The following is a 55849-nucleotide window of genomic DNA, read 5'->3' as shown; positions in this document are numbered from 1 at the left end:
TGAAACTTCGTCTTCTTCGACGTCCGCGCATTACGGCTTCGCGCCGCTCAAAATTCGCGGGCGCAGCGTGCTGCCCATCGTGCAGGGCGGCATGGGCGTCGGCATCTCGGCGCACCGGCTCGCGGGCAGCGTCGCGCGGGAAGGCGCCGTCGGGACGATCGCGAGCATCGACTTGCGTCATCATCACGCCGATCTGACGGCGGCGTGCAAGGCCGATCCGTCGCGCGAGACGCTGGAGCAGGCCAACCTCACCGCGCTTGCACGCGAGATTCGCAGTGCGCGAGCGTTGTCGGAAGGGCGCGGCATGATCGCCGTGAACGTGATGAAAGCGGTCAGCGCGCACGCCGATTACGTGCGCGTGGCCTGCGAGGGAGGCGCGGACGCCATCGTGATGGGCGCCGGCCTGCCGCTCGATTTGCCCGATCTCACGGCTGGCCACGATATCGCGCTGATCCCGATTCTCTCCGACAGCCGTGGCGTCAATCTCGTCCTCAAGAAGTGGATGAAGAAAGGGCGCTTGCCGGATGCGATCGTGATCGAACATCCGGCACATGCGGGCGGTCACCTCGGCGTGACGGATGTGGCCGATATGAACAACGAGCGCTTCGAATTCGCCCGCGTGCTCGAAGAACTGGAAGCCGTGTTCGCGACACTCGGCATCGCGCGCTCCAACGTGCCGGTGATCGTCGGGGGCGGGATCAACAGTCACGAGGCGGTGCGCGCATGGCTGACGGCGGGCGCGAACGGCGTGCAGATCGGCACGCCGTTCGCCGTCACGGAGGAAGGCGACGCGCACCCGGAATTCAAGCGTGTGCTGGCGGAAGCGACGCCGGAAGACATCGTCGAGTTCGTCAGCGTCACGGGATTGCCGGCGCGTGCCGTCAAGACGCCGTGGCTCATGCGCTATCTGCGCAACGAGGACCGCATCCGCACGAAGATCGGCGCACGCAAGCAGACTTGCCCGACGGCGCTCGAATGCCTGAGCGTGTGCGGTCTGCGCGACGGCATCGAGAAGTTCGGTCACTTTTGTATCGATACGCGGCTTGCGGCGGCGCTGCGCGGCGATGTCGGCAACGGGCTCTTCTTCCGTGGCCGCGAAAAACTGCCGTTCGGCGCGGCGATTCGCAGCGTGCGTGAGTTGATCGAACTGCTGCTCACGGGCACGACGAAGGCGGCGGCCGCCGGGTGCTGATTGACGTTTCATATCGCAACGCCGCGTTTCGGAGGTGCGCTCATCGAATGGAAGTCGTCCGATGGGCGCGGGGCCGCTAGCGTCATACGCTAAAGGCGATCAATCGAAGAGTACGACACCATGGCCAAGCGATTTCCCCTCCATCCGAAGCACCCCGAGCGCAATTGCTGGGGCTGCGACCACTATTGCGCGGCGGACGCCATGCGCTGCGGCAACGGATCGAACCGCACGCAGCATCCGGCCGAACTATTGGGCGAAGACTGGTACGAGTGCGGCGACTGGGGCCTCGATGTCGCGGACGGCGCGACATCGATCGAGCCAGCCGCGGCCAGGGCGTGACGCGGCGCGAAACGGACTGAATTCGAACGCGCGCCGGGTATTCGTCCTGCTCCTACGTCCCGGCGCAGGGTGGCTGCCTAGAATCTCGGCAATTCAACTCACCCCGTTGCCCGCCATGCGCACCAAGCTCGAATTCGAATCACCGGAAGGCCGTCTGTCCCTGCATATCGACGAGGTGCAGTTCATGGCTTACGACGCCGCCGAAACCGCGATGAAGTCGATGTACAAGTTCGTCGAGCGCATGCGCGACATGGGCCTGGGCGGTCTCGCTGAAACACATGCGCGCGTGTGCGCGCAGAATCGCGTCAACGTGATGGAACTGCGCGAGGCGCACGACGACGCGCAAACGCTGCTCGCATGCGGCGCAGTAGGCGATGCGATGGCGGACACCATCACGCCCCGGCTCGAGATTTTGCGCGAGGACATTGCGCGGACGCATCGGCAGATGCGCGAGAGCGTGGATCGGCTGGCCGCATTGTCGGCCGCGTGTCATCAGGCGTTGAGCCAGATTCCGGGCTACACGCCGCCCAAGCGCGCGATCGGCTGACGCGCCTTCATCCCCCCGAGTATTTCCGAAGCAGCGCATTGACGTCGATGCGCTGCCCTTGCAGCAGAAGCAGCCGCGCGTGCAATACCAGGTTTTCAATTAAAAGCAGCGCGGTCGTGAGCATGTAGGTGAGATTGACATCGCCCGCATTGAGGCCGCTGGCCTGCAGGTTGCGATGCTTCTCCAGTAGCGACGTCAACACGAGGCTGCGCAATTCGGGTTCACCGAACGGCAGATCGCCGTAATCGACGGGATCTTCCCGTTCGAGTTCCGCGAGCAGGCCTGTCAATTCGCTGATGGTCACTTCCATGACGTCTCCGGCGTGAGCATGCGTGGAGGGCGACAGCGTCTCCATGATGCCACGTGTCGGCCGGCGGCATCATCGCGCGATGAGCGGTAGACTGAATCGTCCATTTTGTCCGACCGATCAGCACGATGCCCAGGCGCACGCCCGAACCGTGGTATCACCCGCCGCAGGAAGAAATCTGCGCGTTGTGCGGCCGTCCCGTGCCGCCTTCGGAGCGCGACTTGCATCATCTCGTGCCGAAGTCGCAGGGCGGCAAGGAGACGGCGGTGTTTCATCGTATTTGTCATCGGCAACTGCATGCGTTGTTCACCGAGAAGCAACTGGCGCAGCAGTTCTCCACCGTCGAAGCACTGCTTGCCGATGACACCGTGCGCGGCTTCGTCGAGTGGGTCAAGACGAAGCCGAACGGTTTCTATCAGCGCACGCGGCGGTCGTCGCGCAAGTCGTAGCCGCGCGGGCCGGGCGTCCATTGTGCGCAGGGCACCTCCTTGTTCAGCGCCGCCATGCCGAAGCGCTGCATGACGAAGCTCTCCAGCACGAGATAAAGATCCGCTTCGCGCGGCCGCGTCCCCCAGCGGCTGTTGCCCGCCACCGACGCCACCGTGAACCACGAGTGCGGCGGAAACAGCTCGACGCGCAGCATGTCGTCCTGCAATATCCTGAGCCGCCCGGTGTCGGGATGGAACTCGGCGGTGACGGTTCCGCCCGGTAGATCGATGTGCACCCTCGTCGCATTCGCTTGCATGGTCTCGCCCTCTTTGTGGTTCCGATACGGTGCCGGCACGTTCGTGACAACGTTATGACGCCCGTTCGCTCTCGAATAGTCCCGCTTAAGGAGGGGCGCATGTGGTGCCGCCCCGCCGTTCATGCAGAGATATTCCGATAGGCATACAGTAATGAGGTTGCGTCCTGACGCCGAAGTATCGGCGGCATCGGCAACGAAGCAGCAACGGATGCAAAGCGTGGTGGCGAAGGTTCGCTCCCGCACATAAAATGCCGCGCAACAGGCGCGGACCCGCCTGATCTGGCCGCGTCTTCGCAACGGTTGAAGACGCGAGTCTCATGCCGATACACCCAAATCGAAGAGGAAATTCGTCCATGTACAAAGCGTATTCGTATGCAGCATCCGCAGCGGACAAGCCGCTCGGTCCGCTCGAGGTTCAACGCCGCGACGTCGGCCCGAACGACGTGCGCATCGACATTCTTTTTTGCGGCGTCTGCCACTCCGATCTGCACATGGCGCGCAACGAGTGGGGCGGCACGAACTATCCGGTCGTGCCGGGTCACGAGATCGTCGGGCGCGTGGCGGAAGTCGGATCGGAGGTAACGAAGTTCAAGGCGGGCGATCTCGCGGGCGTCGGCTGCATGGTCGATTCGTGCCGTGTCTGCGAATCCTGCAAGGAAGGTCTCGAACAGTATTGCGAAGGTCCGGACGGCTTCATTCAAACGTATAACTCGCCGGACAAAAAGTCGGGCGGCGTGACCTACGGCGGCTATTCGACGTCGATCGTCGTCGATGAAGCCTTCACGCTGCGCGTCCCCGAGAATCTCGAACTGGCCGCGGTGGCGCCGTTGCTGTGCGCAGGCATCACGACTTATTCGCCGCTGCGTCACTGGAACGTGAAACCGGGCGACAAAGTGGGCATCGTGGGCCTGGGCGGCCTGGGACATATGGGCGTGAAGATCGCAGCGGCGATGGGCGCGCATGTCGTGCTCTTCACCACGTCGCCGAACAAGACCGAGGATGCGAAGCGGCTTGGCGCACATGAGGTCGTCGTGTCGAAGGACCCGGACCAGATGGCCGCGCACGCGAACAGTTTCGACTACATCCTGAACACGGTAGCGGCGTCGCACAACCTCGACCAGTTCATTGCGCTGCTCAAGCGCGACGGCACGATGACGCTGGTCGGCGCGCCGGAGCATCCGCATCCGTCGCCGTCGGTGATGAACATGATTTTCAAGCGGCGCTCGCTCGCGGGATCGCTGATCGGCGGTATCGCTGAGACGCAGGAAATGCTGGATTTCTGCGGCAAGCATGGCATTACGTCGGACATCGAAATGATTCGCATGGATGAGATCGATACCGCTTACGAACGCATGCTGAAGAGCGATGTGAAGTATCGGTTCGTGATCGACATGGGGACGATGGAGCGCTAAGGCGCGATGTGAGAAGGGCTCGGCGGAGCCCTTCTTCATTTGAAGCACACGGCGCGGTCGATGTGTAACGATCCGCGCTGCCGTTCCCTCACATGAAGCAAACGGACCTTCGCCTTGCGTGCGGGCGCCAATGGGACGCGGAATCAAGACCTGCTCTGCCATTCTCCCGCGCTTCTTATGACGACGAAGCTGATCAGTTTCTTTGCGACCCGCGACGCGCACGCGTTCTTCGAGAATCATCGGCGATACTGCGCGAATTCGTGGACGCCAGCCGTATCGCGTGGGCGCATCTGCGCTTACTGCTGAAATACCAGACGTTGCTGCGCACCCTGCGCGCAATGCCCGAAAGCGAGCTCGTTCTGCTGCTGACGCAGGACTGCCTCATCGTGCGTGATATCGACCGGCGACGCCGAAAGCGACACGGTCATCGGGGCGTTCGAACTTTGGCGCAACACGGCTGCATCGCGCGAGATGGTGGAACGACTGGGCGCGCGCACCGGGTTCGGCTCGATGACCGTCAGCGAGTCAGCGTTGCTTCGCACGACGTCGCCGTTCGCGTTTGCGACGTGCTTTCATGGCGTGCATCCGTGGTGCCCGCGGCGTGGCATATCGATCCGGTCTGGACACAATGCCGCGCCTTCGCGATCGCGCTCGAGGGTCTTCCCGCGGCGCCGCCCAGCCAGCCGGTCCATGCGGATCTGCGCGACCTCTTCGCGGAGCACATCAACGAGTGTCAGGCGAAAGGACGGCCTTATCTGACTCTTCCGTCGCAGTCCGAATCACAAGCAGTCGATACGCCCTACCAGGCGCTGAATGCCGACTCGCCGATCGCGCTGGTCGTCCTTTACACGCCGAACATCCGCGCGTATGGCGAGATCGCCGAGCGCAACCTGCGTCGCTATTGCGCGCGTCATGGCTACGCATTGCATGCGTACCGCGATGCGCCGCAGGAGGCCGGACAGAACGCGAGCGGCAACTGGCCGAAGCCGTGGGTGCTGCGCCGCCATTTGCCTGCGCACGAGTGGGTCGTGTGGATCGATGCGGACGTGCTCGTCATCGATCAATCGACGCCGCTGATGCGCTGCTCGCGAATCGCGATCGCCTCATCGCGATGGACATGAGCTGGCAGTTCGACTCGGGCATCATGAGCTTACGACGCACGCAGGCGAACTTCGATGCTCTCGGGGAAGTCGAGCAGGCCATCGGCGGGGTCGCGGACAAGTCGTCGACATACGCGAGCGGCGGCGATCAGGACGCGTTCATCGAGGTGCTCGCGCGGCACGGCATGGCAAACGACGCGGAACTCGCCGACTGCATCACGTTGAACACGCCGTATCAGTTGCAGAAGCCGGACAGCTTCATGGTCCACTACATGCACATGTGGCCGTCGCTGCGCGCGCTTGCCATGCATCACGGCGATCTTGCGAGCCAGATGCTGACCGGGCGGCGAGCCTGAGCGTAGAAAGTCATTCGTAAGAAAGCTTGGCTTGCTGCAACGCAATACGCTGAAAAGCCTGAAGAACCTAGTCGTTACTTTCGCCGATGGCGGGCCGTCCGCCGCCGCGCGTGAAGTAAAATGCGGACCTCATTCCACGATAAGACGACGCATGTTGCGCAAGGCCTGGCGCGGGGAAGAACGCTTCTGGAAAGTCTGGTGGCTGCTCGGCCTGCCGTTGCATCTCGCATGGTGGGCCGTCTATCTGTACCTGTGGGGCACCGGCGTCCCGCCGGAATCGTTCCTTCTGATGACCATCTGGTTCTGGCCCGGCATGCTCGGCCTGTTCGCCGGGTGCGGCGCGCTGTATCTCGCGTGGTGCACGGCGGCGTGGCGATGCGCGGCTAACGTCGACCGCCGCGTCTGGACGTATGTGGCGCGCGTGCTGATCGGCGTCGGCCTCGGTTCGTTTCTCACCGAGTGCGCGCTGATTCTGACCGCGCCGCTGCTAGCGGGATAACGCGCCCGGCTTCGAATTCAGCCGCCCGAGCCTTCCTCGTCGCAAATTAAGCGTTCTCGCAAAAACCCCAAGCGACGACGCCGGTCGGCCACGCTACCATCGCCCACATCGAGATGGAGACGTTACGCGCGAGGAGACATCGCTTGGCCTACGACCCGACCATCCGCAAGAAGCCGGAAGCGTTGCGCAGCCATCGCTGGTATGGCGTGAACGATCTGCGCTCCTTCGGCCACCGCTCGCGCACGGCGCAGATGGGCTATCACCCGTCCGATTACATGGGCAAGCCGGTCATCGCCATCGTCAATACGTGGAGCGAGATCAACCCCTGCCACACGCATTTCAAGCAGCGCGTCGAGGAAGTCAAACGCGGCGTCTGGCAGGCGGGCGGCTTTCCCGTCGAAATGCCCGTGATGACGCTGGCCGAGCCGTTCCAGAAGCCGACGACGATGCTCTACCGCAACTTCCTCGCGATGGAAGTCGAGGAACTGCTGCGCTCTTATCCATTCGATGGCTGCGTGCTGATGGGCGGATGCGACAAGACCACGCCCGGCCTGCTGATGGGCGCGATCAGCATGAATCTGCCCGCGATCTTCCTCCCCGCCGGGCCGATGCTGCGCGGCAACTGGAACGGCCGCACGCTCGGCAGCGGCTCCGACACATGGAAATACTGGGCCGAACTGCGCGCGGGCAGGATCACCGAGGACGAGTGGAAGGGCGTCGAGAGCGGCATCGCTCGCTCGCCGGGTCATTGCATGACGATGGGCACCGCCTCCACGATGACGAGCGCCGCCGAAGCCCTCGGTCTCACGCTGCCGGGCTTCGCGTCGATTCCGGCCGTCGATTCGCGGCATGCGCAATTCGCGTCGCTGACCGGGCAGCGCATCGTCGAGATGGTGTGGACGGATCTGAAGCCGTCGGACATGCTCACGGCGAAGTCGTTCGATAACGCCGTCACCACCGTGCTCGCGTTGTCCGGCTCCACCAACGCGATCGTGCATCTGGTGGCCGTCGCGCGCCGGGCGGGCGTGCCGCTCACGACCGCGCGCTTCGACGAACTCGCGCGCGTGACGCCTGTCATCGGCAACGTACGTCCGGCGGGCAAGTATCTGATGGAGGACTTTTTCTACGCCGGCGGTTTGCGCGCGCTGCTTGCGGAACTGGGCGACCTGATCGATGGCGCACAGCTCACGGTCAATGGCGCGACGCTCGGCGAGAACATCGCGGGCGCGAAGATTTTCGACGACGACGTCATTCGCCGGCGCGACAACCCGCTGGTGCCAAACGATGGCCTCGCCGTGCTGACCGGCAACCTCGCGCCGGACGGCGCCGTCATCAAGCCCGCGGCGATGGAAGCGCATCTGCTACAGCATCGCGGGCCGGCGGTCGTGTTCAGGGACTACGCGGACCTGGCCGCGCGCATCGACGATGATGCACTGGACGTGACCGCCGATTCAGTCATCGTGCTCCAGCATGCGGGACCGGTCGGCGCGCCCGGCATGCCGGAGTGGGGCCAGTTGCCGATTCCGCAAAAGCTCTTGAAACAGGGCGTGCGCGACATGGTCCGCATCTCCGATGCGCGCATGAGCGGCACGAGTTACGGCGCGTGCGTGCTGCACGTTGCGCCGGAATCGTTCGTCGGCGGGCCGCTTGCGCTGGTGCGGGACGGCGATATCGTCGAACTGGACGTGCCCGCGCGCAGGCTGCATCTCGACGTAAGCGACGATGAACTCGCCGCCCGTCGCGCCGCGTGGGTGACGCCCAAGCGGCCGTTCGAACGAGGCTTCGGCGTGATGCATCAACTGCACGTGACGCAGGCGAACAAGGGTTGCGACTTCGACTTCCTCGAAGAACGCTCCGTCGCGGACGGCGGCGAGCCGGAAATCCACTGAACGAGATCATCGATATGACGACTCAAGACATCGCCGTCTCCGGCGAGACGCTCGAACTGCTGCGCCACGTCAGCACCGCGACGCTCACGACGCAACTCTTCAAACGCGGCTTGCGCAACGTATTCCTGCAAGGCATCGCGCCGCTCGTGAAACCGGCCAAGGGCGCGCCGAATCTCGTCGGACCGGCGTTCACGCTGCGCAACATCCCGGCGCGCGAGGATATCGATCACCTCGGCGTGTTTCAGAATCCCGATCATCCGCAGCGCAAGGCCGTCGAAAGCGCGCCGCCTGGCAGCGTGCTCGTGCAGGATTGTCGCGGCGATCGCACGGTGGCATCGACCGGTTCGATTCTGACGACGCGCCTCAAGGTGCGCGGCGTCGCGGGCATGGTGTCGGATGGCTGCGTGCGCGATAGCGGAACCATCGGCGATATCGGCTTGCCGCTCTTCTGCGCGGGCGCGAGCGCGCCGCTGAATCTCGCGAAGCATCACGCGGTGGATATGAACGTGCCGATCGCGTGCGGCGGCGTGGCGGTGTATCCGGGCGATATCGTCGTCGGCGATGTGGATGGCGTCGTCATCGTGCCGCGTCATATGGCCGAGCAGGTGGCGAAGGATGCGGCGGAGCAGGAACGGCTCGAAGAATTCATCGCGATGCGCGTGGAGGCCGGCGCGGCATTGCGCGGCACGTATCCGCCGAACGAGGCGACGCTCGGCGAGTATGCGGAGTGGCGCAAGGGGCGCAAGTAAGCCGGTCCGTACCCGCTGTTCCCGCTCACTTATGCAGCTTGCTGCGCAACGAAGCCACGTCGTTCGTCGTCACGGGGCGTGCGTCATTTCCCCACGACGAACGGACGTAACTGAGCACTTGCGCGATCTGCAAATCCGACAGTCTGCCCGCAAACCCCGGCATGTTCTGGCGCGGCGGTCCATTTTTGGTCGCGGGACTGTTCCCGCCTTCGACGAGCAGTCGAATCAGTGAAGTCGTATCGTCGCTGATGACCGCCTGATTGCCCGCCAGCTTCGGAAACACCTTCGGCACGCCTTCACCCGTGTCCAGATGACACTGCGCGCAGAACGTCGCGTAGACGCCCGCGCCCTGACCCGGCGGCACGTCGGGCGCACGCGTCTTGAGGTGGCCGGGCTTCGCGTTCGATGGATCATACGAGCCGTCCGCCGCACCCGTCGCCGGCAGGCTCTTCAGGTAAGTCGCGATCGCGAGCAGATCGTCGTCGCTAACGTACTGCAGGCTGTCCTCGATCGTCTGCACCATGCTGCCGATAGCCGCCGTCCCGCCGCCCTGTCCGGTCTTGAGCAAGGTCGCGATCTCTTCGCGCGACATCCGCCCGAGTCCCGAGCCGGGATCGCCACGAAGATTCGGCGCGAACCAGTTGTCGTTGACGCCGCCCGATAGATACGTTTTCGACGATTCATCGTAGCCGCGCTCCTGAAGCGCCGGGCCGCGCGGCGAATGACACGCTCCGCAATGCCCGAGTCCCTGCACGAGATACGCGCCGCGATTCCACGTCGCATCGCGATCGGGACGCGGCGTATAGACGTCCTTCGGTGCGAGCGCCGCGCGCCATACGCGAAGCGCCCATCGTTGATTGAATGGGAACGGCACGTCAGTCGGCGGCGGACGGTAATGCACTGGCGGCACGCCATGCATCATGTAGGCGTAGAGCGCGCGCATGTCGTCGTCGGTCATCTTCACGAAGGACGTGTAGGGCATCGCCGGATAAAGCCCCTTGCCGCCCGGCGCGACGCCTTCACGCAGCGCCTTCGCGAAGTCTTCGTAGCTGTACTTGCCGATTCCCGTCTCCGGATCGGGCGTGATGTTGCTGCTGACGATGGTCCCGAACGGCGACGCCATGCCCAGGCCGCCCGCGTACGGCGCGCCTTTGTTCGGCGCGGTATGGCAACCCGCGCAGTCGCCGAGTTTCGCGATGTACGCGCCGCGCGCAACAAGATCTGCCGATGGCGCCGCAAGCGTCACGCTGGCGCTTGTCGCCAGAACGGCGAAGGCGATCGCCTGCCGGCAGAGTCGTGATATCGCGTGCATGTCAGGGCTCCTCGTGCGCCGGCACGGCGGTTCGCACCACGCTCGTCAGGTCGCGGGCCGGCCGTCTCGCCAGCCAGCGTGCGCCGATCAATAACCCGCCGACGAGATAGGCCAGACCGCCCGGCACCCACATCACGAGGCCGCCGAGTTGCTGGTCCTGCAGCGGATCGAAGCCGAGCGCAAGCGTGCCTTCGATGCACGACGGATACCACACGGCCGGCGCGAGCGTCAGCAGCGCGCCGAGCGCGCCGGTATGGACCATCGTCGTAAAGAGCGAGAGCATGGCGTGTGCGCTGTGCGTGCGCGAGCCATCGGCGGCAGCGGGACGGAAGACGGTCCACCAGAAGAGCAGCGCGCTGCCGAGGAAACTCGCATGCTGGAACGTATGCACCCATTCGCTCGCCAGCGCGGCCTCGAAGAAACGCGGCGCGTGCCAGCACCATAGCGCGGCGGCATGCAGGCCCCAGGCGACGGCGGGCAGGGTCAGCCATCGCCACGGCGATCCGATCCACGCACTGCGTGTCGCCATGCTGATGCGCGCCCGCGCGCGCGGCGGAAACGCCCAGATCCACACCGCGAGCGGCCGGCCGATCACGAGCAGCGGCGCGGCCACCAGCATGAAGATTTCGTGTTGCAGCATATGCGCGGAAAACAGCGCTTCGCTGAGCGCATGCAACGGCGAAACCAGCGCGATGACGAGCGCGATCCATCCGGTGACGAACGCGGCAAGGCGCATCGCCCGATCCGCGCGCCCCCGCGATCCGCGATGACGCAATCGCGCATAGCCGGCGATATAAAGCCCGATGCTCAACAAAAGCAACACGACGACCCACGGCTCGAACGTCCAGCCGAAGGTTTGCGCGTCGCTCGGGGCCGGCGTGGCGACATGCGCCGATGCCGGATCGGCGAACAGCCCGGCGGCCGACAGCACGGCGGCGAAAAGAATCAACACGCGGAAAGCAGCCATTGCGGTAGCGAGATAGCGAAGATGGCCAGCGACGAAAGCGCGCCGACGCCCGTTGCGACGGCAGCGAAGAATCCTTGCTGCGACGTCAGGCCGGGCGCCGATGGATCGGCCTGGCGTCGCGCGGATCGCCATCGGCCGAATGCGAGCGCCGTGCAGATCACGCTGACCGCGAGACTCGCCGCACTGACGCCATTGAGCAGGGCCATGCTTTGCAGATGGCACGACGGCTCGACGAGCGCGTAGTTCACGCTCAGGAACCCGAGCAGCAGCGACGGAGCGAAGAGGAGCGCAGGCCATGTAAGCATGATCGTGACCACACTAAAAACGCGACGCCCAGTAGATGACGCCATACATCGGCAGCCAGCTCAGGACGACGAAGTACCAGTAGATCGCATTCTCGCTGACATCGACGAAGCGCTTGCTTTCGAACGGCCCCGTGAACAGGAGCACCGTGAGCACGGCGGTGTCGATGGTGTCGGTAATCAGGTGCGTCGTGTGCAATCCGAGCAGCAGCCACACGACCGATCCATACGCGTTTGCATACCAGCTCACGTTGAGCGTCGCAAATTCAAGGCCGCGCACGACGAGAAACGCGAACGACATCAGCAGGCAGACCGTCATCCATAGCTTCGCCGCGCCGCGATCGCTACGTTCCGCCGCACGCTTCGCGAGCTGATTCGGCAACAGGCTCGCGAGCAGGATCAACGTATTCAGCGTGCCCCAGCGCAGTTCGGGCGCATCGGCGGCCATCGGCCACGCGGGGGCGTGAGTGCGCAGATAGAAGTACATCATGATGCCGATGCCGAACACCGTGCCTTCGATCAGCATCAATCCGCCCGTAGCCCACCACATCAGGCTGCGATGCCCGAATGCGAACGTCGGCAGATCGCGAACATCGAGCAGATATTCCGACGGCCGCGCATCGTCGGGACGCGTATGCGGGCTCTTGAGATCGCCGGTCGCGCTCATGGACGCTGCTCCCGTGCAGCGGCGAATGCGTTGCTCGCACGCTTCGGCCAGAACCACAGGATCATCGCCACGGCGACGGGCAGCGACGCATACACGACCGCCCACGGCGTAAAGATCGACCAGATGAAGAGCACCGTCGTTGCCACCGCGCTGATGAACGGCCAGATCGAAGGCGATGGAAACAGCGGCCGATGGTCCGGCTTCGCATCCAGCACGCTCGTCACGAGCACTTCCCGCGCGTCGGCGGCGAGCCCTCCGACGAAGCGCGGCTGCGCACCCGCTTCCCAGAGCGGATCGCGGCCATGCACGACGGGCACCGCATCGAAGTTATGCGGCGGCGGCGGCGACGGCACGCTCCATTCGAGCGTGCCCGCGCCCCACGGATCGGCGGGCGCCTGTTCTCCGCGCCGCAGCGTCAGCACCACGTTGACGATAAATAGCAGCACGCTGACCGCGATGGTCCACGCGCCGATGGTGGCGGCGAAGTTCATGCCGTCCCACCCCATGCCGGACGGATACGTCCATACGCGGCGCGGCATGCCATGCAAACCGAGCAGATGCATCGGAAAAAAGGTGACGTTGAAGCCGATGAAGAACAGCCAGAACTGCCAGCGTCCGAGCCGCTCCGAGAGCATGCGGCCCGCGAACTTGGGGAACCAGTAGAAGAACGCGCCGAAGAGCGGAAACACCGCCCCGCCGATCAGCACGTAATGCAGATGCGCGACGACGAAGTACGTATCGTGCACTTGCAGGTCGAGCGGCACCGACGCGACCATGACGCCGGTCATCCCGCCGATCACGAGGATGAAGAAGAACGCGAGCACGAACAGCAGCGGCGTGCGCAGATGCAGGCGGCCCGTCCATAGCGTGCCGATCCAGCAGAAGATTTGAAGACCCGAAGGAATCGCGATCATCAGGCTCGCCGCCGTGAAGAAGCTCTTGCCGAGCTCGGGGAGGTTCGTCGCGAACATGTGATGCACCCACAAGCCGAACGCGAGGAACGCGGTGCCGATCAGCGCGAGGACCATCGCGGGATAACCGAACACGGGGCGGCGCGCGAAGGTCGGAATGATCGACGAGATGAAGCCGAGCGGCGGGATGAAGATGAGATAGACCTCGGGATGCCCGAAGAACCAGAAAAGATGCTGCCAGAGCAGCACGTCGCCGCCCTTCGCCGGGTTATAGAAGTGCGTGCCGACGAGACGGTCGAGGATCAGCGCGGTGCTGCACAGCATGATGGATGGCATCGCGAAGATGACCATGAACTGCGTGACGAGCGTCGCCCAGACGAAAAGCGGCATGCGGTTGAGCGACATGCCCGGCGCGCGCATCTTGAAGATCGTCGTGATGAGGACGATGGCTTCGAGCAGACCCGATAGCTCCGTGAAGGTGATCATCTGCGCCCAGATGTCGGAGCCTTTGCCCGGCGAATAGTCGGGGCCCGCGAGCGGGACATAGCTGAACCAACCCGCAGCCGGCGCGCTGTTGAGCGCGAGCGAGCCGAACAACAGTATTCCGCCGAACAGAAATACCCAGTACGCATACGCATTCATGCGCGGAAACGCGATGCTGCGCGCGCCGATCATCAGCGGCACGAGATACGCGGCGACGGCTTGCATTACCGGCACGGCGAACAGGAACATCATCGTGGTGCCGTGCATCGTGAAGAGTTCGTTGTACAGATTGGGACCGATGAGCCGCGCATCGGGCCGCGCAAGCTGCGTCCGCATGACGAGCGAAAGGATGCCCGCCAGCACGAAGAACACGAACGTCGTGACGATGAAGCGCCGCGCGATGGTCTTGTGATTGAGCGCCTTCAATGCGCCGATGAAACCCGGCGGATCGCTCCATGTTTGCGCCAGCGCGCGGCGCACGGACTCGGGCGCGTGCGGGCCATCGACGGGGCGCGAGCCGTTCGCATCGGATGCGCTGTAGCCCAACGGAGATCGGTTGTCGCTCATTTCAGCGTGCCTAGCCAGGTGACGAGAGCCTGAAGGTCGGGCGGGGAAAGCCGCGTCGCCGGCATCATCACGCCGGGCTTGTGCGCGGGCGGATCGGCGATCCACGCGGACAGATTCTTTGCATCGTTGACGAGCGTGCCCGCCGCAATGGTCTGCCTGCTCGCGAGATGCGTGAGGTCGGGACCGAGCGAGCCGTTGGCCGGCGTGCCGCGAACTGCGTGACACCGTGCGCAGTCGTTGTTCAGGAAGACATCGCGTCCCTGGCGGGCGAGCGCGTCGGGCGGCACGGGCGCGGCCTGACGCTGCCGCGCCGCCCACGCTTCGTACTGCGCAGGCGGATCGGCGACGACCGAGAACGCCATCAACGCGTGCTCGTAGCCGCAGAATTCGGCGCATTGCCCGCGATACGCCCCCGCGCGATCCGCACGAAACGCGATGGTCGTCTGCTGGCCGGGAATCATGTCCTTCTTCCCGTGTAAATTAGGTACCCAGAATGTATGAATGACATCGCCCGCGACGAGCGACACTACAACCGGCCTTCCGACCGGTACGTGCAGCTCGTTCGCCAGCGTGAATCCTTCGGCGCCGCCTTCGGGCGCATAGCGCGCCTGCCACCACCATTGATACCCCGTCACTTCGATATGCAGCGCGTTGTCGACCGGCAGCCGCGACAGCGCGCGATCGGTGAGGACGTCGGCCACCAGAAGCCCGACGAGCAGCGCCGCCGAGACGATCGTCCCCGCTATCACGGAGCGGCTGATGCCCCGTTCGGGCCGTTCATTGCCGCTCAGATCAGCCGGCGTCGACTGCGTGCCGCGCGGCGCACGCAGCAACGCGATCATGCAGGCGAGCAGCACCGCCGCAAAGACGATGCAGCAGACCGTGAGCGTCAGATGCCAGAGGTCGAGCACGCGGCTGGCCTGGATGCCCGCTGGACTAAACGCGCTCTGCATGGCTGCCGGATTCATAAAAGCGTTCTCATTATGGTTGTATGTCCAGCCTCACAGGGCGGTTCGACGCGTAAAAGCAATAGACATTCCATGGACGCGCGGCATGTGGAGCGCGGTTTGCTCGGTCCGAATCGCTGCAAGCGCATTGCAAGCGGATCATCAGCAACATGAATGGAGGTCGGACAGCATGGATATCGCCAGACAAGTCGTTTCTTTTCTCAGCTCCCGTGGCTTGATGCTTGCGACGGCGGAGTCGTGCACGGCGGGCTATATCGCATCGCTGGTTTCGTCGGTGCCGGGAAGCGGCAGTTGCCTCGATGTCGGCTTCGTGACTTATTCGCCGACAGGCAAGGCCGGCTTTCTCGGCGTGCGCGAAGAAACCATGAAGCAATACGGCCTGACGAGCGAGGAAGTCGCACGCGAGATGTCGGAAGGCGCGCTGAAACAGGAAGCGTGCTGCGCGGATGTCGCCGTGTCGAACACGGGTGTCGCCGACGAGCCGCCGGGAGACGGGCCGCCGGCCGGCACGCAATGCTTCGCATGGTCATACAAGCTGCGCGACGGGCAAGTCGTGACCTTCAGCGAAACGAAGGTATTCGACGGCGACCGCAACGAGGTTCGTAGCGCCGCGGCGCATTACGCGCTGTCGCGCATCGAGCACTACTACGACCGTCTGCCGCGGCACTGAACCTCGGACACTCAACGAACGCAACCGGAGGCGAGCATGCAGAACAACGACGGCGATATGCAGCAGTGGCAGCGGCAAGTCATCGAGGAACTGGGCGTGCGCGATCACTTCGATGCCGACGCCGAGCTCGAGCGGCGCGTCGCGTTTCTGGCGGACTATCTGAAGTCGAGCGGGCTTCGCACTTACGTGCTCGGCATCAGCGGCGGCGTGGATTCGTCGACGGCGGGGCGGCTCGCGCAATTGAGCGTGGAGCGTTTGCGCGCCGGCGGTTACGAGGCGCATTTCGTCGCGGTGCGGCTGCCCTACGGCACGCAGCGCGACGAGGACGACGCGCAGCTCGCGCTCCAGTTCATCCGTCCCGATGAAAGTTACACGGTCAATGTGAAGGGTCCATCGGACGAGATGCTCGCGGCGCTCAAGCAGGGCGGCGCGCAGTACAGCGACGATTTCCAGGAAGACTTCGTGCTCGGCAACATCAAGGCGCGCGAGCGGATGATCGCGCAATACGCGATAGGGGGCGCGCGGCGCGGCGTCGTCGTCGGCACCGATCACGCGGCTGAATCGCTGATGGGCTTCTTCACGAAGTACGGCGATGGCGGCGCGGACATCCTGCCGCTGTCGGGCCTGACGAAGCGCCGCGTGCGAGCGCTCGCGCGCGCGATGGGCGCCGATGAACGTCTCGTGATGAAGGTGCCGACAGCCGATCTCGAAACGCTCACGCCGCAACGGCCGGACGAGGATAGCTACGGCATCTCATATGAAAACATCGACGACTTCCTGGAAGGCAAGGAAGTCAGCGGCGAAGTGCTCACGACGATTCGCCGGTTCTATACGGCAACGCGTCACAAGCGGGCGCTTCCCGTCGAATTGCCGCGCGGCTGACGCTGGAACGGTGATTGCAAAACGAAAGCCGCACGATGGCTGCAAGCCTGTCTGAACCCAACTCACTTCGCAATGGAGGCAACATGGCATCGAAAACCTTGCAGGACCTCTTCATTCATTCGCTATCGGATGTGTATAGCGCGGAGAAGCAATTGACGAAGGCGCTGCCGAAGCTCGCACGCGCCAGCACCAACGAGCAGTTGAAGCAGGCATTCCAGCAGCATCTGGAAGAGACGAATGGTCAGATCGAACGGATCGACAAGGTCGTCGAGGTAACCGGGTTCAAGCTCAAGCGCATCAAGTGCGTAGCGATGGAAGGGCTGGTCGAGGAAGGCCAGGAGCAGATCGAAGACTTCGAACAAGGCCCGATTCGCGATGCCGCACTGATCGGCGCTGCGCAAAAGGTCGAGCACTACGAGATCGCGACGTACGGCACGCTCGCCACGCTCGCGAAGCAGCTCGGCCAGGAAGAGGCGATGAACCTGCTTCTCGAAACGCTGCAGGAAGAAAAGTCGACCGATGAGAAGCTGACCCAGCTCGCAAAGGCGCAACTTGCCGAAGAAACCAAGGCTGCGGGCTAACGCGCCGATGTCGGATCAGCCGTGAGACGCGCCGCATCGCCGGCGCGTTTTTTTTGGTTTTCGATAGCAGGCCGTTAGAAAGGGAATATCTCTTGCTTTCGCGACTACAAAGCACAACCCACAACGCGCGAGGCATGACATGGCCGACTCCGACAATGGCGCCCGCAAGAGCGAAGCGTATCCCTTTTCATCCGGCGGCTGGGGCTCGCTCAAGGCGGTCGCGACCGTGCTTGCTCAGGAGAAAGTCCCGCTCAAGGATGCGACGGTCCTCCTCAAGCAGAACAAACCGGACGGCTTCGCGTGCGTGAGCTGTTCGTGGGCCAAACCCGCCGATCCCCACGTGTTCGAGTTCTGCGAGAGCGGCGCGAAGGCCACCGCCTGGGATCTGACCGCGAAGCGCATGACGCCGCAGTTCTTCGAACTTCACACGGTCACGCAGCTTTGCGCATGGCATGACCACGACCTGGAAGAAGCCGGACGTCTTACCGCGCCATTGCGCTATGACGCTGCCACCGACAAGTACCTAAGCGTGAGTTGGGAAGAAGCGTTCGAAGACATCGGCCGCGAGCTGCGCGGCTTCGATCCGAACAGCGTCGTGTTCTATGCGTCGGGGCGCGCATCGCTCGAAACGTCCTACATGTTCCAGTTGTTCGCGCGCATGTACGGCACCAACAATCTTCCCGATAGCTCGAACATGTGCCACGAGAGCACGAGCGTCGGACTGAAGGAAGCGATCGGCGTAGGCGTCGGCACCATCACGCTCGACGACTTCGAGAAAACCGATCTGATGTTCTTCATCGGGCAGAACGTCGGCACCAACAGCCCGCGCATGCTGCATCAATTGCAAGACGCACGCAAGCGCGGCGTGCCGATCATCACGTTCAATCCGCTGCGCGAACCGGGCTTGCTGCAGTTCGTGAATCCGCAATCGCCGGTGGAAATGATGACGCCCGCGCATACGGTCATCAGCACGCAATATCATCAGGTGAAGACGGGCGGCGATACGGCGGCGCTGCTCGGCATCTGCAAGACCGTCATTCATGCGGACGATCGCGCGAAAGAGAGCGGCGAGCCGCGCATTCTCGATACAGAATTCATCGAGCAGCATACGGTGGGCTTCGAAGCGTTTGCGGATTATGTCCGCGCTGCATCGTGGGACGATATCGAACGGGTATCGGGCCTTGCGCGCCGCGATCTCGAAGCCGCCGCCGACGAGTACATGCGCGCGAGCGCCGTCATGGCGCATTACGGCATGGGCATGACGCAGCACAGGGAGGGCGTGCAAAACGTGCGGATGCTGTGCAATTTGCTCTTCCTGCGCGGCAACGTGGGCAAGCCGGGCGCGGGGCCGTCGCCGGTGCGGGGGCATTCGAATGTGCAGGGGCAGCGCACGGTCGGCATCACCGAGAAGCCGGAACTTGCGCCGCTCGACAAGCTCGCAAGCCAGTTCGGCTTCGAGCCGCCCCGCGAGAAGGGCATGAATATCGTCGAGGCATTCGAGGCGATGCTCGACGGCAAGGTGAACGCGGTCATCAATCTCGGCGGCAATCTCGTGCGCTCGGTGCCGGACCGCTTGCGCATCGAGCCGGCGTGGCGCGATCTCAAGCTCACCGTGAATATCGCGACCAAGCTCAATCGCAGTCATCTCGTGCACGGCAAGAAGTCGTATATCCTGCCGTGCCTGAGCCGCATCGAGATCGATACACAGGGAAGCGGCCCGCAGGCCGTGTCGATGGAAGACAGCACCGGCTGCATCCACGGCTCGCGCGGTGTCGCGGAGCCCGCGTCGGCCGATGCGCGTTCCGAGCCGTATATCGTCGCGGGACTGGCGAAACAGACGCTCGGCCAACGCTCGACCGTGGACTGGGACGGCTGGGTCGGCGACTATGCGCTCGTGCGCGATGAGATTGCGAAGACCTATCCCGACACCTTCCACGATTTCAACGAGCGCATGTGGACGCCCGGCGGCTTTCCGCGCGATCTGCCCGCACGCGAACGCAAATGGCAGACGAAGAGCGGCAAGGCCGAGTTCCTCGTGCCGGAATCCATCGGCGAAGATCCGGACATGCCCGAGCGCGATGTGCAGGCGTTGCGGCTGATGACGCTTCGCAGCGATAGCCAGTTCAACACGACGATCTACAAGCTGGACGACCGCTTTCGCGGCATCAGCGACGACCGCATGGTGATCTTCATGTGCGAGGCCGACATGCAGGCTCACGGTCTCAGGAAAGATGATCGCGTGACCGTGCAGACCATTGCCGACGACGGCTTCGAACGGCGCGTCGCGGGCCTGCGCATCCAGCCGTATGACATTCCGGTCGGCTGCATCGCCGGTTACTACCCGGAGTGCAACCCGCTTCTGCCGCTATGGCATTACGCGAAGGAGAGCAAGGTGCCGGCGGCCAAGTCGATCCCGGTGCATATCGTCGAAGTGAACGGGACGCCGCGCGCAGCTTGAAGTCACGCGGCGTCGTGCTGTCGAACGCGACGCTTCATGCGTAATGCTTCGTCCGGCGCGGCGCTGCCGGCTTCAGGCAATGCGCGATGGCAAGCGCCCCGAGCGAAACCAGCGCGAGCGATGCGAGGGGGAACGTGCCCATTGTGTTCGCCGCGATCGCCGCGGGCTGCTTCTGTCCGACGAGCTGCATCCTGCGCTTCGTCATGCGGGCCCCGAGCTCGGAGAGCCGCGAAGCCAGCGCGCGCTCGGCGGTAGGCAGCAGCACGGTCTCTTCATCCGCGACGTGATGAATCACTTCGCGCATCAGTTGCATAAAGCGCGCGTCGTAGGCGGCATCGTCGGGACCCATCGCTCGAAGCTTCGCGATGTCTTCCCGCATCTTGTCGTGTTCAGGCTTGCTCTTCGCGAGCGTGTCGTCGCCCGGCAACGCTTCGCCGAGTGCGGGATAGAAGATTTCTTCTTCGAGCTGCGCATGTATTTCAAGCGCAGTGCAGGCGAGTTCGACGATGGCGCGCTTTCTCCACCACGGACTGTCTGCGTGATAGCGATGAAAAGCGGCCATGACGTGCGTGTGATCCATGCGGATCATCGTCGTGATGGAGGGCGAGACAGAGGGCATATCCACGGTGACTCCTTCGCTTGTAGAGGGGGACGTGTCGGTTTTTATGAAGGTCAGGCGCTCTTGGCTTCCTTGAAACGCGGATGCGTGTAGGGCAACAGCGCATCCGGCGCGCGCATGTCGCGCGGCGTTTCGAAGGTGCGCCGCGCTTCGCCGCGCATCGCGCCCGGCGCACGCGGAAAGCCGCTGCGGTTTCGATACATCGACACATAGCGTTGAGTACGCATCTGCGACTCTTCGTCGTCGGGCTTCGATAGTGACAAGGCCGTATGCACGTCGAGCGCCGTGACGCCCACGACATTCACGATCGCCCCGAGCGCATGCGTGCGGCTGTCCTCTCGACTCATGTCGGATGCGGAAGCGAGCGTCGCCAGATCGAGCACATCGCCGCCGACGCGCGCCCACAGGTAAGGCGCGGGGTTGCGCGACATCAGAATGCCGATGCCGCATGCAATCTCACGCAGCCCGTAGAGACGCATGAGCGCGGAATTCGTGCGCACGCCAGCCGCGCGAGCGACGGCGTTCGGAGCAAGCAGCTCTGCAGCGCCGAGCGCGAGGCTGTACCAGCCGAGCCCGCGCGCAATCGACGTTGGTTTGCTGCGCGATTCGCGCTGTGCGGATGGAGACTTTGGAAACGGGAACGGGGCGTCGCTCATGGATTCACCTCTTTGCAGGGAAGGCGGGGGACGTCGACCTTCAAAGCAAGGGGCATTCCGCTTCCTGCTGGGGTATGCCCGAGCGAGGTATGGCCCGTGCCCGGCGCTTGGATCGGCGCGTCGCGCTCAAGGGGGCATGTACGAATGGAAACACAGAGGCAACGGCTCGGCGGCCGGCTTCCAGAACAGGAAGAAGCCGTCGCGTGGCCAAGGAATTCCCCGCGCACGCGAAGCAGCGCGCGGCGACGGCAAAGACGAGTAGCGTGATCCAGAACTTCGCATCGCTCATACGCGGAGACCCGGTCATCCGTATGAACTTCGCGCGTGCCATCGGTGAAGCGCTCGCGAGATCAAGTCGTAAGCGTATTCGCTGAAGGAAATCTTCACGGCGAAGGAGACGGCGCTGGCCGAACGTTTCGTGGCGGCACGATCTATCAGGCGTTCCTGAGCGCGTTTCATTCCCATCGCTGGCACGCGCCGGTCAGCGGGACCATCGTGAAAGCGTACCTGGTCGACGGCACGTATTACTCGGACGCGGAATCGGAGAGCGAAGGCCCCGACGGCCTCAACGACTCGCAAGGCTATATCAGCGCTGTTGCGCCACGCGCGGTCATCGTGATCGATTGCGACGATCCGGCTATCGGTGAAGTCGGGTGTGTGGTCACTCGCATGGCGGAGGTATCGTCATGCATGATCGAGGCGCCGCCGGGGCAACGTGTGCGCAAGGGCGACGAGTTGGGCTACTTCCAGTACGGCGGCTCTTCGATGTGCCTCATCTTCAGGCCCGGCGTGATCGACAGCCTCGTCGTGCAACCGCCGTTCAGCAAAGACGACTCGCCGGTCAAGGTCAACGCGCATCTCGCCACGGCGCGTTGAAAAAAAGGATGCGCCGCGCGTTATCGGGGAAAGCAACGCGCGGCGCGTTTATCAGCGATGTGCAAGACCATGCTCGCGCGCCGGCATGAAAGCCCGAACGAGTGAGTAGATGCCTGCCAGCCCGACCAGAATATAAACAATACGCGCACCCGGCGATCCCGCGCCGAAGATAGCCGCGACGAGATCGAAGTTCAGAAGACCTACAAGACCCCAGTTCAGCGCGCCGATGATGACGAGCGCACCGGCGATCCAGTCGACCGGGCTGCGGCGAACCGCGACGGTACCATTCGAAGAAACAGTTGGCATGACTAAACTCCATATAGACGATTATTGGACAGCCCTTACTTTCGTCGATGCCGCCTCGGTGGAGGCGGCATCGACTTTCAAACGACTGCTTTAGCTTGCCTGACCCGAGCCGAGATCGGCGCCCGTGGTCGGATCCGACGTCGGATCGGAAGCGGTGCGGGTGGCGAGAGCCTGCAGCGCTTCGACTTCGGTTTGCGTCACCTGCACGCTCGCGGTGCCGTCGCCGCCATCGACAGCCGGCTGCGGATCCGCGACGAACTCCCAGTCGCCGCCCTCGTTCCACGGGCCGCGCATGTCTTCACCCTTCGACATGTTGAAGTACACACTCGTGAACTCCGGCTTGCCCGGCAGCTTGCCTTGCGGGAAGTTCGGCTGAATCGAATGCAGCGCCTTCTCGAACGACTTCTGATGCGCGATTTCACGCGTCATCAGGAAGCCGAGCGCGTCCTTGATGCCGGGATCGTCGGTGACGTTGATGAGACGCTCGTAGACGATCTTCGCGCGCGATTCGGCCGCGATGTTCGAGCGCAGGTCGGCGGTCGGATCACCGATGGTATCGATGTATGCAGCCGTCCACGGCACGCCGGCCGAGTTCGTCAGCGGTGCGCCCGCGCCATACAGGATGGACGTGGTATGCGAATCGTTGCCGTTGTTCGTGATGGTGCGATACAGCTCCGCCTCTTCCTCGACGGCCTCCGCCAGCGTGCCCTTCGCACCCTTATTCAGCATCGCGACGATGCTGCCGATGACTTCCAGGTGGCTCAGTTCTTCGGTGGCGATATCGAACAGCAAATCCTTGCGGCCTGCGTCGTCTTCGGTGACTGCTTGCGTGAAGTAACGCATTGCAGCGGCCAGTTCACCCTGCGGACCCCCGAACTGTTCCAGCATCAGATTGGCAAGACCAGGGTTCGGCGCAGCCACGCGGACGGTGTATTGCAGGCGTTTGTTATGTACGAACATATCAACGGCTCCTTGTTTTTAGGGACGAACGCTTCCCTGCGGCGGTTAGGCGCGCAATGGGGCTTATATCAATCTCTTGGGTCTCGCAGCGGCGCGCGCAACGCGAATGCGTCGCGCACGCCCTGGGTGCCGCGAGTCTCAGCGCATTGCAACTCGCGCTGGCGTGATGCGGCTGACAAACGCCGCGTGGTGAACTGAGCCTGCCCGGCTTCTGCCTCGGAGCGTTGGACGGGCAGGCGTTCTCTTACAGCAACGCACGTGCCAACGCGCCTTTATTTCTTCGCTTCCTGACCAGCGGCAGACCTATCGAGATACTGCGTGGTGATCAGCGGGATATGCTCCAGCAGCCACTGTGCCATCGCCTGCTCCTGCGGCAGGATGCGTTCGCAGGCTGCCTTCGTTTGCGCATCGCCGCAGCGTTCGGCGGCCGCGATGAGCGACGTGTACGAAGCGATCTCCAGGTTTTCGAACACGTAACTCATGTTCGCGCCCTTCACGACTTCGTCGGTCTGCGTCATGCCGCCGGCTGCCTGGCCGAACGCCATCATCTTCGCAGTCAGATCCTTGACGATGGATGTCGAGCCGCCGAGACGTTCGATACATTCCGCAACGATCTTCTGCTGGCCGAGCGTTTCTTCCAGATGCTGATCGATGCGCGCCTTGAGTTCGGGATAGTGTTCCAGGCGGCCGGACTGCGCGCGGAGCATCTGCTCCGCTTGCTGCTCCATCGCGTGAGCGTCGCGCAGCCAGTCGAGAAGGTGTTCAGCGGGGTCGGTCATGATGTGCTCCTGACGAGTGATGGGGCGCGACAAGACGCGCGTAGTTCTTATTTCGCAATCTTTGTGCCGCGAGCGCTGGCAGGAAACGTCGCATTCCGTACTAAATGCGGAATGGTGTTTGCTCGCAGTGAGCAAATCAAGGAGGGGCGAAAATGAAATCGGATAGCGCATTGATGCGCGCCATCTGCTCGGGCGGAATGGCTGGCATTACATCGGCGGTTGCGGCGGCAGCGGGCGCGTCGGCGTCGGGTCGTCGTCCGTATGCGGCGATCAACGCGGTCGCGCACTGTCTATGGCCCGATACGGCGCCACGCGAAGAGGGCCTGAGTGCGAAATACACGGCGACCGGCGCAGGCATACATCTGGGCAGCGCGGTGTTCTGGGGCGTGCTGTTCGAAGCGCTTTGCGGGCGGCGTCCGCGTGTCGACAAGGTCATCGCCGCCGCCGCGACGACAGCGGCAGTGGCCTATGTCGTCGATTACCACGTCGTGCCGCAGCGCCTCACGCCGGGCTTCGAGGCGCATCTCTCGGAACGATCGCTCGCAATGACTTATCTCGCGCTGGCAGCGGGCTTCGCGGTCGCCGGGCTGCTGCGCACGGAAACGTCGCGTTAGAGGCTCACGCGGACAGCGGGGTGCACGGCGCGTCGCCGAGTTGCCCCGGCCCGCGCCGGCGAGCGGATATCCATGCTTCCAGCCTCTCGATGTCTTCGTTGCTCGCTTCGAGTCCCAGTTTTGTGCGACGCCACAGGATATCGTCCGCGTTCAGCGCCCATTCGTGCTCGACGAGATAGCGCGCCTCTGCTTCGTAAAGCCCCGGCGTCAGCGGCGCGCCCAGCGCGGGCATCGACTCGATGCCCGCGAGCATGACATCGACGCGCGTGCCGTACGCGCGCGCATAGCGTTGCGCCAGTTCGGGCGGCAAGAACGGATACCGCTCGCCGAGACCGCGCACGAACTGCGAGAAGTCGGCATGAAGCATCTCGCCGCCGGGAAGCGGCGCGGCATGCGTCCATGCGGGTGCGGTGATCGAAAGCGGTCCGGCGAGTCGCTCGACCGCTTCCTCCGCGAGCCGCCGATACGTGGTGATCTTGCCGCCGAATATGGTGAGCAGCGGCGCTTGGGCCGTGTCGAGTTGAAGCTCGTAATCGCGCGTGGCCGATGCCGCATCGTCCGCACCGTCCGCCAGCAAGGGCCGCACGCCCGCGTAGGACCACACCACGTCGCTCGCTGAAACGGGCTTCCGAAAATAGCGGTTCACCGCCGCGCAAAGATAATCGATTTCCTCTGGCGCGATGCGCACGTCCGCGAGCGGCCCTTTGTAATCGACATCCGTCGTGCCGATGAGCGTGTAATCACGTTGCCACGGAATCGCGAAGATGATGCGGCGGTCGTCGTTCTGAAGGATGTACGCGTGATCGTGATCGAACAGCTTGCGCGTGACGATATGGCTTCCCTTCACCAGCCGCATCGCACGCGTGCTTGTTTCTCCGGCGGAAAGCGCGTTGACCCACGGGCCCGCGGCATTGACGAGCGCGCGGGCGCTGACTTCGCGCTGATGCCCGGCCGCATCGGCGATCAGCACGCGCCATTCGTTCTCGCCGCGCGACGCCGAAACGAAGCGCGTGCGCGTCGCAATCTGCGCACCGCGTTCGTGCGCGCCGAGCGCGTTGAGCACGACGAGGCGCGCGTCGTCGACGGCGGCATCGGAATAGATAAAGCCGCGCCTGATGGAGTCGACGAGCGGCGCGCCCGCGACATGCGTTCGCAGATTCACGCTGCGCGAGCCTTCGAGCACGGCGCGGCGGCTCAAGTGATCATAGAGAAAGAGGCCCGCGCGGATCATCCACGCGGGGCGCAGCGCGGGTACGTGCGGCATGACGAACCGCAGCGGCGCGATCAAATGAGGCGCGACGGACAGCAGCACTTCGCGCTCCTGAAGCGCCTTCCTGACGAGGCCGAACTCGCCGTATTCCAGATACCGCAGCCCGCCGTGAATGAGCTTGGTGCTCGCGGATGACGTGTGCTGCGCGAGATCGTGCTGCTCGACGAGCATCACGCGCACGCCGCGCCCCGACAGGTCCCGCGCGATGCCCGCCCCGTTGATCCCGCCGCCCACCACGAGAACGTCGCAATCGACGCGTGCCTCGCGCTCAGCCATGCTTTCCCCCGTATTCGCCGTCGTTACTGCGTTATAGGTCCGACTGCACGTTTTTGCAACGCGTCTGCAATTTCGTGCAATCGTCACTATATAGCGGTTCGGCGACGTGATGTAATGACGTATCGATGCGACTTCAGAGCGCCGCCCATGCCCAACCCTGTCTTCAAGGACGAAGCCAGCCAGTTCGCCGCCGCCGTGCAGGTTGCGAAGATGTACTACTACCAGAACATGACGACCGATGCGATCGCGCAGGACATGAAACTGTCGCGCTCGAAGGTGTCGCGGCTACTCGGCGTCGCCCATGCGAACGGGCTGGTGGAAATCCGCATCAACGATCCGAGCGAGCGGCCAAAAAGCGTCGAACTCGAACTTACGCAGCGGTTCCGGCTCGTGGCGGCGCGCGTGGTGCCGGTGCCCGAAGCGGCCGGCGAAGCGGAATGGCTGCGCCGCGTGGCGATGTTCACCGCGAGCTATCTGAACACCGTGGTTGACTCCAACATGGTCGTGGGCGTGGCATGGGGCACGACGATGGCGGCGGTATCGGACCATCTGATTCCGAAATCCACCGCGAACGTGGACATCGTGCAATTGAACGGCGCGGGCAATGCTCGAGGCGTGACGAGCACGTTCAGCAGCAATCTCATCATGCGCTTCGCGGTCAACTTCGACGCGCGGCCGCATCCATTCCACGTGCCTGCTTTTTTCGACTACGCCGAAACGAGGCGTGCGTTGTGGCGCGAGCGCAGCGTGCGGCAAATCCTCGATCTGCAAAGCCGTGCCGACATCATGCTGTGCAGCGTCGGCGTGATGTCGTCGCACATGACGAGCCATGTCTATAGTGGCGGCTTTCTGGAGAACAGCGAACTGGAATCGCTGCGCAAGGACGAGGTCGTTGGCGATATCGCCACCGTTTTTTTTCGCGCGGACGGGACGTATCGGGATATTTCCCTCAATCGCCGGGCGAGCGGGCCGGACCTGGGCCTTTTGCGGCGCGCGAAACATACGCTGTGCGTGGTGTCGGGGCGGCGCAAGGTGGAAGGCTTGCGCGGCGCGCTGCGAGGCGGCTTCATCAAGGAGCTGATCATCGACGAGCCGACGGCGCGTGCGTTGCTAGAGAAGTAGCCGCTTGCCGCGATCCATCGCCTTTGCACATCGTTGCAAAACGGACATGCCGATGTGCAATGCTTCGCGGCTTCCCGACTGTCCGAAGCGGCGCGGCACGGCGCTCGCTAGAGGATGCTCGATGACAAACGCCGCATCGGCATGACTTGCATAAACGATGAGAGAACGGGCCACCATCATTTGCCACCGCGACGGGAAAATATTGCTCGTCGGACGCAAGCGTTCGCGCTGGGCGCTGCCCGGCGGAACGATACGCAGGAAAGAGTCGCCCGAGGACGCGGCGCGCCGCGAACTGGAGGAAGAGACCGGCCTCGTCGTGAGCGAGTTGAAGTATCTGTTCCTCTTCGGCGGCGTGAACAAGCATCATCACGTGTTCAGCGCGGACATCGCGCTGGATGCAAGGCCGGAGCCGCGCAATGAGATCGCGCGGTGCGAATGGTTCAGCGCCGTGCAAATCGCGACGCTGATCACCAGCGTGCCGACGCGGGAAATCGTCGCGCTGACGAAAAGCCGGGCACCGGCTGCCGCGCATGTCGAAATAACGTGGGGCGCCATCGACGCGATCGCATGAAGTACTGAACAAACTGGGGGCCGAGGAACGGGGGATGCTTGACCACTGTCAAGCCCCCTACCTCGGAACCGCCATGCGAACCAGACTCAAGCCCCTGCGTGAACAGACCATCGTCCTTACCGGCGCGACGAGCGGCATCGGACTCGCCACCGCGCGCCGCGCAGCGAAGGCCGGCGCGCGGCTCATGCTGATTTCGCGCGACGAGGCCGCGCTGAAATCGCTTGCGGAAGAATTGTCGAACGACGGCGGCCCGGACGTCGCGTACACGGCAGCGGACGTCGGCGACGAAAGCCAGTTGCAGGCGGCCGCCGACGCCACCATCGAGCGCTTCGGCGGCTTCGACACCTGGATCAACAACGCGGGTGTCTCGATCTACGGGCGCTGCGTGGACGTCACGCTCGAAGATCAGCGCAAGCTGTTCGACACGAACTACTGGGGCGTCGTGAACGGATCGCGCATTGCCGTGAAGCATCTGCGCGAACGCGGCGGCGCGCTCATCAATCTCGGCAGTGAACTGTCGGATGTCGCCGTGCCGTTGCAAGGCCCCTATGTCGCGTCGAAGCATGCGGTCAAGGGCTTCACCGATTCACTGCGCATCGAGCTGAAGGATGACGGCGCGCCCGTCTCGGTGACGCTGATCAAGCCAGCAGCCATCGACACGATGTTCGTCGAGCATGCGAAGAACTACCTCGAGCAAGAGCCGAAGCTGCCGCCGCCGGTGTATGCGCCGGACATCGTCGCGAAGGCGATTCTGCACGCAGCCACGCGTCCGGAACGCGATATCTATGTCGGCGGCGCGTCGCGCATGATGGTCGGCTTCGGGCAGCGCGCCCCGCGTCTTTACGATGCGATCGCGAGCAAGCTCGGCATCAAGAGCCAACTGAAGGACGAACCGCGCAGCAGCGGCGATGCGCTCTACGCAGGCTCCGGCACGCTGCGGGAACGCTCGGGCCGCAACGGCCGCGTGCGCGAAACGAGCATCTATACCAGCGCGCGCTTGCAACCCGCCGGCGCTCGCGCGGCACTGACGGGCGTCGCTGCGGTAATGCTCGTGATGGCCGCGCGGCGTTTTGTGCGGCTCTCGCGCGACGCCTATTGATCGAACGGCTTTCATCCAATCAGGATCCGCCATGCACCGACTGAACCGCTGTCTCGCCGCAATGAGCCTCGCCATGCTGACGCAGGCGAGTGTCGCCCAGACCCTGCCGAACGACACAGCGGCCTACGCGCGCATGGGCGGTGCGAAGCTGCAATTGATCGCCCGTTTCGAGCATCAGGTCACGGGCGTGACGGTATCGCCCGATGGCCGAACCTTCGTCAACTTCCCGCGCTGGACCGAAGACGCGCCGGTCTCGGTCGCCGAACTCGGCCCGAACGGGGACCTGCGCCCGTTCCCCGATGCCGAATGGAACGCCTGGCGCAACGCCCGCCGCGATGAACTTTCGCCGGCGGATCATTGGGTGTGCGTGCAATCGGTCGTCGCGGACAAGCAAGGCAATCTCTGGGTGCTCGATCCCGGCGCGCCGGCGCAATCGCTGATCGTTCCTGGCGCGCCGAAGCTCGCGCAAATCGATCTGCGGACGAACCAGATTGCGCATGTCTTCGCGTTCGATGAAACCATCGCGCCGCAAGGCAGTTATCTGAACGATCTGCGCCTGAGCCCGGATGGCCGCTTCATCTATATGACCGATTCGGGCGCGCGTGGCGCGATCGTCGTGATCGACCGGACGACGGGCGTGGCGAGGCGCGTGCTGGACGGCGATCCGAGCACTCAGGCGGATAAAACGGTCACCGTGAAAGTGGACGGCAAGCCACTGCGTCAGACCGATGGACGCGGCGTGAACTTCTCGTCCGATGGCATCGCGCTCACGCCCGACGGGCGCTACCTGTACTGGCAGGCGGTCAAGGGCAAGACGCTCTATCGCACTCCCACCGACGCGCTGCAGAACGCGCAACTCAGCCCGCAGCAAGTGTCGTCGCGCGTGGAGACGGTTGGCATCGACGGTCCCGCCGATGGTCTGCTCTTCGACGAGCGCGGCCGCCTGTACATCTCGGCGGTGGAGCATCACGCGGTGCGCGTGCGGGACGGTGACCGGCTGTGGACCCTGCTGCGCGATCCGCAGCTTCGCTGGCCCGACACCTTCACGCAGGGACCGGACGGCACCGTGTACGTGACGGACTCGCGCATTCCGGACATGAGCTGGTTCAAGCCCGACAACCCGATCGCGCTGCCGACATCGCTCTACGCGATCCGCCGCCGATAGCGTTTCAGAGGCCGAACGGGAAGGCCTCCGGCGCGTCGGCCGATTTCTGCGACGCGGGCATCGCGTGAACGGCGCGCGTCGTTTCGAACCACACGAAGGCGTCGAACTGCGCCGGCAACTCGGCTTGCGCGTAGTGGCTATATAGCTCCGTGTCCGGCCGATAAATCACGCCGATGAAGCGCTCCAGCCGCTCTATCGAGAGCGCCTCGTGCAGCGCATGGTCGATGCCGCGACGCAGATCGACCATGCACCGCTTCACGCCCGCCAGGTGGAACTGTTGCTCGTAGCTGTCGGCGCGCGATGGCCGCACGTCCATCACCTGCATCGGCTCGTCCCAGTCGGATGCCGCCGCGACCGTTCCCGCATGCGTGCCGAAGCCGATCAGCGCGGCGTCGTCGCCGAAGCGTTCGCGGCACAGCTGGCCGACGTTCAGTTCGTCGCGCACGCGGCCCATTTCGGTGGCGGAGGCATCGCCGAGATGCGAGTTGTGCGCCCACACGACGGCCCGCGCATCCGGGCCCCATGCGTCGAGCAGGCTCGTCAGCGTGTCGAACATGTGGGTGTCGCGCAGGTTCCAGCTTTCGGCCGAGTCGCTATACATTGCGCGATAGTACTGTTCCGCCGATGCCACCAGCCGCGCGTTGTGCGTCGCATCGAGCAGGCCGGGATCGGCGGCGGGCGATGCGAGCCGCTTGTCGAGCAGATCGCGCAACTGGGCGATGACCGCCTGCTCGCATTTGCCGAAGCCCGCTTGCCACGCCGCGCGCCCGTACACCGCCGGGTTCTTCTGCCACGGCGTGAGACAGCCGTACCGCTCGCGGGCGATGCGCGCGGACGCCGGATCCTCGCGGTCGAGATAGGCGAGCACGGCGCCGATCGACTCCGAGAGACTGTAGAGATCGAGGCCATAGAACGCGGCGCGGCGCTCGGCGGGCAGCGCGGCGTTGTGCGCCCGCATCCACGCGACGAACGCGCCGAACTCGGCGTTGCGCCACATCCATTGCGGAAAGCGCTGGAACGCCTTTGCATCGGGCCGGGCGCGTGGCCGATGCCGCACGTGTTCGTCGATGACCGCGGCGTCCGGCCAGTCCGCTTCGACCGCGACGAAGCGAAAGCCGTGCGCCTCGATGAGCCGTCGCGTGATGGCGGCGCGCGCCTCGTAGAACTCGGCGGTGCCGTGACTCGCCTCGCCGAGCAGCACGACACGCTTGTCCGCGAAACGGTCGAAGGCTCGCGCGAAATCCGGCGCGGCGGGCGCGGGCAGGCGCACGGCGGACGCGCGAATCAGGTCAGGCAGCGAACGTGCGGCGGTCGATGCGGCGGATGCAGCCTGCGGCGGCATCGATGGCAAGGCGGGGCGAACCTCCGGTTCGTCTGTCCAGCCGGCGGTGCCGATCAGCGGGACGAACATCACGGAACCCAGGTCTTCCTGCTCGAAGTCGTGTTCGTTCACGCGCACGAACCTGACGAGACGCTGGGACTCGCGCGCATCGCCGACCGGCATCACGAGCCGTCCGCCGATGCGCAATTGCTCGCGCCACGCCGCTGGCACGTACGGACCGCCGGCCGCGGCGAGGATCGCATCGAACGGCGCGTGCTGCGCCAGCCCTTCGGTGCCGTCCGCATGATGCACGGCGACGTTCGCGACGCCGAGCGCATCGAGCGTGGCGCGGGCGGCATCGGCCAGTTCGCGATGACGCTCCACCGATTCGACATGCGCGCCGATGCACGCCATCACCGCCGCGGCGTAGCCGGAGCCCGTGCCGATGTCGAGCACGCGGTCGCCCGGCTGCAAGCCGGCGGCTTCGAGCATGAGCGCAACGATGTACGGCTGCGAGATGGTCTGGTTCGCGGCGATGGGCAGCGGGGCGTCATCGTAGGCGAACTCGGCGAGCGCGGAATCGACGAACGCATGGCGCGGCACCTTCGCCATGCATTCGAGCACGCGTGTGTCGGTGATGCCGCGCCGCCTGAGCTGACGCTCGATCATGCGGTTGCGCGCAGCCTCGATGCTGTCCATCGCGTCTCCTTCTGCGAACACGGAGGTTCGTTCGGGCCAGCAAGCAACGGACCCAGGTTCGACGTTTGCTCGACAACGAGCGTCGAAGCCCCGGAGAAAGCTTCATGTCGCCGATGCCGCTCGTCCTCGAATGGCCGGATGTCTGCATCCGCATATCGCTTGCGATCGCGGCGGGCATCCTGATCGGACTGAACCGCGGCGAATCCGGAAAAGTGGCGGGCCTGAGAACGACGCTGCTCGTTTGCCTCGCCGCCTGTCTGGCGATGCTGCAGGTCAATGCCCTTCTTGCGCAGTCCGGCAAGACCGCGCAGTCGATGATCCAGCTGGACGTCATGCGCCTGCCGCTCGGGATTCTGTCAGGCGTCGGTTTCATCGGCGCGGGCGCGATCTTGCGCAAGGACGGGCTCGTGGTCGGCGTGACGACCGCCGCGACGCTGTGGTTCGTGACCGTCGTCGGCCTGTGCTTCGGCGGCGGGCAGCTTGCGCTCGGGGCGATCGGGCTGGCGCTCGGCATCGTGGTGCTGTGGTTCATGAAGGCCGTCGAGATGCGGATACCGCGCGAACAGCAGGCGGAACTGAAGATCGTCTATGAACGCGGACGTTTCACGAAGGAATCGCTGGTTGAGTCGATGCGCACGTGCGGCTGCCACCTCTCGGCGGTCGGAGCATCGGCGGGCGCGACGGGGGATCGGGTGGAGGCGCGGTTCGAAGTCCGGTGGCGCCGCGCGCCGGGTGCGCCGGACACGCCGCCGCTCGTCGAGGCGGCATCGGTGCCGGGGGTGGAGGAAGTGGAGTGGGCGCTCATGCGGTGAAATGCTTTACCCTTGAGCCGACCATCGCTCAAGGAGACCGCCCGTGAAGAAGCTGATTAACCGCCCCGCCAGCGTCGTGCGCGAGATGCTCGAAGGCATCGCCCGGCAAGCTCCGCACGTCGCCATTCTCGGCGATGAAAACGTGCTCGTGCGGCGGCCCGAACCCGATGCGGCGAATCGGCCGGTCGCGATCATCTCCGGCGGCGGCAGTGGACACGAACCGGCGCACGGCGGCTACGTCGGCAACGGCATGTTGAGCGCGGCGGTATGCGGCGAAGTCTTCACCTCGCCATCGACGGATGCGGTGCTCGCCGCCATCCGTGCGACGGCCGGCCCGCGCGGAGCCGTGCTGATCGTCAAGAACTACACGGGCGATCGCCTGAACTTCGGTCTCGCGGCGGAGCTTGCGCGGGCGGAGGGCATCCCGGTGGAAGTGGTCATCGTCGCGGACGATGTCGCCTTGCGCAAGCAGGCGGATCGCAGCCAGCGGCGCGGCATCGCGGGAACGGTGCTGGTCCACAAGATCACGGGCGCGGCGGCGGCGCGCGGTCTCGCGCTGGATGAAGTCGCGGGCATCGCACGGCGGGCGGCGGCGACGCTCGGCACGATGGGCGTCGCGCTCGACGGCTGCACGCTGCCCGGCGCGGACCATTCCGGCTTCACGCTCGCGGACGACGAGATCGAGCTGGGCCTCGGCATCCACGGCGAAAAGGGCGTGGAGCGAACCGCGCCCTTATCCGCTGATGCGCTGGCGGACGTGCTGATCGCCAACATCGTCGACGACATGGCGCTTCGCGCAGGCGAACGCGTCGCGCTGCTCGTCAACGGCCTCGGCGCGACGCCGCAGATGGAACTGGACATCGTGCTGCGCGCGGCCTTCGACAATCTTTCGCGCCGCGATATCGGCGTGGCGCGGGCGTGGTCGGGCACATTGCTGTCGGCGCTCAACATGCCCGGCTGCTCGATCTCGCTGCTGCGCGTCGACGCCGCGACGCTCGATTTGCTCGACGCGCCGACCGACGCCCGCGCGTGGCCCGGCGGCGGCGCGGTGAATGGCGATATCCGCATCGATGTGCCGGCCGCGCCGCTCGACGTGCGCCCGGCCGTCGAACGTGCGTCGGGAAGCGGCTGGGCGCGGCGGATCGCGCCCGCGCTGAACGCCGTCGCCGATGCGCTCGTAGCCCACGAACCGACGCTCTCCGATCTCGATTCGCAGGCCGGCGACGGCGATCTCGGCGTCAGCATGACACGCGCGGCCCACGCGATCCGCGATGTCCCCGAAGCCGCGCTCGACACGCCCGACGGTGCGCTGGCCGCGCTCGGCGCTGCCTTGCGTCGGGCGATTGCAGGCAGTTCCGGCCCGTTCTATGCCACGGCGCTGATGCGGGCATCGCGGCATCTGGCGGGCATCGAACAACCGGCGGCGAAAGACTGGGCGGCGGCGTTCGCCCATGCGGTGCAGGCCATTGCCGCACTCGGCGGCGCGAAAGCCGGCGATCGCACGATGCTCGATGCATTGCTGCCGGCGGTATCCGCGTTCGAGGATGCGCTGAACGCAGGCCGCGCTCCCGGCGATGCGTGGGAGGCAGCCGTTGCCGCCGCGCAGCAGGGCGCGCAGGAGACGGCGAAGATGACGCCGCGCGCCGGCCGCGCGAGCTATCTCGGCGCGCGGGCGGTCGGCATTCCGGATGGCGGCGCGGTGGCGGTCGCGTGCTGGCTTGCCGCGTTGACGCCGCACGTTCGCGGCGGATGACAACCCGGGTTCCGACGTGCGCTCCGGTTCAAGACTTCCGCTTTCTGGCCGTTAACTCGCCCTATGTGAAGCGTCAATCCAGAACGAATAGGCAAGCGAGTGCATGTCGACCTTATTACCCTTTATTTCCTAGCGATCGGAACGCTTCTCGCCAGTTCTGCGATGACGCTATGGGAGCATCGGACGAATCCCGGACGCAGCCGGCAACTCAAGATTCTGGCGGCGGGCTATGCGACCCTGGCGCTCGGATGCGCGGCGGCATCGATGCGCCGCGACTTGCCCGGCGCGTGGGGCGCCGCGACGAGCAACCTCATCATCGTGAGCGGCTATCTGCTGATACTGCACGGCGCCGCTTCGTTGAACGGACGGCAGCATCGGTGGACGTCCATCGCCATTCTGGTGGCGCTCGCGATCACGTGGGCGCTCGGCGGCGGCCGATGGCTCGAGCTCGTCTGGAGCTATGCGAGCGCGGTTCCGATCGCGATTGCGTGCGGATTGACGTCGCGCGAACTGCTGATCAAGAGCGGCGGCACGGGTCTGCAGGCGAGGCGCATTGCTGCGATCGTCTCCGGTGGTCACGCGTTGTTCTACGCGGCGCGCGCTTTCGTTCTGCCGTGGGTGGTCGCTCAGTTCGGGCACGGGGTGCTGCTCGTCGTCGGCAAGATAACGATGTACGAGGGCGTGCTCTATTCGGTGGTGTTGCCGATGACGCTGCTCAGGCTCGTGCGCGACGAAGCGCACGGCCAGCTCGTGCATGAATCGAATACCGATTATCTGACCGGTGTCGGCAATCGCCGATGGTTCTTCGAAGAAGGCGCGCGAATCGTTCGTGATCCGGGGGCCGCGCGGCCTGTCGCGGTGCTCGCGATCGACCTCGACCACTTCAAGGGCATCAACGACCGCCACGGGCATCAAGCCGGTGACGATGTCCTCAAAGTGTTCGCGGCAACTGCCCGGAACGTGCTGGGACTGCACGCTACGCTCGCGCGCATCGGCGGAGAAGAGTTTGCCGCCGTCCTTCGCGGCCATGACGAGGTCGCGGGAAGGGCGGCGGGCGAATCCGTGGTTCGGCGTTTCGCGGAGGCTGCCGTGCGCGGAGCCGATGCAACGGTGATTCGCGCGACGGCGAGCATCGGCCTGGCGGTGTCGCAAAACGATGCGCCCTCGCTCGCGGAATTGCTGGCGTCCGCCGATCACGCGCTGTATCGCGCGAAAGCACTCGGCGGGAATCGGCTCGAATCCGCGATATCAGCGGATCGCGATGAGCTTTTGACAGAACCCCTGCCGATGCACGCGGCGCACCGCTAGAGCGCCCGTTTTTTCCTGCGCTTGGCGCCATCGGACGAATTGTCGTTCGCATCGGCGTGCGCCGATTCCGCTAACAACTGCTGTCGCGCCCGATGGTAATACTCATCCGCGCGATCCGGCTGCCTGCCGTCCGCTTCCCACATGTAATACGCAAGCGTGCGAATCCGTTGTTCGAGCAGTTCGCCCTCCATCGGGACTTCCGCCTGAGCCTCGGGCTTGCTGGGTGTGTCTGACATTCCTATCGTCCTCGGTGGAGTTGAGCAGGCGAGATTGGTGCATTCGTCGTGCCACGCGCGTGCAGCCGCGAGGCGGGATTTTTGGGCTATTCGGCGTCGTCATCGGGGGCTTCTGCTCCGACGGCTCTCCCGCAATAATTCAGCGCCAGATCGTGCGCGTCAATGTCGCGAAACGACAGATCCGGGTAACTCAGTCTTCGATAGAAAGCGGTCTCGAAGAGTTCTCCTTCCGCTCGTCGATGGAGGATGCGGCCCGCGAGATACGGCTGCAGGGCGTCCGCAGCCGGGGCCTCCGCGGGGATGGCGCCGCCGGAAGTCGTGTGGATGTCGCCATCGAACGCGGACCATAGCTCCGCGCCGGCAACGAGCAGGGTGCCTTCGGCGATCACTGATGTCACGGGATAGCCCCAGCCGGTGCGCGGCAGCGCGTGTGGCGAATCGGCATACGCGCGCTTCAACTCGAAGATGCTGCGCACGATCTCTGTACGCGCGTGCCCGCGATTGCCGACGACCAGCACCACACGGCCAGGCGTGCCGGGAATGGCCGTCGCCCGCAGCAGAACAATCGAGGGCTTCACGAGATGCGCCGCATGTGGTCCATGACGTGACTGCGCTCCATTGGACGAGAGCCACAGCGGGCGCATCGCCCGTGCCCGCGCGCCGGCGACGTGGGCATAGCCATTGCGGCATGCTCCTCGCCTGGGCGATACCCGCGTCGAACGTCCGAGCGAGGCGCTTTGCCAGGCAGCGCGCGCGGCATCATCTGAACGGAGGCAGTCATGGCAAGACATGCGAATAGCCCATCGGGGCCGGGCAAGCCGACGGCCGTCGAGACGTCGGAAATCAAGAAGGAAGAAGGACTCGTCGAGTTGTCGAGCGAGGACGATACGATCGGCGGAGCGGAAGGCGCCCAAAACCAGAGGCAGGAAGGCGGCAGCAACGACGACGGCGCGGCTTCCGTCAAGGGCGAGTGACGGTTGGCGTTGCGTGCCCATTGCTATTGCGCAGGCTCGCGCCACTGGTTCCACCGGCCGCGCAACTGCAGCGCGATCGACTTGAACGGCGGATTGGCGAACAGCACGAAAGCACCTAGCGCAAGGCCGCCGCAAGCGAGGAACGTCACGCGATAGCCCATCGCGGCGACGAGCGCCCCCGACAGCACGCCCGAAAGAATGGACCCGACGCGCGACGCGTTGAAGAAAAGCGCCGTCGCTGCGCCGGGGTTGCGCGGCATCATGTCCTGGATATAGACCATGCCAAGGCACGATGTCACCGCGACGACGAACGCATTGAACGCCTGCATCGGAATCAGGAAATGCACGGTCTGCGACGCGCTCACAGCCACGAAATAAACCACGTGCACGGCGGCGCATGCGGCGAGCCAGCGCCGCTTGTCGAGGCGCGCACCGCGAGCGCCAAGCGCCAGCATCATCGGGATTTCGAGCAACGCGCCGAGCCCCAGCATGATCGATACATCGAGCTGCGTGCCTCTCAAATGCTGCACGACATAGAGCGGCAACACGATCATCGTGGCGTTCGCCGCGAGACCGATGAGCGTGAGCGCGATCGTCGCCCGCCATATTTGCCCGCGCGTGCCCGCCATCTCCGGATGCGGCTCCGGCGGATGTTCGTGCTCGGTCATCGTCGTCACTTCCAGCGACGATGCCGGGTCGCCCGCGTAATGCGGCTCGGTCGACGCGGGGATCCTCGCCGCATCCTTCATGCGCCATACGATGGCCGAACACGCAGCGAACGACACGGCTGCAAACACGAATAGCCCGTGAAATCCGGCTCCGGCCAGCACCAGGGCGCCGACGGATGGCCCGAAGACCCACGCCATGGAGAGCACGGTGCGCAGCGTGGCAAGCGCGAGCGAGCGCTCCGCATGGCTCGTGACCGGCAGCGCGACGCGTGCGAACGAAAACACGAGCGACATCGCCGAACTGCCGACGCCCAGGAACATAATGCCGATCACGAGCAGCGACGTATAGCTGCGCAGCAGGCATAGCAGGAGGAAGCCGAGCGACGACGCCATCAACGCGCTCATCAACAGCATGCGATGACGCCCGTGCCTGTCTGTCCACTTACCCGCCACGGCGCTCGCCAGCACGCCGCTTGCCGCAATCAGCGTCATGAAGAGTCCAAGCTGTAGCGGCGTCATGCCGGCTTCCTGCACGCCGAAGAGCGACAGATAAGGCGCGGTGAACGACATTGCGACGCCCAGCATCAGCGTCGCGGCGGCGAGAGGCAAGAAGGAATGCAGGCGCGCGAGGCGGAAGATGCGTGCGTCCATCGACGGGAATGTCCTTGCGATACGTGAGGTCTGCGGGAACGTGCCGCAGATTATCGCAATCGACGTTCCGGGAGTGTGGAAGTTTGAAGAAGGACGCCTAACCGACGCTCAAGCGAACGCTAAGCAGCCAGAGTCACCGACAGCAGCCATTTGGTTCCGGCGCCTGTTTGCGTTTCGACCGCGAGTTCGCCGCCAATGCTGCCGATCAGACGCCGTGCGGTCGCGAGACCGGTGCCTTCGCTTGCATCGGCTGCATAGCCGCGCCCGTTGTCGCGCACTTCGACGATCAGCGCCTGCGCGGTGCGATGCGCCGACACGTGTATCTCGCCCACCGCGCCATTGAACGCGTGCTCGACCGCATTGGCGACGAGTTCGTTGACCACGGTGCCGATGGCCGTGCATGTATCGATGCCGAGCATGATCGCGCCCTGCTCGATGGATCGCACGAGTGTGATGTGATGGCCGGCAAAGTCGTAGAAGTCGTCGAAGCTCGCGCACATCGACTCGAGATAGACACCCGGGTCCACCGATTCGCCATGCTCGCCCAGCCCGAGCAGGTGATCGTAGAGCAAGGCCATGGCGAACACGCGCCGCTCGACATCGTGATAAGCCTTCTGTACCGACGGGTCTTGCGACTTCATCGCCTTTTGAGCGAGCAGCGCGGCGATCATCTGGAAGTTGTTGCGGATGCGATGCTGCTGTTCACGCAACAGCGTGACCTTCGCGTCGCGGTCTTCGATCAACGCCGCACGCTGCTGCCGCGATTCGATGCCGTCAGCGAGAATCGCCGCAACGGACGCAAGGAAGGAGACATGGGACGCATCGATCTCGTGCGGCTGGTCGTAATCGACTTCGAGGATGCCGTACGCGCCCTCGGCGGCGATGAGCGGCAGATTGATCGTCGTGACGATGGAACGCTCGCGCAAGATGTCGGGCACGCTGTCGCCGCGTTCCTTCATCACATCCGCCACGACGACGGGCCGTGCGGTGATCAATGCCTGTCCGGGCGGATTGCCCGCCTCGGCCGTGCCCGCGTCGCGCCCGATAGCCGATTCACCGAGGCCAACCTGCGCCTTGACGATCAGCACATTATGAGGACGCCGTAATTCCAGAACCTTGGCCATCGGCGCATCGCAACCGGTGGCCGCGCATTGCACGGCGGCATCGAGCAGCCGCGCGATGGAGCACTCGCCCTGAAAGGCGTCGTGCATGACGGCTAACGCGTTCCGTTGCCGCAGCAGCGATGCGACCGGCACGGTAGCGTTGTCCGCGAACTGGAGGTCGCGTATCCACGCGGCCCACGTTGCTCTGCGCGCGAAGCTCATTTGCTCTGATGATAGGTGGCTGGCACTCGCGTCATTTTGACAGAGATCGTTGCGGCGCATACGGCCGGCCGCAGCGCATGCGGCCTATTGCAACGCGCTCGCCCCCGCCTTGGCGACCTGCGCGTCCTGATCGGCCTTGACGCCCGACACGCCTACTGCGCCGATCACCGCGCCATCCACCACGACCGGCACGCCGCCTTCCAGCGTGCCCGCGAGCGGCGCGCTGAGGAACGCGGTGCGGCCGTTGTTGATCATCTCCTCGTATTGCTTCGATTCGCGCCTGCCGAGCGCGGCCGTGCGTGCCTTTTCGGTTGCGATATACGCGCCGACAGGAGCGCAATCGTCGAGGCGCAACAGGCCGAGCGGATGACCGCCGTCATCGGTCACGACGATCGTCACGGGCCAGCCGTTCTTTTCCGCTTCGGCGCGCGCTGCGTCGAGAATACGTGTCGTTTCGGCGATGCCGAGGATCGGTTTGGTTTTCATGCTTCGCTCGATTGAGAGTGGAAAATAGACGCGCCGCCTGTTCGAAGGCGGCGCGGTAAGTATGAACCTTCAGGACTTATCCCGCGAGGCGCTCCGACCCACGAGCCGCCTGCCGCGTTTGCAGCAGCGCGAGCACCGCGCCGAAGACGAGCGCGCCCGACACGCAATAGATACCCGCGTTCGTGCTATGCGTCACGTCCTTCAGCCAGCCGATGATCGACGCGCTGACGAAGCCCGCGAGATTGCCGACCGAGTTGATCATGCCGATGGCCGCCGCTGCGGAACCGCCCGCGAGAATCGCGCTGGGATAGGTCCAGAAGACTGGCATCGTCGCGAGCATGCCGGCGGTACCGACGGTGAGCGCAAGCATTGCAAGCGGAATGTTGCCGGTGAGTTGCGTGCTGGCATAGAGCCCGACGCCCGCGAGCGCAGCGGGAATGGCGAAGTGCCAGCGGCGTTCGCCCGTGCGGTCCGAACTGCGTGCAACGAAGAACATGCTCGCCACGGCGACCGCGTACGGAATGGCGGTCAGCAAGCCGACTTGCAGTGCGCCTTGCACGCCGCTTGCCTTCACGAGCGTCGGCAGATAGAAGCTGATGCCATAGAGGCCCATCATGCAGCAGAAGTAGATGACGGCCATCTTCCAGATGCGCAGATCCGTGAACACCTTGCCGAGCGAACCGTGCGCCTTGCCGGCGTCGTCGCGCTGAATATTCGCTTCGAGCACGCGCTTCTCTTCTTCGCTGAGCCACTTCGCCGCGCGAATATTGTTCGGGAGGCAGAACAGCGTGATTACACCGAGCACCCCCGACGGAATGGCTTCGAGCAAAAACAGCCATTGCCAGTTCGACCAGCCGCCCACGCCCTGGAACGCGGCCATGATCCATCCAGACAACGGCCCGCCGACGACGCCCGCCACCGGAATGCCCATCATGAACAGCGCGTTCATGCGCGAGCGGCGCACGGCGGGGAACCAGTAAGTCAGGTACAGCACGATGCCCGGGAAGAAGCCCGCTTCGGCCACGCCGAGCAGAAAGCGCATGACGTAGAACATCGTCGGCGTCTTGACGAAAAGCGACGCCGCGGAAATGATCGCCCACGTAATCATGATCCGCGCGATCCAGACCCGCGCGCCGACGCGATGCATGATGATATTGCTTGGCACTTCGAACAAAAAATAGCCAATGAAAAAGATGCCCGCGCCGAGACCGTACACCGTCTCGCTGAAGGCGAGGTCGTTGAGCATCTGCAGCTTGGCGAAACCGACGTTCACGCGGTCCAGATATGCGGCGACGTAACAGAGGAAGAGGAAGGGCAGGAGCCGCCATGCGGCTTTCGAATAGGCGCGCGCTTCGATTGCCGAGGAACCGCGCGCCTCGCTGTCGGGATACTTGTTGCTCACCACAGTGTGTCTCCAGTCTCGTTATGAATGATGTGTGCTCACGCGATGGCCTCGTCGACGATCTCGATCCAGTGGCGCACCGCCGTGCGTCCTGCGCCGCCGAGATGCGTCTGACAGCCGATGTTCGCGGTCGCGATGATATCGGGTTGCCCGCTTTCGAGGGCGTCGAGCTTGTTGTCGCGCAGCTGGCGCGAAAGCTCGGGCTGCGTGAATGCATACGTTCCCGCCGATCCGCAGCACAAGTGCGCATCGGGCACGGACGTCAGCGAGAAACCGAGGCGGCTCAGTATCGCTTCCACCGATCCGCCGAGCTTCTGCGCATGCTGAAGCGTGCAGGGGCAATGGAAGGCCACGCGCTGGTCGGCCTTTACACGCAGATTTTCGACCGGCAATGCCGCAAGCACTTCACCGATGTCGCGCGCCAGCTCGCTCACGCGAACCGCCTTGGCGGCATAGGCGGGATCGTTGCGCAGCAGATGACCGTATTCCTTGATGAACGCGCCGCAGCCGCTCGCGGTCTGAATGATCGCTTCCGCGCCGGCTTCGATCTTCGGCCACCACGCGTCGATGTTGCGCCGTGCGCGATCGAGCCCGGCGTCCTGCGCGTTAAGGTGATAATCGACCGCGCCGCAGCAGCCTGCCTCGTGCGCGGCCTCGATGCTGACGCCCAGCCGATCCAGCACGCGCGCGGTGGCCGCGTTCGTGTTCGGCGACAGCGAGCGTTGCGCGCAGCCTTCGAGCATCAGCATGCGCCGCGCGTGACGGATCGGCGGGCGCGGCGCGGACTTCGCGATCTCGCGCGGAATCTTGTCGCCGATCTTCGCGGGCAGCGCGCCGCGCATCAACTGACCTGCCTTCAGCAAGGCGCCAAACGTGCGCGGGCTCGGAATCACCTTTCGCAGTCCCGCGCGCATCACGCGCTCGCTGATGGGACGCTCGACGCGCGCTTCCAGCATGTCGCGGCCGATATCGAGCAGCGCGTGATACTTCACGCCCGATGGACACGTCGTTTCGCAATTGCGGCACGTGAGACAGCGGTCCAGATGCAGTTGCGTCTTGTCGCTCGCCGGCTGGCCTTCGAGCATCTGCTTGATGAGATAGATGCGCCCGCGCGGGCCATCGAGTTCATTGCCGAGCAATTGATACGTCGGGCACGTCGCGTTGCAGAAGCCGCAATGCACGCACGATCGGAGAATGTCCTCCGCTTCCTTCGCGCGCGGCAGCGTGAGAGCCTGGTCGCTGAGATTCGTTTGCATGTCGATTAGTCGATGAGATCGCGTGGGGCGTCGTGCTCAATACGCGGCGTACATGCGCCCCGGATTGAAGATGCGGTGCGGATCGAGGCGCGCTTTCAGTTGCTCGTGCAGGCGCATGAGCGGCGCGGGCAGCGGATGAAACGGCTCTGCGTCGCGATGCGCGGCGAAGCACGTCGCGTGTCCGCCCGCCGCGCTCGCGATCGCGCGAATATCGGTGGCGCGCGCATCGCTCTTCAGCCAGCGTTGCGCGCCGGCCCAGTCGAGCAGCGCCGCGCCGGGCAGGTCCATGAGCGGCGTCGCATTGGGAAGCGACAAACGCCAGAGCGGGCGCGGATCGTCGAAGAAGGCGAGACGTTGCTCGCGCAGGTCTTCCCAGAAGCGCTGATCGAGCGCGCTGCCGCCGATGCGATCCACCGCCGCCCGCACCGATCCCGTGCCGCCTTCCAGCCGCACGTGCAGCGCGCCGTCGATGAAGCATGCTCCGCTGACAGGCAGGGCCGCGCGCCGCCATGCCGACAACTCGCGCATCGCTTCGCTGACGTCCATCGCGATGACGAGACTTGCGCAGGCACGCGGCTTCGGCAGCACTTTCAGCGATACTTCGGTGATGAGGCCGAGGCAGCCGAAGCTGCCGCTCATCAAACGCGATACATCGAAACCGGCGACGTTCTTCATCACCTGGCCGCCGAAGCGCAGATGCTTGCCTTCACCGGTGATGACGCGGCAGCCGAGCACGAAGTCACGCACGGAGCCTGCCCACGGCCGGCGCGGTCCGGCGAGCCCGCTCGCAACGACGCCGCCCAAGGTCGCCATCCCGTCATAGGTCGGAGGCTCGCACGGCAGCATCTGGTTCGCTTCGTCGAGCGCCGCGTTGATTTCGGCGAGCGGCGTGCCGGCGCGCGCGGTGATCACCAGCTCGCTCGGGTCGTAACTGACGATGCCGCGATGCGTGCGCGTGTCGATCTCCCGCGTGGGCGTCGTCGCCGGACGGCCGAGGAACGCCTTGGTCGCCGCGCCGCGAATCGAAAGCGGCTCGTGGCGCGCAATCGCATGTTGAACCTCGTCGACGAGGCGCGCGCTGTCATCGAAGGATAAGGAGTCGCGCCGCATCAGAACCGCTCCAGTTCAGGGAAGGGCAGTGCGCCGTGATGCACGTGCATCGCGCCGAATTCGGCGCAGCGGTGCAGCGTCGGCACGTTCTTGCCGGGATTCAGCAGGCCGTTGGCGTCGAATGCCGCCTTGACCGCATGGAAGAATGTGAGTTCGTCCGAGTTGAACTGCGCGCACATCTGATTGATCTTCTCGCGGCCCACGCCATGTTCGCCGGTGATGCTGCCGCCCACTTCGACGCACAGTTCGAGGATGCGCGCGCCAATCGTCTCGGCGCGTTCCGTTTCGCCGGGCGCGTTCGCATCGAAGAGAATCAACGGGTGCATGTTGCCGTCGCCCGCATGAAAGACGTTGGCGACTTGCAGCCCGTATTCCTGCGATAACGCCGCGATGCCCCGCAGCACGCGCGACAGCTCCCGGCGCGGAATGGTGCCGTCCATGCAGTAGTAATCGGGCGAGATGCGGCCCACCGCCGGGAACGCGTTCTTGCGGCCCGCCCAGAAGCGCTGGCGTTCCGCTTCGTTCGCGGCGAGCCGGATATCGGTCGCGCCCGCCGCGCGCAGCAGCGCTTCGACGCGCTCGCAATCTTCCTGCACGTCGGACTCGACGCCATCCACTTCGCAAAGCAGCAGCGCTTCGGCATCGACCGGATAGCCCGCGTGAATGAAGTCCTCGGCGGCGCGGATCGCGAGGTTGTCCATCATTTCGAGGCCGCCGGGAATGACGCCCGCCGCGATGATCTGCGCGACGGCGTCGCCGGCGCGTTCCACATCGTCGAAGCTCGCGAGCAGCACTTTCGCGCTTTGCGGCTTGGTCAGCAGCTTGACCGTGACTTCGACGACCACGCCCAGCATGCCTTCGGACCCGGTGATGAGCGCGAGCAGATCGAAGCCGGGTGAATCGAGCGCCTCGGAGCCGAGCGTCACGCGCTCGCCGTCGATGGTCACGATATCGACTTTCAGGATGTTGTGAACCGTGAGGCCGTACTTGAGGCAATGCACGCCGCCCGCATTCTCCGCGACGTTGCCGCCGATGGAACACGCAATCTGCGACGACGGGTCGGGCGCGTAATAGAGGCCATGCGGCGCGGCGGCTTGCGAAATCGCGAGATTGCGGACGCCGGGCTGCACGCGCGCCATGCCCGCTTCGGCGTCGATTTGGAGGATACGGTTGAAGCGCGCCATCACGAGCAGGATGCCTTTTTCGAGCGGCAATGCGCCGCCGGAAAGCCCGGTGCCGGCGCCGCGCGCAACCACCGGAATGTGATGCGCCGACGCGTACTCGAGCAGCGCCTGGACTTCATCGACGTTGCCGGGCAACGCGACGAGCATCGGCGTGATGCGATACGCGGAAAGGCCGTCGCATTCGAACGGGCGCAGGTCTTCCTGATCGTGCAGGAGTTGAAGATCGGGCAGAAGCGCCCGAAGATCGCGGACGATGGCGGACTTGTCGTGATCGCGCAGCGGGCCGTCGATTCTTTCGTCGTAGGCGTAGGTCATGCGGTGTCTCCGTGCGGACGGCGTTCATTTCGTCGCCTGTCCGATTGCATGGTTTGCGCATTTTTGCGGCTTGCCCGTGTGCTTGTCGATGATTTTCGAGCTGGTATGACCAGTTTCTTTCGAGTGCAACACGGGCTTGTGGCGGCACATGCCCTGAAAATGGCCATATCGGTGGCGTTTCGGTTAATGGATGGTGCTACCATCGCAGCTGGTCATACCAGTGCGGAAAGCGGAGGTGGCGGCATGGAAGCGGACAAGCGCAAACTCGCGGATGTGGTCGTCGAGCGTGTGGAGCGTCTTATCGTCGATGGCGTGTTGAGAGAGGGCGAGCCGTTGCCCTCGGAACGCCGTCTGACCGAGAAGCTCGGCGTGTCGCGCACGGCGCTGCGCGAAGGATTGAGGATCTTGCGTGCGCGCGGACTGATCGAGACTTCGCATGGAAAAGGCTCGTTCGTCGCGAAGCTGACCGTGGAGCCCGCGCAAACGCCGATGATGCATCTGCTCGGCTCGCAACCGCGCACGCTCTACGACCTGCTCGAAGTGCGCGAGATGATCGAAGCGGAATCGGCCCGCCTCGCCGCGATGCGCGGCACGCCGGCCGACCACATCCTCATCAAGCGGCGCTATGAAGAGATGATGGCCGCGCAATCGAAGGAAACGGACGCGACCACGCATGCGCGGCTCGATCACGCGTTCCATCTCGCGATCTGCGAGGCGTCGCATAACCCGGTGCTCGTGCATACGCTCGGCATCCTCAACGACCTGATGCTAAGTTCCGTGTTTGCGTCCGTGAACAATCTTTATCATCGCGAGCAGCACAAGCGCGTGATCGACCGCCAGCATGCGCGGCTCTATAACGCGGTGACGGGGCAGTTGCCCGAACAGGCGCGCCGCGCCGCGAGCCAGCATATTCGCAGCGTGCGCGAGCGTTTCGCCGAAATCGAACAGGAAGAGCAGCGGCTCGTGCGATCGACGTTGCGGCTCGAAGGCTGGGCGTGAGCAAGCCGGCAAGCCATATAGAATGATTCGCGTCGAACGCGTATCCATCAACGAGGAGACAGCCAGCAATGACCAAACGTTATCGCATCGCCGTGATTCCCGGTGACGGCATCGGTGTTGAAGTGATGCCCGAGGGCCTGCATGCGCTCGATGCCGTCGCAGGACGCTTCGATCTTGCGCTCGACTACGACCATATCGACTGGGCGAGTTGCGACTACTACCTCGCGCACGGCCAGATGATGCCGGACGACTGGAAGAGCCGGCTCGAACCATGCGACGCAATTCTCTTCGGCGCGGTCGGCTGGCCCGACAAGGTGCCCGATCACATCTCGCTGTGGGGCTCGCTGCTCAAGTTCCGGCGCGAATTCGATCAGTACATCAACCTGCGTCCCGCGCGTCTTTTCGATGGCGTGCCTTCGCCGCTCGCGAATCGCAAGGCGGGCGATATCGACTTCATGATCGTGCGTGAGAACACCGAAGGCGAGTATTCGTCGGTCGGCGGCGTGTCGTTCGAAGGCACGGAGCGCGAGTTCGTATCGCAGACATCCATCTTTACGCGCAAGGGTGCGGAGCGCGTGTTGAAGTTCGCGTTCGATCTCGCGCGGCAGCGCAAGAAGAAGCTCACGGTCGCGACGAAGAGCAACGGCATCTCGATCAGCATGCCGTGGTGGGACGCGCGTGCCGCTGAAATGGCGCAGCAGTATCCCGACATCGTGTGGGACAAGCAGCACATCGACATTCTCAGCGCGCGCTTCGTGTTGAGTCCCGATCGCTTCGATGTAGTCGTCGCGACGAACCTGTTCGGCGATATTCTTTCCGATCTCGGACCGGCATGCACGGGCACTATCGGCATCGCGCCATCGGCCAACATGAATCCGGAGCGCAAGTTCCCTTCGTTGTTCGAGCCGGTGCATGGGTCTGCGCCCGACATCGCGGGCAAGGGCATTGCCAACCCGATCGCAATGATCTGGTCTGCTGCGATGATGCTCGACTTCCTCGGCGAACGCGAAGCACACGACGCGATGCTCGATGCGATCACCGCTGTGCTGAAAGAGGGTCCGCATACGGGCGATCTCGGCGGCAAGGCAAGCACGGCCGAAGTAGGCGAAGCGGTGGCGGCGCGCATCGGCTGAACGTTCAATCACAAGACAAGGAGACGCAGCGGATGAACGACAACGACAAGAGCACGCAAGGCGAAGTCCGATTGACCATCGATGGTGCGGCGGCGCATGTCGTCTTCGATCGTGCGGACGCGCACAACGCCATGACGTGGCACATGTACGAGCAACTCGAAGCGATCTGCGAACGTCTTGCGAACGAGCGCGATGTGCGCGTCGTCACGTTTCGCGGCGCGGGCGGCAAGGCCTTCGTGGCGGGCACGGACATTCAGCAATTCCGCGCGTTCGAGACCGCCGAAGATGGTGTGAATTACGAGCGCCGCATCGAGCGCGTGCTGAAGAAGGTCGATGCCTTGCCGATGCCCACGCTCGCCATCGTCGATGGGTGGTGTGTCGGCGGCGGCCTCGCGATTGCGGCATGCTGCGATCTGCGCATCGCGACGCCGCGTGCACAGTTCGGCGTGCCGATTGCACGCACGCTCGGCAATTGCCTTGCGATCAGCAATACGGCGCGGCTGGTTGCGGAGTTCGGCATCGGACGCGCAAAGCGCATGCTCGTGCTGGGCGACATGCTCGATGTGGATGACGCCATCGCGGCGGGCTTCGTCATCGAAAGCGTCGAGCCGGATCAACTGGATGCGCGCGCGGCGGCGCTCGTCGATCGTCTTTCGCGCAATGCGCCGATCACAATGCGCGTGAGCAAGCAGTCAATGTCGCGGATGCTGGCGGCACTGCCGCTCGAAGGCGATGATCTCGTCCGCGATTGCTACGGCAGCAAGGATTTCCACGAAGGCGTCGCAGCGTTCACCGAAAAGCGCCCGCCGGCCTGGAAGGGTGTTTGACGCGCGGTAAGCGTGTCGATTTCGTGTCAAAGCGCTCAGCAATAGTCGCGTTGCCGTTGTACGTGCGTGCTTCATCGCGCGTCGGGATGGCTTGCTCTGCGCCTCGTACCTTGCACCGGTAAGAACGCGTACGTAATGCAAAGTTTGCGGACGCGGGTCCGAGCAATTACACAAAGCAAGGTCGGATAGCTAACGAACCGCATGCGCCATGTGGTCCGCGCGAGACGCGCATGGGCACAGCGAATGCACACCCATTGCGATGCAGACGCGCGCACGGAAGTGCACGAGAGGGTTGTCATCTCGGTGCAGTACTTATTTGCCGCCTGCTTCATCCACGTGTCGCGGTTCGATGGGGAAGAAGCGCGGCAGTGGCCTGGCGTATGGATCGATCAGTCAGTGGCGAAAGAGGACCGGCCGCGACACGATGCATTGCCCAATTGTTTAAAAACCCGCGCGGCCTACACGGCCGGCACGTTGTCTGAAGCGGGAAACGAGCATTGGTTAGGTAACGTTTCGATGGATTGGGAGTTGTGCATGACGCATATCACTGGAAGGCGCCCGAAGCTCGTGTTGTTCCCGACGCGAAGAGTCTTGCCTGCCCCCGGAGCGAGCGAGGACGATTTCCACATCTACGCTTCATATCGCGGGACGAGTGCGAGCGGTTACTACGGCACGCTGAAAGTCGTTCGTAAAACGGACGGCCGGCTTCTTTTTCCGTTCGATGGCGCCGATACAATCGGCCCCTATCCGGCGAAGGCGGAGGCGGTCGAAGCGGCGCAACGGCGTGGCGATGAAGTCGTCCGCGCCGACCTCGCGCGCCCCGAGCTTTGACTGCGGTTGTGGTTCTTTGCCGGGAACATGGGCGCGTTCGTTCGATACATCGCGTCAGACCATCATGCGTCTGCGCGATGCCCGACTCGTCTCGACACGGCGTCACCAACGCGCGTTGAAGCTCCGCCGCAGTTCATCGATCGCGGCTTCGTCGAGCGGAGCGGGGCGCGGCGTCGACATGAGCCAGAGGCGCGCGGTCTCCTCCAGTTCTTCCAGCGCATACGACGCATGCGATACGCTGCGCTCCCATACGACCGGCCCGAGTCGTTCGAGCAGCACCGCGCGCACGTCCGCTGCAAGCTGCGCGATTTCAGCGGCGACCTGTGGATCGCCCGGGCGGCGATATCGCACGAGCGGGACATGGCCGACCTTCATCACGTAGTACGGCGTGATCGGCGGCAGCACGTCGTCGTCCCGCCATACACCGGCGAGCGTCAATGCGACGAGCGACGTCGAATGCGTATGCACGACGCCGCGCGTTTCCGCGTTGGCGTCGTAGATCCGGCGATGCAGCTCCAGCGTCTTCGATGGCCGCCCGCCCGACAGATGCTGGCCGCTTGCGTCCACCTTCGCGATATCGGCGGGATCGAGCCGGCCGAGACACGCATCCGTGGGCGTGATGAGCCAGCCGTCGTCGCATCGTGCGCTGATGTTGCCCGCCGTGCCGACCGTATAGCCACGCGCATAGAGACTCGCGCCGACCGTGCAGATTTCCTCGCGCAGCTTCGCATCGCTGTTCGCGCCGATGAGGTTGCCGCTCATGCGCGTGCCCCTTCGATGAAGCGCAGCGCCTTCGCGAAGAAATCGCCTGCGCCGAAGTTGCCCGACTTGAGCGCGAGCGCAAGCGGCGTTTCACCGACGGTCACCGTGACCGGGACGCCCGGATCGATCGGCGGCCCGATCTGCAACATGTCGACGCCGAGCGCCTGCACCACCGCGCCCGACGTTTCCCCGCCCGCCACCACGAAGCGCCGCACGCCGCGCGCCTTCGCCTCGCGGGCGATGGCGGCGAGCGCATCTTCGACCAGCTTGCCCGCGGCGGCCACGCCGATTTCCTGCTGCACCGCCTTCACTTCGTCGGGCGTAGCCGTCGCATAGATCAGGACCGGCTGAGGCGCGTTTTCATCGATGAAAGCGAGCGCCGCGTCGACCACCGGCTCGCCACGCGACAACGCGCGCGGATCGATGCGAAACGCGGGCCGCGACGCAACCCATTCGGCCACTTGCGTGTTCGTCGCCTTCGACGCGCTGCCCGCCAGCACGAGCGCCGCCCCGTCGACGGCGGGCAATTCAGCGGCCTTGTCGTTCGACTCGATGAGTCCCGCGCGCCGGAAGTTTTCCGGCAAGCCGATGGCGACGCCCGAACCGCCCGTAATCAGCGCAAGGTCCGCGCATGCCGCGCCGAGGGTGCGCAAGTCGGCGTCGGTGAGCGCGTCGGCGATGGCGAGGCGCACGCCGTCCGCACGCAGCCGCGCGATCGCATCGCGCACGGCCGCTTCGCCCGCTGCGACGGTTTCGCTGGCAATCAGGCCGACTTTCGACTTCGACTGGCGCTGCAACACCCGCACGAGGTTGGGATCGCGCATCGGCGTGAGCGGGTGATTCTCCATGCCCGATTCATTGAGCAGCGCATCGCCGACGAACAGATGCCCGCGATACACCGTGCGCTTGTTCTCGGGAAACGCGGGGCAGGCGATCGCGAAGTCGTCGCCCCCGGTTTTGGCGAGCGCATCGAGCAATGCTTCGGCGACCGGGCCGATGTTGCCCGCATCGGTCGAATCGAACGTGGAGCAGTACTTGAAGAAGAACTGTCGGCAGCCCTGCGCGCGCAGCCAGTCGAGCGCGGCGAGCGACTGGGCGACCGCGTCGGCGGGATCGATGGTGCGCGACTTCAGCGCGACCACGAGCGCGTCTGCGTCGATCGGCTCCGCCGACCCCGGCACGCCGATGGTCTGAATCGTACGCATGCCGCCGCGCACGAGCATGCTCGCGAGGTCGGTGGCGCCGGTGAAATCGTCGGCGATGCATCCCAGAACGGGACGCCGGTCAGATGTCTGCATGTCGGGTCTCCATGTGTCGATTGTACGGGCGTTTGCTACGCCAATGTTAATCCATGTTAGCGCGATTGACGACGGTGATAATAAAAGTTAATGTCTGTGATCGCGATGGGCAGCCGGAGTTTGCCCGCGCCCACTGTCATCGTTAGCCGGCGCACGCGTTGCCGGCAATGCCTTTCTCGCGCGGATGCCAAGTTGAGCTACGAACTGGCGTACATGCGCATCGGCTAAGATACGCGTTGATTTAGCGGGCCGCCGTCATGGCGCTCATGCCCGCATCGAAGGTCTTTCCATGTCGAGCCAAGCCAAACCCGATGCCTCCGATGTGCCGCTGATTCCCGATCAGCGGCGCGAAGCCATGCTGCGGCAATTGCGCCGGGACAAGGTGCTGTCGGTGCACCAGTTGATGGAATCGTTCAACTGTTCGCATATGACGGTGCGGCGCGATATCGCCGCGCTCGAAGAAGCGGGGCTCGTCTATACCGTGCCGGGCGGCGTGCGTATCGCGAGTCATGTGAACGCGGAGCCGAGTCATCAGTTGAAGGCGGTCGTCGAACTGCCGCAGAAGCAGGCCATCGCGCGGCGGGCGGCAGACACGCTGCGCTCGGGCATGTCCATCTATCTCGATGCCGGCACGACGATGCTCTCGTTCGTGCCGCATATCGTCGAGCTATCGAACATGACGGTCGTGACGAACGACTTCGAGATCGTCCGCGAATTCGCGAGCGCGACGCACGTCAATGTCATCCATATCGGCGGGCAACTGGATCATGCGAACCTGTCGAGCGTCGGCTCGCTCGCGGCGGCGACGCTGCGTCAGCTCGTGCTGGACGTGGCGTTCATATCGGCGAGTTCTTGGGATTTGCGGCGCGGCGTGACCACGCCTTCCGCGCCGAAAGTCGAGGTGAAGCTCGCGGCGATGGACGCGGCATCGCGCACCATGCTGACCGTCGCGAGTTCGAAGTACGGGACCGTCGGCCTGTATAAGGTGGCGAGTCTGGAACGCTTCGATCAGGTCATCACCGACGATGCGCTAGCGCCTGCGGCGGCGAACGGCATCCGGCAACAGGGCATCGATCTGGTGCTGGCCGAAGTTCGCTAGGCTTCGGCCAGACCAGCGACGCGCTGGAAGGACTGCTGGCTTACTTCATCGCAGGCGTTGCTTCTTCCGGCTCATTGCTCGTATAAACCTGCGCTTCGCGGCGCGCGCCCGGCGCGGGCTTTCCTTCGGGCGGCGGCAGCTTCTTCGCCTCTTCCAGATCGATGCCTGCGCCTTCGGCGACACGCGTGCCGTAGTCCGGATCGCAATGCCAGAAGTGCCACACCATGCGCAGCGCGATGGGCTTCGGACATGCCTTCATGTCGGCGACGAGGTTGGCGATCAGGTCGTCGCGCTCCCAGTCTTCGAAGCTGCGATAACGCTCGCCGGCCTGCTTGTAGTCGTCCTGCGTGCGCGATGCCTGATAGCGCCCGAGATGGCCTTCGACCCACGGGTGATAGTCATGCTGCTTCTTCGGCGCTTCTTTCAGGCCGCCCATCATGCTCGGCTCGTAGTTCACGTGCGGATTCTCTCCCGCGTTATCGACGTAATAGGCCATCTGCCCGTCGCGCTGATTGGTCTGCGCACCGTTCTTCGGCGCGTTGACCGGCAATTGCAGATAGTTCGGCCCCACGCGATACCGCTGCGTATCCGAATAAGAGAGCGTGCGGCCTTGCAGCATCTTGTCGTCGGAGAAGTCGATGCCGTCCACCAGCACGCCGGTACCGAACGCGGATTGCTCCGTTTCGGCGAACACGTTCTTCGGATTCTGATTCAGCACGAGCCGGCCGACCGGCAGCAGCGGGAACTTGTCCTCGGGCCAGCGCTTGGTATCGTCGAGCGGATCGAAGTCCAGTTCGGGATGATCGTCGTCGGACATGATCTGCACGCACATTTCCCATTCGGGATGATCGCCACGTTCGATGGCATCGTAGAGATCGCGCGTCGCGTGCCCGACATCGCGCCCTTGAATTTCCGCAGCCTGCGCGGACGTCAGATTCTTAACGCCCTGCTTCGGCTCGAACGAGAACTTGACGAGCACCGCTTCGCCCTGGTCGTTGACGAGCTTGTAGGTGTTGACGCTCGACCCCTGCATGTGACGATAGTCCGCCGGGATGCCCCACGGACTCTTCACCCACGTGACCATGTGCAGCGACTCCGGATGATGCGCGACGAAGTCGAAGAAGCGCCACGGCTCCTGACGGTTGGACAACGGGTCGGGCTTGAACGCGTGAATCATGTCGGGGAACTTGATCGCATCGCGAATGAAGAAGATCTTCAGGTTGTTGCCGACGAGGTCCCAGTTGCCATCCTCGGTATAGAACTTGATGGCGAAGCCACGCGGATCGCGCGCCGTCTCCGGGGATTCCTTTGCGCCGATGACGGTTGAAAAGCGCAGAAACACGGGCGTTTTGACGCCGGCTTTCGTCAGCACCTTGGCGCGCGTGTACTTTTCGGCCGGCTCGTTGCCGATCTTGCCGTAGGCCTCGAAGTATCCGTGCGCGGCCGTGCCACGCGCGTGCACCACGCGCTCCGGAATGCGTTCACGATCGAAGTGCGTGATCTTTTCGATGAACGGATAATTCTCCAGCGTCGCCGGACCCCGTTCGCCGACGGTTCGCATGCTCTGATTGTCCTGCACGGGATGTCCCTGTCGCGTGGTCAGGGCTTTCTCGTCGCTCATATCTCGCTCCTTGCTCGTGGCTGGAGTAGCAGCCTCATAGTTGACCGTTTGCTCCGGCGCGCTTAGTCATGCGCCGGCCCGTCGTCCGTGGAAGCAAACACCATACCGATGCCCGCAACGTCGTGGACGCAACCCTGCACGGTAATGCGTCCACGTTTCATCCACGTGTCCCGTGACGTGCGCATCACCCAGCGAGCTTGTCCTGGGTGCGCGTCTCGAAGTCGGATGCATCGTGACGCTCGTGCAGCTGGCTCGACGGCTCGCCGAAGGTGCGGTTCACCATGCGGCCGCGCTGCACGGCGGGACGCGCGCCGATGATGTCGGCCCAGCGGCGCACGTGCGTGTATTCGTGTACGGAGAGGAACTCGGCTGCATCGTAGAGCCAGCCGTTGACGAGGCCGCCGTACCACAGCCAGATGGCGATATCCGCGATGGTGTACGCGTCGCCTGCGATGAACGCGCTGTCCTGGCGATTTTCAATCATTTCACTTAAACCCTTCCGCGAAGTTCTACTTAAAGCCCCTCTTGCTACCAGCAAACTCTCGCCAGCCAAGCCTTAAGTGAAACTATTAGCAATTTTCTAATGGTGGTCTTTCTCCTCCTCGTTGTCGGCGAACGCCCCTCCCAAAATGTCCTTTCCCTTCCAAAATGCTTTGGAAGTTGCGGTCCCATGCGGGCAGAGCTTTGTAGGACGGCGACCCGCGTTGCGACGCGCGGCGCTGAGCTGAGCGCTTGCGCGGGAACGGATGCTGAGCCAGCAGGAGAACATTTTCGCTTCCAGTTCACGGCTTACGGTGGCTGGCGAACGGCCCGCAAATGCAGGCTTGCAATGGTCAGGCGCTCTTCGGGTTGAAGCTGTTGATACTGAGTTCTTTCGTGCGTCGCAACACCTTATACCAAACTGATGTTGCACTTCAAATTTGAGGCCGCCGGGTGAACGGGCGCTGAGGCCGACGCTCGACCGACAGTGAAAGTCGGACGAGCACCCCTGCGATTTAGAGAATTGGTTAGCACCTTGGATAGCACGCGGACCTTAAGCGTCATCGATTGAAGTCAGAGGCGTCGTGACGCTCGCGCAGTTGCTCCTTCGGGTCTCCGCCCGAGCGATTCACTTGGATACCGCGTTTCACGGCAGGGCGCGTCGCAATTTCATCCGTCCAACGACGCAAATGCACATAAGATTCGACATCTAGGAAGTCTGCTGCGCCATACACTTTATTGTCCATTAGTGCGCCGTACCACGGCCAAATCGCCATGTCTGCAATGCTATATTCGCGGCCCGCCACGAAGCGGTGCTGTTCCAGTTGGCGATTCAGTACATCGAGCTGCCGCTTCACTTCCATCGCGTAGCGGTTGATAGGATATTCGAATTTCTCGGGTGCATAGGCGTAAAAGTGGCCGAAACCGCCTCCGAGGAATGGTGCGCTGCCGACCTGCCAAAATAGCCAATTAAGAGCCTCAGTACGGGCCGCGAGGTCATTTGGCAGGGCGGTTTCAAGGTTGAAGCGCAACAGCGAATTTAATGTTTAGAGCCATGAGGTTGAGCTGCGGAAGCGAGTGTGG

At 64.2% G+C, this 55849-nt stretch carries 56 protein-coding genes and 3 pseudogenes (1 of these 59 cut by a window edge); 29 read left to right on the top strand and 30 right to left on the bottom strand.

The window, feature by feature from the left end:
• The 3 genes from AB6804_RS18560 to AB6804_RS18550 all read left to right on the top strand — a co-directional run.
• Positions 1-1192 carry the 3' portion of an NAD(P)H-dependent flavin oxidoreductase gene (locus tag AB6804_RS18560; RefSeq protein WP_370887679.1) on the top strand. The gene continues 17 nt to the left of window position 1, outside the view, so 1192 of the gene's 1209 nt are visible here — the last part of the coding sequence; its start codon lies off the left edge, out of view; it ends in the stop codon at positions 1190-1192.
• Between the two features lie 120 nt (positions 1193-1312).
• Positions 1313-1531, top strand: a complete 219-nt coding sequence (locus AB6804_RS18555; protein ID WP_370887678.1) for a DUF3079 domain-containing protein — start codon at positions 1313-1315, stop codon at positions 1529-1531.
• A 115-nt stretch (positions 1532-1646) separates the two neighbouring features.
• On the top strand, positions 1647-2078 hold the full coding sequence (locus AB6804_RS18550) for a hypothetical protein (protein WP_370887677.1): 432 nt from the start codon (positions 1647-1649) through the stop codon (positions 2076-2078).
• A gap of 7 nt (positions 2079-2085) precedes the next feature.
• Here AB6804_RS18550 and AB6804_RS18545 read toward each other — a convergent pair whose 3' ends face one another.
• Positions 2086-2388 carry a hypothetical protein gene (locus tag AB6804_RS18545; RefSeq protein ID WP_040049062.1) on the bottom strand — a complete coding sequence of 101 codons (303 nt, stop codon included), beginning with the start codon at positions 2386-2388 and terminating at the stop codon, positions 2086-2088.
• A 125-nt stretch (positions 2389-2513) separates the two neighbouring features.
• Here AB6804_RS18545 and AB6804_RS18540 point away from each other — a divergent pair, with 125 nt between their 5' ends.
• Positions 2514-2834, top strand: a complete 321-nt coding sequence (locus AB6804_RS18540) for an HNH endonuclease (protein WP_370887676.1) — start codon at positions 2514-2516, stop codon at positions 2832-2834.
• Here the strand turns inward: AB6804_RS18540 and AB6804_RS18535 are convergent.
• Positions 2801-3130, bottom strand: coding sequence for a hypothetical protein (locus AB6804_RS18535; RefSeq protein ID WP_370887675.1), 330 nt, complete (start codon positions 3128-3130; stop codon positions 2801-2803). The two genes, AB6804_RS18540 and AB6804_RS18535, sit on opposite strands and share 34 nt — an antisense overlap.
• A gap of 353 nt (positions 3131-3483) precedes the next feature.
• Between AB6804_RS18535 and AB6804_RS18530 the strand changes: the two genes are divergently transcribed.
• Positions 3484-4542 carry an NAD(P)-dependent alcohol dehydrogenase gene (locus tag AB6804_RS18530; RefSeq protein ID WP_370887674.1) on the top strand — a complete coding sequence of 353 codons (1059 nt, stop codon included), beginning with the start codon at positions 3484-3486 and terminating at the stop codon, positions 4540-4542.
• 296 nt (positions 4543-4838) lie between these two features.
• On the opposite strand, the gene AB6804_RS18525 is transcribed toward AB6804_RS18530, so the two are convergent.
• Positions 4839-5084 carry a hypothetical protein gene (locus AB6804_RS18525; RefSeq protein WP_370887673.1) on the bottom strand — a complete coding sequence of 82 codons (246 nt, stop codon included), beginning with the start codon at positions 5082-5084 and terminating at the stop codon, positions 4839-4841.
• Positions 5085-5108: 24 nt separating this feature from the next.
• Here AB6804_RS18525 and AB6804_RS18520 point away from each other — a divergent pair, with 24 nt between their 5' ends.
• The 5 genes from AB6804_RS18520 (at position 5109) to AB6804_RS18500 (ending at position 9135) form a co-directional block, all read left to right on the top strand.
• A complete protein-coding gene (locus AB6804_RS18520; protein WP_370887672.1) occupies positions 5109-5663 on the top strand; it encodes a hypothetical protein in 555 nt (184 codons plus the stop codon).
• Positions 5660-5998, top strand: a complete 339-nt coding sequence (locus AB6804_RS18515) for a hypothetical protein (RefSeq protein WP_370887671.1) — start codon at positions 5660-5662, stop codon at positions 5996-5998. Before AB6804_RS18520 ends, AB6804_RS18515 begins: the two co-directional genes overlap by 4 nt.
• Before the next feature lie 151 nt (positions 5999-6149).
• A complete protein-coding gene (locus tag AB6804_RS18510; RefSeq protein ID WP_370887670.1) occupies positions 6150-6497 on the top strand; it encodes a hypothetical protein in 348 nt (115 codons plus the stop codon).
• A gap of 143 nt (positions 6498-6640) precedes the next feature.
• Entirely contained in the window at positions 6641-8386 is a 1746-nt protein-coding gene (araD, locus tag AB6804_RS18505; RefSeq protein WP_370887669.1) for an L-arabinonate dehydratase, read from the top strand.
• 14 nt (positions 8387-8400) lie between these two features.
• Positions 8401-9135 (top strand): ribonuclease activity regulator RraA, encoded by a 735-nt coding sequence (locus tag AB6804_RS18500; protein ID WP_370887668.1) that lies wholly within the window; start codon positions 8401-8403, stop codon positions 9133-9135.
• A gap of 25 nt (positions 9136-9160) precedes the next feature.
• On the opposite strand, the gene AB6804_RS18495 is transcribed toward AB6804_RS18500, so the two are convergent.
• The 6 genes from AB6804_RS18495 to coxB are packed head-to-tail and all read right to left on the bottom strand — an operon-like array spanning position 9161 to position 15312.
• Positions 9161-10447 carry a cytochrome c gene (locus tag AB6804_RS18495; protein ID WP_370887667.1) on the bottom strand — a complete coding sequence of 429 codons (1287 nt, stop codon included), beginning with the start codon at positions 10445-10447 and terminating at the stop codon, positions 9161-9163.
• Between the two features lies 1 nt (position 10448).
• Positions 10449-11414 (bottom strand): cytochrome c oxidase assembly protein, encoded by a 966-nt coding sequence (locus AB6804_RS18490; RefSeq protein WP_370887666.1) that lies wholly within the window; start codon positions 11412-11414, stop codon positions 10449-10451.
• Positions 11393-11719, bottom strand: coding sequence for a hypothetical protein (locus AB6804_RS18485; protein WP_370887665.1), 327 nt, complete (start codon positions 11717-11719; stop codon positions 11393-11395). Before AB6804_RS18485 ends, AB6804_RS18490 begins: the two co-directional genes overlap by 22 nt.
• A 13-nt stretch (positions 11720-11732) precedes the next feature.
• Complete coding sequence (locus AB6804_RS18480) at positions 11733-12383, bottom strand: cytochrome c oxidase subunit 3 (protein ID WP_244796613.1); 651 nt, start codon at positions 12381-12383, stop codon at positions 11733-11735.
• Entirely contained in the window at positions 12380-14344 is a 1965-nt protein-coding gene (gene ctaD, locus AB6804_RS18475) for a cytochrome c oxidase subunit I (RefSeq protein WP_370887664.1), read from the bottom strand. Before ctaD ends, AB6804_RS18480 begins: the two co-directional genes overlap by 4 nt.
• Positions 14341-15312 (bottom strand): cytochrome c oxidase subunit II, encoded by a 972-nt coding sequence (gene coxB, locus AB6804_RS18470; RefSeq protein WP_370887663.1) that lies wholly within the window; start codon positions 15310-15312, stop codon positions 14341-14343. Before coxB ends, ctaD begins: the two co-directional genes overlap by 4 nt.
• A gap of 169 nt (positions 15313-15481) precedes the next feature.
• Between coxB and AB6804_RS18465 the strand changes: the two genes are divergently transcribed.
• From AB6804_RS18465 to AB6804_RS18450, 4 genes are all read left to right on the top strand, one after another.
• Positions 15482-15982, top strand: a complete 501-nt coding sequence (locus tag AB6804_RS18465) for a CinA family protein (protein ID WP_035968810.1) — start codon at positions 15482-15484, stop codon at positions 15980-15982.
• A gap of 36 nt (positions 15983-16018) precedes the next feature.
• Complete coding sequence (gene nadE, locus AB6804_RS18460) at positions 16019-16864, top strand: ammonia-dependent NAD(+) synthetase (RefSeq protein ID WP_370887662.1); 846 nt, start codon at positions 16019-16021, stop codon at positions 16862-16864.
• 83 nt (positions 16865-16947) lie between these two features.
• Positions 16948-17445 (top strand): ferritin-like domain-containing protein, encoded by a 498-nt coding sequence (locus AB6804_RS18455; RefSeq protein WP_244796616.1) that lies wholly within the window; start codon positions 16948-16950, stop codon positions 17443-17445.
• Positions 17446-17584: 139 nt separating this feature from the next.
• On the top strand, positions 17585-19903 hold the full coding sequence (locus AB6804_RS18450) for an FdhF/YdeP family oxidoreductase (protein WP_370887661.1): 2319 nt from the start codon (positions 17585-17587) through the stop codon (positions 19901-19903).
• Positions 19904-19937: 34 nt separating this feature from the next.
• Here the strand turns inward: AB6804_RS18450 and AB6804_RS18445 are convergent, their stop codons facing one another.
• Together AB6804_RS18445 and AB6804_RS18440 are read right to left on the bottom strand one after the other, a co-directional pair.
• Complete coding sequence (locus AB6804_RS18445) at positions 19938-20522, bottom strand: hemerythrin domain-containing protein (RefSeq protein WP_035968785.1); 585 nt, start codon at positions 20520-20522, stop codon at positions 19938-19940.
• Positions 20523-20575: 53 nt separating this feature from the next.
• Positions 20576-21178, bottom strand: a complete 603-nt coding sequence (locus AB6804_RS18440) for a hypothetical protein (protein WP_370887660.1) — start codon at positions 21176-21178, stop codon at positions 20576-20578.
• Positions 21179-21542: 364 nt separating this feature from the next.
• Between AB6804_RS18440 and AB6804_RS18435 the strand changes: the two are divergent.
• A pseudogene (locus AB6804_RS18435) lies at positions 21543-22054 on the top strand (phosphatidylserine decarboxylase); the annotation flags it as partial.
• 51 nt (positions 22055-22105) lie between these two features.
• On the opposite strand, the gene AB6804_RS18430 reads toward AB6804_RS18435, so the two are convergent.
• The 3 genes from AB6804_RS18430 to AB6804_RS18420 all read right to left on the bottom strand — a co-directional run bounded on the left by AB6804_RS18430 (position 22106) and on the right by AB6804_RS18420 (position 24099).
• Complete coding sequence (locus tag AB6804_RS18430; protein WP_035968788.1) at positions 22106-22360, bottom strand: DUF378 domain-containing protein; 255 nt, start codon at positions 22358-22360, stop codon at positions 22106-22108.
• A gap of 90 nt (positions 22361-22450) precedes the next feature.
• On the bottom strand, positions 22451-23320 hold the full coding sequence (locus tag AB6804_RS18425) for a manganese catalase family protein (protein WP_188885344.1): 870 nt from the start codon (positions 23318-23320) through the stop codon (positions 22451-22453).
• Between the two features lie 272 nt (positions 23321-23592).
• A complete protein-coding gene (locus tag AB6804_RS18420) occupies positions 23593-24099 on the bottom strand; it encodes a ferritin-like domain-containing protein (RefSeq protein WP_035970036.1) in 507 nt (168 codons plus the stop codon).
• 152 nt (positions 24100-24251) lie between these two features.
• Between AB6804_RS18420 and AB6804_RS18415 the strand changes: the two genes are divergently transcribed.
• The gene (locus tag AB6804_RS18415; protein ID WP_370887659.1) at positions 24252-24713 is read left to right on the top strand and encodes a hypothetical protein; all 462 of its coding nucleotides are present in this window, start codon (positions 24252-24254) and stop codon (positions 24711-24713) included.
• A gap of 4 nt (positions 24714-24717) precedes the next feature.
• On the opposite strand, the gene glpD is transcribed toward AB6804_RS18415, so the two are convergent.
• Positions 24718-26259, bottom strand: coding sequence for a glycerol-3-phosphate dehydrogenase (gene glpD, locus AB6804_RS18410; protein ID WP_370887658.1), 1542 nt, complete (start codon positions 26257-26259; stop codon positions 24718-24720).
• Positions 26260-26406: 147 nt separating this feature from the next.
• Here glpD and AB6804_RS18405 point away from each other — a divergent pair, with 147 nt between their 5' ends.
• The 4 genes from AB6804_RS18405 to AB6804_RS18390 all read left to right on the top strand — a co-directional run bounded on the left by AB6804_RS18405 (position 26407) and on the right by AB6804_RS18390 (position 30216).
• Positions 26407-27381, top strand: coding sequence for a sugar-binding transcriptional regulator (locus AB6804_RS18405; RefSeq protein WP_370887657.1), 975 nt, complete (start codon positions 26407-26409; stop codon positions 27379-27381).
• A 157-nt stretch (positions 27382-27538) separates the two neighbouring features.
• Positions 27539-27952 (top strand): NUDIX hydrolase, encoded by a 414-nt coding sequence (locus AB6804_RS18400; protein WP_370887656.1) that lies wholly within the window; start codon positions 27539-27541, stop codon positions 27950-27952.
• 73 nt (positions 27953-28025) lie between these two features.
• Positions 28026-29051, top strand: coding sequence for an SDR family oxidoreductase (locus tag AB6804_RS18395; protein ID WP_370887655.1), 1026 nt, complete (start codon positions 28026-28028; stop codon positions 29049-29051).
• Positions 29052-29184: 133 nt separating this feature from the next.
• Positions 29185-30216 carry an SMP-30/gluconolactonase/LRE family protein gene (locus AB6804_RS18390; protein ID WP_370887815.1) on the top strand — a complete coding sequence of 344 codons (1032 nt, stop codon included), beginning with the start codon at positions 29185-29187 and terminating at the stop codon, positions 30214-30216.
• A 4-nt stretch (positions 30217-30220) separates the two neighbouring features.
• On the opposite strand, the gene AB6804_RS18385 is transcribed toward AB6804_RS18390, so the two are convergent.
• The gene (locus AB6804_RS18385) at positions 30221-32236 is read right to left on the bottom strand and encodes a protein-L-isoaspartate(D-aspartate) O-methyltransferase (protein ID WP_370887654.1); all 2016 of its coding nucleotides are present in this window, start codon (positions 32234-32236) and stop codon (positions 30221-30223) included.
• A gap of 104 nt (positions 32237-32340) precedes the next feature.
• Between AB6804_RS18385 and AB6804_RS18380 the strand changes: the two genes are divergently transcribed.
• The 3 genes from AB6804_RS18380 to AB6804_RS18370 all read left to right on the top strand — a co-directional run bounded on the left by AB6804_RS18380 (position 32341) and on the right by AB6804_RS18370 (position 36109).
• Positions 32341-33048: an MgtC/SapB family protein gene (locus AB6804_RS18380; RefSeq protein ID WP_370887653.1), complete on the top strand. Its 708-nt coding sequence runs from the start codon at positions 32341-32343 to the stop codon at positions 33046-33048.
• Between the two features lie 43 nt (positions 33049-33091).
• Entirely contained in the window at positions 33092-34801 is a 1710-nt protein-coding gene (locus tag AB6804_RS18375) for a dihydroxyacetone kinase family protein (RefSeq protein ID WP_370887652.1), read from the top strand.
• Between the two features lie 99 nt (positions 34802-34900).
• Complete coding sequence (locus tag AB6804_RS18370; protein ID WP_370887651.1) at positions 34901-36109, top strand: diguanylate cyclase; 1209 nt, start codon at positions 34901-34903, stop codon at positions 36107-36109.
• On the opposite strand, the gene AB6804_RS18365 is transcribed toward AB6804_RS18370, so the two are convergent.
• Together AB6804_RS18365 and AB6804_RS18360 are read right to left on the bottom strand one after the other, a co-directional pair.
• Positions 36106-36345 carry a DUF2934 domain-containing protein gene (locus AB6804_RS18365; protein ID WP_244796630.1) on the bottom strand — a complete coding sequence of 80 codons (240 nt, stop codon included), beginning with the start codon at positions 36343-36345 and terminating at the stop codon, positions 36106-36108. The two genes, AB6804_RS18370 and AB6804_RS18365, sit on opposite strands and share 4 nt — an antisense overlap.
• A gap of 86 nt (positions 36346-36431) precedes the next feature.
• Positions 36432-36923, bottom strand: coding sequence for a hypothetical protein (locus AB6804_RS18360; protein ID WP_370887650.1), 492 nt, complete (start codon positions 36921-36923; stop codon positions 36432-36434).
• A gap of 201 nt (positions 36924-37124) precedes the next feature.
• Between AB6804_RS18360 and AB6804_RS18355 the strand changes: the two genes are divergently transcribed.
• Entirely contained in the window at positions 37125-37319 is a 195-nt protein-coding gene (locus AB6804_RS18355) for a hypothetical protein (RefSeq protein ID WP_370887649.1), read from the top strand.
• A gap of 23 nt (positions 37320-37342) precedes the next feature.
• On the opposite strand, the gene AB6804_RS18350 is transcribed toward AB6804_RS18355, so the two are convergent.
• The 7 genes from AB6804_RS18350 to glcD all read right to left on the bottom strand — a co-directional run bounded on the left by AB6804_RS18350 (position 37343) and on the right by glcD (position 45716).
• The gene (locus AB6804_RS18350) at positions 37343-38638 is read right to left on the bottom strand and encodes a sugar efflux transporter (RefSeq protein ID WP_370887648.1); all 1296 of its coding nucleotides are present in this window, start codon (positions 38636-38638) and stop codon (positions 37343-37345) included.
• Positions 38639-38757: 119 nt separating this feature from the next.
• Positions 38758-39963 (bottom strand): sensor histidine kinase, encoded by a 1206-nt coding sequence (locus AB6804_RS18345; protein ID WP_370887647.1) that lies wholly within the window; start codon positions 39961-39963, stop codon positions 38758-38760.
• 84 nt (positions 39964-40047) lie between these two features.
• Entirely contained in the window at positions 40048-40449 is a 402-nt protein-coding gene (locus AB6804_RS18340) for a heme-binding protein (RefSeq protein WP_370887646.1), read from the bottom strand.
• 76 nt (positions 40450-40525) lie between these two features.
• Positions 40526-41851 carry an MFS transporter gene (locus tag AB6804_RS18335; RefSeq protein ID WP_370887645.1) on the bottom strand — a complete coding sequence of 442 codons (1326 nt, stop codon included), beginning with the start codon at positions 41849-41851 and terminating at the stop codon, positions 40526-40528.
• Between the two features lie 38 nt (positions 41852-41889).
• Positions 41890-43107 (bottom strand): glycolate oxidase subunit GlcF, encoded by a 1218-nt coding sequence (glcF, locus tag AB6804_RS18330; protein ID WP_370887644.1) that lies wholly within the window; start codon positions 43105-43107, stop codon positions 41890-41892.
• A 36-nt stretch (positions 43108-43143) separates the two neighbouring features.
• Positions 43144-44217 (bottom strand): glycolate oxidase subunit GlcE, encoded by a 1074-nt coding sequence (gene glcE, locus AB6804_RS18325; protein WP_370887643.1) that lies wholly within the window; start codon positions 44215-44217, stop codon positions 43144-43146.
• The gene (glcD, locus tag AB6804_RS18320; RefSeq protein ID WP_370887642.1) at positions 44217-45716 is read right to left on the bottom strand and encodes a glycolate oxidase subunit GlcD; all 1500 of its coding nucleotides are present in this window, start codon (positions 45714-45716) and stop codon (positions 44217-44219) included. Before glcD ends, glcE begins: the two co-directional genes overlap by 1 nt.
• Before the next feature lie 243 nt (positions 45717-45959).
• Here glcD and glcC point away from each other — a divergent pair, with 243 nt between their 5' ends.
• The 4 genes from glcC to AB6804_RS18300 all read left to right on the top strand — a co-directional run bounded on the left by glcC (position 45960) and on the right by AB6804_RS18300 (position 49506).
• Positions 45960-46715 carry a transcriptional regulator GlcC gene (gene glcC / locus AB6804_RS18315; RefSeq protein ID WP_370887641.1) on the top strand — a complete coding sequence of 252 codons (756 nt, stop codon included), beginning with the start codon at positions 45960-45962 and terminating at the stop codon, positions 46713-46715.
• A 68-nt stretch (positions 46716-46783) separates the two neighbouring features.
• Positions 46784-47848 (top strand): tartrate dehydrogenase, encoded by a 1065-nt coding sequence (locus AB6804_RS18310; RefSeq protein WP_370887640.1) that lies wholly within the window; start codon positions 46784-46786, stop codon positions 47846-47848.
• A 32-nt stretch (positions 47849-47880) separates the two neighbouring features.
• Positions 47881-48675 carry an enoyl-CoA hydratase/isomerase family protein gene (locus tag AB6804_RS18305; RefSeq protein ID WP_370887639.1) on the top strand — a complete coding sequence of 265 codons (795 nt, stop codon included), beginning with the start codon at positions 47881-47883 and terminating at the stop codon, positions 48673-48675.
• 534 nt (positions 48676-49209) lie between these two features.
• Positions 49210-49506 carry a DUF6723 family protein gene (locus AB6804_RS18300; protein WP_370887814.1) on the top strand — a complete coding sequence of 99 codons (297 nt, stop codon included), beginning with the start codon at positions 49210-49212 and terminating at the stop codon, positions 49504-49506.
• Between the two features lie 102 nt (positions 49507-49608).
• Here the strand turns inward: AB6804_RS18300 and AB6804_RS18295 are convergent, their stop codons facing one another.
• Together AB6804_RS18295 and otnK are read right to left on the bottom strand one after the other, a co-directional pair.
• A complete protein-coding gene (locus AB6804_RS18295) occupies positions 49609-50268 on the bottom strand; it encodes an aldolase (protein ID WP_370887638.1) in 660 nt (219 codons plus the stop codon).
• Entirely contained in the window at positions 50265-51566 is a 1302-nt protein-coding gene (gene otnK / locus AB6804_RS18290; RefSeq protein ID WP_370887637.1) for a 3-oxo-tetronate kinase, read from the bottom strand. The genes AB6804_RS18295 and otnK overlap by 4 nt, the downstream gene beginning before the upstream one ends.
• Positions 51567-51855: 289 nt before the next feature.
• On the opposite strand from otnK, the gene AB6804_RS18285 reads away from it, so the two are divergent.
• Complete coding sequence (locus AB6804_RS18285) at positions 51856-52665, top strand: DeoR/GlpR family DNA-binding transcription regulator (protein WP_370887636.1); 810 nt, start codon at positions 51856-51858, stop codon at positions 52663-52665.
• A gap of 40 nt (positions 52666-52705) precedes the next feature.
• Here the strand turns inward: AB6804_RS18285 and AB6804_RS18280 are convergent, their stop codons facing one another.
• From AB6804_RS18280 to AB6804_RS18270, 3 genes and pseudogenes are all read right to left on the bottom strand, one after another.
• Complete coding sequence (locus tag AB6804_RS18280; RefSeq protein WP_370887635.1) at positions 52706-54286, bottom strand: catalase; 1581 nt, start codon at positions 54284-54286, stop codon at positions 52706-52708.
• A gap of 184 nt (positions 54287-54470) precedes the next feature.
• Positions 54471-54746: pseudogene (locus tag AB6804_RS18275) on the bottom strand (glutathione-dependent disulfide-bond oxidoreductase); the annotation flags it as partial.
• Positions 54747-55326: 580 nt separating this feature from the next.
• Positions 55327-55773, bottom strand: a pseudogene (locus tag AB6804_RS18270) (glutathione S-transferase C-terminal domain-containing protein); the annotation flags it as partial.
• Positions 55774-55849: the final 76 nt, after the last annotated feature.

Origin of the sequence: Caballeronia sp. RCC_10, from assembly GCF_041360715.1 — a bacterium.
Taxonomy (GTDB): Bacteria; Pseudomonadota; Gammaproteobacteria; order Burkholderiales; family Burkholderiaceae; genus Caballeronia; species Caballeronia grimmiae.
This window is presented reverse-complemented; position numbering and strand designations above follow the sequence as displayed.

Coding starts and splice junctions, on each gene's coding strand:
- AB6804_RS18385 (WP_370887654.1), bottom strand. CDS start 32,236: ATGGACAGCATCGAGGCTGCGCGCAACCGCATGATCGAGCGTCAGCTC.
- glcE (WP_370887643.1), bottom strand. CDS start 44,217: ATGCGGCGCGACTCCTTATCCTTCGATGACAGCGCGCGCCTCGTCGAC.
- AB6804_RS18495 (WP_370887667.1), bottom strand. CDS start 10,447: ATGCACGCGATATCACGACTCTGCCGGCAGGCGATCGCCTTCGCCGTT.
- ctaD (WP_370887664.1), bottom strand. CDS start 14,344: ATGAGCGACAACCGATCTCCGTTGGGCTACAGCGCATCCGATGCGAAC.
- AB6804_RS18400 (WP_370887656.1), top strand. CDS start 27,539: ATGAGAGAACGGGCCACCATCATTTGCCACCGCGACGGGAAAATATTG.
- AB6804_RS18355 (WP_370887649.1), top strand. CDS start 37,125: ATGGCAAGACATGCGAATAGCCCATCGGGGCCGGGCAAGCCGACGGCC.
- AB6804_RS18490 (WP_370887666.1), bottom strand. CDS start 11,414: ATGGCTGCTTTCCGCGTGTTGATTCTTTTCGCCGCCGTGCTGTCGGCC.
- AB6804_RS18440 (WP_370887660.1), bottom strand. CDS start 21,178: ATGAGCGACGCCCCGTTCCCGTTTCCAAAGTCTCCATCCGCACAGCGC.
- AB6804_RS18305 (WP_370887639.1), top strand. CDS start 47,881: ATGAACGACAACGACAAGAGCACGCAAGGCGAAGTCCGATTGACCATC.
- AB6804_RS18445 (WP_035968785.1), bottom strand. CDS start 20,522: ATGCCCTCTGTCTCGCCCTCCATCACGACGATGATCCGCATGGATCAC.
- glcD (WP_370887642.1), bottom strand. CDS start 45,716: ATGACCTACGCCTACGACGAAAGAATCGACGGCCCGCTGCGCGATCAC.
- AB6804_RS18395 (WP_370887655.1), top strand. CDS start 28,026: ATGCGAACCAGACTCAAGCCCCTGCGTGAACAGACCATCGTCCTTACC.
- AB6804_RS18345 (WP_370887647.1), bottom strand. CDS start 39,963: ATGAGCTTCGCGCGCAGAGCAACGTGGGCCGCGTGGATACGCGACCTC.
- AB6804_RS18300 (WP_370887814.1), top strand. CDS start 49,210: ATGACGCATATCACTGGAAGGCGCCCGAAGCTCGTGTTGTTCCCGACG.
- AB6804_RS18465 (WP_035968810.1), top strand. CDS start 15,482: ATGGATATCGCCAGACAAGTCGTTTCTTTTCTCAGCTCCCGTGGCTTG.
- AB6804_RS18365 (WP_244796630.1), bottom strand. CDS start 36,345: ATGTCAGACACACCCAGCAAGCCCGAGGCTCAGGCGGAAGTCCCGATG.
- AB6804_RS18415 (WP_370887659.1), top strand. CDS start 24,252: ATGAAATCGGATAGCGCATTGATGCGCGCCATCTGCTCGGGCGGAATG.
- AB6804_RS18420 (WP_035970036.1), bottom strand. CDS start 24,099: ATGACCGACCCCGCTGAACACCTTCTCGACTGGCTGCGCGACGCTCAC.
- AB6804_RS18390 (WP_370887815.1), top strand. CDS start 29,185: ATGGGCGGTGCGAAGCTGCAATTGATCGCCCGTTTCGAGCATCAGGTC.
- AB6804_RS18510 (WP_370887670.1), top strand. CDS start 6,150: ATGTTGCGCAAGGCCTGGCGCGGGGAAGAACGCTTCTGGAAAGTCTGG.
- AB6804_RS18350 (WP_370887648.1), bottom strand. CDS start 38,638: ATGGACGCACGCATCTTCCGCCTCGCGCGCCTGCATTCCTTCTTGCCT.
- AB6804_RS18515 (WP_370887671.1), top strand. CDS start 5,660: ATGAGCTGGCAGTTCGACTCGGGCATCATGAGCTTACGACGCACGCAG.
- AB6804_RS18450 (WP_370887661.1), top strand. CDS start 17,585: ATGGCCGACTCCGACAATGGCGCCCGCAAGAGCGAAGCGTATCCCTTT.
- AB6804_RS18405 (WP_370887657.1), top strand. CDS start 26,407: ATGCCCAACCCTGTCTTCAAGGACGAAGCCAGCCAGTTCGCCGCCGCC.
- AB6804_RS18310 (WP_370887640.1), top strand. CDS start 46,784: ATGACCAAACGTTATCGCATCGCCGTGATTCCCGGTGACGGCATCGGT.
- glcC (WP_370887641.1), top strand. CDS start 45,960: ATGGAAGCGGACAAGCGCAAACTCGCGGATGTGGTCGTCGAGCGTGTG.
- AB6804_RS18480 (WP_244796613.1), bottom strand. CDS start 12,383: ATGAGCGCGACCGGCGATCTCAAGAGCCCGCATACGCGTCCCGACGAT.
- AB6804_RS18455 (WP_244796616.1), top strand. CDS start 16,948: ATGGCATCGAAAACCTTGCAGGACCTCTTCATTCATTCGCTATCGGAT.
- AB6804_RS18425 (WP_188885344.1), bottom strand. CDS start 23,320: ATGTTCGTACATAACAAACGCCTGCAATACACCGTCCGCGTGGCTGCG.
- AB6804_RS18545 (WP_040049062.1), bottom strand. CDS start 2,388: ATGGAAGTGACCATCAGCGAATTGACAGGCCTGCTCGCGGAACTCGAA.
- AB6804_RS18535 (WP_370887675.1), bottom strand. CDS start 3,130: ATGCAAGCGAATGCGACGAGGGTGCACATCGATCTACCGGGCGGAACC.
- AB6804_RS18380 (WP_370887653.1), top strand. CDS start 32,341: ATGTCGCCGATGCCGCTCGTCCTCGAATGGCCGGATGTCTGCATCCGC.
- glpD (WP_370887658.1), bottom strand. CDS start 26,259: ATGGCTGAGCGCGAGGCACGCGTCGATTGCGACGTTCTCGTGGTGGGC.
- AB6804_RS18430 (WP_035968788.1), bottom strand. CDS start 22,360: ATGCCAACTGTTTCTTCGAATGGTACCGTCGCGGTTCGCCGCAGCCCG.
- AB6804_RS18500 (WP_370887668.1), top strand. CDS start 8,401: ATGACGACTCAAGACATCGCCGTCTCCGGCGAGACGCTCGAACTGCTG.
- glcF (WP_370887644.1), bottom strand. CDS start 43,107: ATGCAAACGAATCTCAGCGACCAGGCTCTCACGCTGCCGCGCGCGAAG.
- AB6804_RS18555 (WP_370887678.1), top strand. CDS start 1,313: ATGGCCAAGCGATTTCCCCTCCATCCGAAGCACCCCGAGCGCAATTGC.
- coxB (WP_370887663.1), bottom strand. CDS start 15,312: ATGAATCCGGCAGCCATGCAGAGCGCGTTTAGTCCAGCGGGCATCCAG.
- AB6804_RS18280 (WP_370887635.1), bottom strand. CDS start 54,286: ATGAGCGACGAGAAAGCCCTGACCACGCGACAGGGACATCCCGTGCAG.
- AB6804_RS18295 (WP_370887638.1), bottom strand. CDS start 50,268: ATGAGCGGCAACCTCATCGGCGCGAACAGCGATGCGAAGCTGCGCGAG.
- AB6804_RS18485 (WP_370887665.1), bottom strand. CDS start 11,719: ATGCTTACATGGCCTGCGCTCCTCTTCGCTCCGTCGCTGCTGCTCGGG.
- otnK (WP_370887637.1), bottom strand. CDS start 51,566: ATGCAGACATCTGACCGGCGTCCCGTTCTGGGATGCATCGCCGACGAT.
- AB6804_RS18550 (WP_370887677.1), top strand. CDS start 1,647: ATGCGCACCAAGCTCGAATTCGAATCACCGGAAGGCCGTCTGTCCCTG.
- AB6804_RS18530 (WP_370887674.1), top strand. CDS start 3,484: ATGTACAAAGCGTATTCGTATGCAGCATCCGCAGCGGACAAGCCGCTC.
- AB6804_RS18540 (WP_370887676.1), top strand. CDS start 2,514: ATGCCCAGGCGCACGCCCGAACCGTGGTATCACCCGCCGCAGGAAGAA.
- AB6804_RS18285 (WP_370887636.1), top strand. CDS start 51,856: ATGTCGAGCCAAGCCAAACCCGATGCCTCCGATGTGCCGCTGATTCCC.
- nadE (WP_370887662.1), top strand. CDS start 16,019: ATGCAGAACAACGACGGCGATATGCAGCAGTGGCAGCGGCAAGTCATC.
- AB6804_RS18340 (WP_370887646.1), bottom strand. CDS start 40,449: ATGAAAACCAAACCGATCCTCGGCATCGCCGAAACGACACGTATTCTC.